46 protein-coding genes and 1 riboswitch are annotated in these 50,394 nt (G+C 51.0%); of the genes, 2 read left to right on the plus strand and 44 right to left on the minus strand.

Going from position 1 to position 50,394, the window contains the following annotated elements; all coding sequences use genetic code 11:
- The 6 genes from GXX34_06570 to GXX34_06595 form a co-directional block, all read right to left on the minus strand.
- Positions 1 to 1,190, minus strand: a 1,190-nt coding sequence (locus GXX34_06570) for a 4Fe-4S binding protein (protein HHW07176.1), incomplete at its 3' end; no start/stop codon positions are given.
- Between the two features lie 27 nt (positions 1,191 to 1,217).
- A complete protein-coding gene (locus GXX34_06575; GenBank protein ID HHW07177.1) occupies positions 1,218 to 2,402 on the minus strand; it encodes a 4Fe-4S binding protein in 1,185 nt (394 codons plus the stop codon).
- Between the two features lie 31 nt (positions 2,403 to 2,433).
- On the minus strand, positions 2,434 to 3,123 hold the full coding sequence (locus GXX34_06580; protein HHW07178.1) for a molecular chaperone TorD family protein: 690 nt from the start codon (positions 3,121 to 3,123) through the stop codon (positions 2,434 to 2,436).
- A 98-nt stretch (positions 3,124 to 3,221) separates the two neighbouring features.
- Positions 3,222 to 4,385 carry a polysulfide reductase NrfD gene (gene nrfD / locus GXX34_06585; protein ID HHW07179.1) on the minus strand — a complete coding sequence of 388 codons (1,164 nt, stop codon included), beginning with the start codon at positions 4,383 to 4,385 and terminating at the stop codon, positions 3,222 to 3,224.
- A 15-nt stretch (positions 4,386 to 4,400) separates the two neighbouring features.
- Positions 4,401 to 5,021: a 4Fe-4S dicluster domain-containing protein gene (locus GXX34_06590; GenBank protein HHW07180.1), complete on the minus strand. Its 621-nt coding sequence runs from the start codon at positions 5,019 to 5,021 to the stop codon at positions 4,401 to 4,403.
- Positions 5,022 to 5,033: 12 nt separating this feature from the next.
- Positions 5,034 to 7,493: a molybdopterin-dependent oxidoreductase gene (locus GXX34_06595; GenBank protein ID HHW07181.1), complete on the minus strand. Its 2,460-nt coding sequence runs from the start codon at positions 7,491 to 7,493 to the stop codon at positions 5,034 to 5,036.
- A 342-nt stretch (positions 7,494 to 7,835) separates the two neighbouring features.
- Between GXX34_06595 and GXX34_06600 the strand changes: the two genes are divergently transcribed.
- A complete protein-coding gene (locus GXX34_06600; GenBank protein ID HHW07182.1) occupies positions 7,836 to 8,417 on the plus strand; it encodes a Crp/Fnr family transcriptional regulator in 582 nt (193 codons plus the stop codon).
- A gap of 23 nt (positions 8,418 to 8,440) precedes the next feature.
- Here the strand turns inward: GXX34_06600 and GXX34_06605 are convergent, their stop codons facing one another.
- The 37 genes from GXX34_06605 to GXX34_06785 all read right to left on the minus strand — a co-directional run bounded on the left by GXX34_06605 (position 8,441) and on the right by GXX34_06785 (position 48,519).
- A complete protein-coding gene (locus GXX34_06605) occupies positions 8,441 to 8,875 on the minus strand; it encodes an MOSC domain-containing protein (GenBank protein ID HHW07183.1) in 435 nt (144 codons plus the stop codon).
- Between the two features lies 1 nt (position 8,876).
- Positions 8,877 to 9,704 (minus strand): molybdate ABC transporter substrate-binding protein, encoded by an 828-nt coding sequence (modA, locus tag GXX34_06610; protein ID HHW07184.1) that lies wholly within the window; start codon positions 9,702 to 9,704, stop codon positions 8,877 to 8,879.
- A 49-nt stretch (positions 9,705 to 9,753) separates the two neighbouring features.
- On the minus strand, positions 9,754 to 10,272 hold the full coding sequence (gene mobB, locus GXX34_06615; protein HHW07185.1) for a molybdopterin-guanine dinucleotide biosynthesis protein B: 519 nt from the start codon (positions 10,270 to 10,272) through the stop codon (positions 9,754 to 9,756).
- A gap of 22 nt (positions 10,273 to 10,294) precedes the next feature.
- Positions 10,295 to 11,371, minus strand: a complete 1,077-nt coding sequence (locus tag GXX34_06620; protein ID HHW07186.1) for a sulfate/molybdate ABC transporter ATP-binding protein — start codon at positions 11,369 to 11,371, stop codon at positions 10,295 to 10,297.
- A gap of 23 nt (positions 11,372 to 11,394) precedes the next feature.
- Entirely contained in the window at positions 11,395 to 12,087 is a 693-nt protein-coding gene (gene modB / locus GXX34_06625; GenBank protein ID HHW07187.1) for a molybdate ABC transporter permease subunit, read from the minus strand.
- Positions 12,088 to 12,107: 20 nt separating this feature from the next.
- Positions 12,108 to 12,617, minus strand: coding sequence for a molybdopterin adenylyltransferase (gene mog, locus GXX34_06630; GenBank protein ID HHW07188.1), 510 nt, complete (start codon positions 12,615 to 12,617; stop codon positions 12,108 to 12,110).
- Positions 12,618 to 12,640: 23 nt separating this feature from the next.
- Positions 12,641 to 13,138: a cyclic pyranopterin monophosphate synthase MoaC gene (gene moaC, locus GXX34_06635; GenBank protein ID HHW07189.1), complete on the minus strand. Its 498-nt coding sequence runs from the start codon at positions 13,136 to 13,138 to the stop codon at positions 12,641 to 12,643.
- 5 nt (positions 13,139 to 13,143) lie between these two features.
- A complete protein-coding gene (gene moaA, locus GXX34_06640) occupies positions 13,144 to 14,100 on the minus strand; it encodes a GTP 3',8-cyclase MoaA (GenBank protein HHW07190.1) in 957 nt (318 codons plus the stop codon).
- 5 nt (positions 14,101 to 14,105) lie between these two features.
- Positions 14,106 to 15,125 (minus strand): molybdopterin-binding protein, encoded by a 1,020-nt coding sequence (locus tag GXX34_06645; protein HHW07191.1) that lies wholly within the window; start codon positions 15,123 to 15,125, stop codon positions 14,106 to 14,108.
- A gap of 11 nt (positions 15,126 to 15,136) precedes the next feature.
- Positions 15,137 to 16,354 (minus strand): molybdopterin molybdotransferase MoeA, encoded by a 1,218-nt coding sequence (locus GXX34_06650; protein HHW07192.1) that lies wholly within the window; start codon positions 16,352 to 16,354, stop codon positions 15,137 to 15,139.
- Between the two features lie 58 nt (positions 16,355 to 16,412).
- Positions 16,413 to 16,544: riboswitch (molybdenum cofactor riboswitch) on the minus strand.
- A 239-nt stretch (positions 16,545 to 16,783) separates the two neighbouring features.
- Entirely contained in the window at positions 16,784 to 18,709 is a 1,926-nt protein-coding gene (locus GXX34_06655) for a cation-translocating P-type ATPase (GenBank protein HHW07193.1), read from the minus strand.
- Positions 18,710 to 19,303: 594 nt separating this feature from the next.
- Entirely contained in the window at positions 19,304 to 20,140 is an 837-nt protein-coding gene (locus GXX34_06660; protein HHW07194.1) for a hypothetical protein, read from the minus strand.
- A 24-nt stretch (positions 20,141 to 20,164) separates the two neighbouring features.
- Positions 20,165 to 21,133 (minus strand): radical SAM protein, encoded by a 969-nt coding sequence (locus GXX34_06665; GenBank protein ID HHW07195.1) that lies wholly within the window; start codon positions 21,131 to 21,133, stop codon positions 20,165 to 20,167.
- Between the two features lie 25 nt (positions 21,134 to 21,158).
- Positions 21,159 to 22,187 carry a radical SAM protein gene (locus GXX34_06670; protein ID HHW07196.1) on the minus strand — a complete coding sequence of 343 codons (1,029 nt, stop codon included), beginning with the start codon at positions 22,185 to 22,187 and terminating at the stop codon, positions 21,159 to 21,161.
- Between the two features lie 42 nt (positions 22,188 to 22,229).
- A complete protein-coding gene (locus GXX34_06675; GenBank protein ID HHW07197.1) occupies positions 22,230 to 23,300 on the minus strand; it encodes an NAD(P)/FAD-dependent oxidoreductase in 1,071 nt (356 codons plus the stop codon).
- Positions 23,301 to 23,309: 9 nt separating this feature from the next.
- Positions 23,310 to 24,395: a lipoate--protein ligase family protein gene (locus GXX34_06680; protein ID HHW07198.1), complete on the minus strand. Its 1,086-nt coding sequence runs from the start codon at positions 24,393 to 24,395 to the stop codon at positions 23,310 to 23,312.
- A gap of 74 nt (positions 24,396 to 24,469) precedes the next feature.
- Positions 24,470 to 25,414 carry a hypothetical protein gene (locus tag GXX34_06685; protein HHW07199.1) on the minus strand — a complete coding sequence of 315 codons (945 nt, stop codon included), beginning with the start codon at positions 25,412 to 25,414 and terminating at the stop codon, positions 24,470 to 24,472.
- Positions 25,415 to 25,494: 80 nt separating this feature from the next.
- On the minus strand, positions 25,495 to 25,779 hold the full coding sequence (locus GXX34_06690; GenBank protein HHW07200.1) for a carboxymuconolactone decarboxylase family protein: 285 nt from the start codon (positions 25,777 to 25,779) through the stop codon (positions 25,495 to 25,497).
- A gap of 94 nt (positions 25,780 to 25,873) precedes the next feature.
- On the minus strand, positions 25,874 to 26,695 hold the full coding sequence (locus tag GXX34_06695) for a hypothetical protein (GenBank protein ID HHW07201.1): 822 nt from the start codon (positions 26,693 to 26,695) through the stop codon (positions 25,874 to 25,876).
- Positions 26,696 to 26,938: 243 nt separating this feature from the next.
- The gene (locus GXX34_06700; protein ID HHW07202.1) at positions 26,939 to 27,379 is read right to left on the minus strand and encodes a glycine cleavage system protein H; all 441 of its coding nucleotides are present in this window, start codon (positions 27,377 to 27,379) and stop codon (positions 26,939 to 26,941) included.
- A gap of 23 nt (positions 27,380 to 27,402) precedes the next feature.
- Positions 27,403 to 28,557 (minus strand): (Fe-S)-binding protein, encoded by a 1,155-nt coding sequence (locus GXX34_06705; GenBank protein ID HHW07203.1) that lies wholly within the window; start codon positions 28,555 to 28,557, stop codon positions 27,403 to 27,405.
- A gap of 3 nt (positions 28,558 to 28,560) precedes the next feature.
- Positions 28,561 to 29,994 (minus strand): FAD-binding oxidoreductase, encoded by a 1,434-nt coding sequence (locus tag GXX34_06710; protein ID HHW07204.1) that lies wholly within the window; start codon positions 29,992 to 29,994, stop codon positions 28,561 to 28,563.
- A gap of 13 nt (positions 29,995 to 30,007) precedes the next feature.
- Complete coding sequence (locus tag GXX34_06715) at positions 30,008 to 31,300, minus strand: NAD(P)/FAD-dependent oxidoreductase (GenBank protein HHW07205.1); 1,293 nt, start codon at positions 31,298 to 31,300, stop codon at positions 30,008 to 30,010.
- Complete coding sequence (locus GXX34_06720) at positions 31,291 to 32,517, minus strand: hypothetical protein (GenBank protein ID HHW07206.1); 1,227 nt, start codon at positions 32,515 to 32,517, stop codon at positions 31,291 to 31,293. The genes GXX34_06715 and GXX34_06720 overlap by 10 nt, the downstream gene beginning before the upstream one ends.
- Positions 32,510 to 33,001, minus strand: coding sequence for a 4Fe-4S binding protein (locus GXX34_06725; protein ID HHW07207.1), 492 nt, complete (start codon positions 32,999 to 33,001; stop codon positions 32,510 to 32,512). Before GXX34_06725 ends, GXX34_06720 begins: the two co-directional genes overlap by 8 nt.
- Positions 33,002 to 33,030: 29 nt before the next feature.
- Positions 33,031 to 33,558 carry a 4Fe-4S dicluster domain-containing protein gene (locus GXX34_06730; GenBank protein HHW07208.1) on the minus strand — a complete coding sequence of 176 codons (528 nt, stop codon included), beginning with the start codon at positions 33,556 to 33,558 and terminating at the stop codon, positions 33,031 to 33,033.
- Between the two features lie 12 nt (positions 33,559 to 33,570).
- Entirely contained in the window at positions 33,571 to 35,766 is a 2,196-nt protein-coding gene (locus tag GXX34_06735) for a molybdopterin-dependent oxidoreductase (protein HHW07209.1), read from the minus strand.
- Between the two features lie 254 nt (positions 35,767 to 36,020).
- Positions 36,021 to 36,875, minus strand: a complete 855-nt coding sequence (gene panB / locus GXX34_06740; GenBank protein HHW07210.1) for a 3-methyl-2-oxobutanoate hydroxymethyltransferase — start codon at positions 36,873 to 36,875, stop codon at positions 36,021 to 36,023.
- A 49-nt stretch (positions 36,876 to 36,924) separates the two neighbouring features.
- Complete coding sequence (locus GXX34_06745; GenBank protein HHW07211.1) at positions 36,925 to 38,877, minus strand: sigma-54-dependent Fis family transcriptional regulator; 1,953 nt, start codon at positions 38,875 to 38,877, stop codon at positions 36,925 to 36,927.
- Between the two features lie 237 nt (positions 38,878 to 39,114).
- Positions 39,115 to 40,071, minus strand: a complete 957-nt coding sequence (locus GXX34_06750; GenBank protein ID HHW07212.1) for a hypothetical protein — start codon at positions 40,069 to 40,071, stop codon at positions 39,115 to 39,117.
- Between the two features lie 220 nt (positions 40,072 to 40,291).
- Positions 40,292 to 41,557, minus strand: coding sequence for a (Fe-S)-binding protein (locus tag GXX34_06755; protein ID HHW07213.1), 1,266 nt, complete (start codon positions 41,555 to 41,557; stop codon positions 40,292 to 40,294).
- Positions 41,558 to 41,576: 19 nt separating this feature from the next.
- Positions 41,577 to 42,785, minus strand: coding sequence for an FAD-binding oxidoreductase (locus tag GXX34_06760; protein ID HHW07214.1), 1,209 nt, complete (start codon positions 42,783 to 42,785; stop codon positions 41,577 to 41,579).
- 12 nt (positions 42,786 to 42,797) lie between these two features.
- Positions 42,798 to 44,183 (minus strand): FAD-binding protein, encoded by a 1,386-nt coding sequence (locus GXX34_06765; GenBank protein ID HHW07215.1) that lies wholly within the window; start codon positions 44,181 to 44,183, stop codon positions 42,798 to 42,800.
- A 35-nt stretch (positions 44,184 to 44,218) separates the two neighbouring features.
- Positions 44,219 to 45,520: a DUF2088 domain-containing protein gene (locus GXX34_06770; protein HHW07216.1), complete on the minus strand. Its 1,302-nt coding sequence runs from the start codon at positions 45,518 to 45,520 to the stop codon at positions 44,219 to 44,221.
- A gap of 61 nt (positions 45,521 to 45,581) precedes the next feature.
- Complete coding sequence (locus GXX34_06775) at positions 45,582 to 46,871, minus strand: TRAP transporter large permease (protein ID HHW07217.1); 1,290 nt, start codon at positions 46,869 to 46,871, stop codon at positions 45,582 to 45,584.
- Between the two features lie 38 nt (positions 46,872 to 46,909).
- Entirely contained in the window at positions 46,910 to 47,404 is a 495-nt protein-coding gene (locus GXX34_06780; protein ID HHW07218.1) for a TRAP transporter small permease, read from the minus strand.
- Between the two features lie 68 nt (positions 47,405 to 47,472).
- Positions 47,473 to 48,519, minus strand: a complete 1,047-nt coding sequence (locus GXX34_06785; protein HHW07219.1) for a DctP family TRAP transporter solute-binding subunit — start codon at positions 48,517 to 48,519, stop codon at positions 47,473 to 47,475.
- A gap of 870 nt (positions 48,520 to 49,389) precedes the next feature.
- Here GXX34_06785 and GXX34_06790 point away from each other — a divergent pair.
- On the plus strand, positions 49,390 to 50,067 hold the full coding sequence (locus GXX34_06790; protein ID HHW07220.1) for an RluA family pseudouridine synthase: 678 nt from the start codon (positions 49,390 to 49,392) through the stop codon (positions 50,065 to 50,067).
- A gap of 42 nt (positions 50,068 to 50,109) precedes the next feature.
- On the opposite strand, the gene GXX34_06795 is transcribed toward GXX34_06790, so the two are convergent.
- The coding region (locus GXX34_06795; GenBank protein ID HHW07221.1) for a 2-hydroxyglutaryl-CoA dehydratase at positions 50,110 to 50,394 on the minus strand (285 nt) is incomplete at its 5' end.

The following is a 50,394-nucleotide window of genomic DNA, read 5'->3' on the forward strand; positions in this document are numbered from 1 at the left end:
GGCGCCCCGTCCCGGCAGCGGTACCCGGGCCGGGCCTGCCTGCCCCCTCTTCTCTCCTGCCGCGCCAGTTTCCCTTTGACGGCAGCTGCCAAATCCATGACCGCACCGGTGGGACAGAAGAAACGGCACCAGAGCCGGTTGAAAAACAGAGACAGGAAGAGCACCAGCCCCATCAGCAGCCACTGTCCCCCCTGGGCACGGCCGCTGAAGAAAGCGGTAAAGGGTTCATAGCCGGCGACGCTGGGATTCACGCAAAGAAAGGCCACCACCAATGCCAGCCAGGTCAGGATCAAGCGAAGGCGCCTGGCGTTGGCCAGGTAGCGGCGGGGCACCTGGTACCGCCAGAGACACAAAGCTTTGTGAATGCCTTCCTGCACCGCCCCAAAGGGGCAAAGCCAGGCGCAATAAAAATTCCTGCCGCTTACCAGGATCAACAGCAAGGTGCCCACCACCAGCAAATACCAAAAGGGCCATTCGGCAAAGGAAGGCACATTCCCGCTCATGAGGGAAGCAATATTGCCTAAATTGATGGAGGCCCCCAGCTTAAACCCCAGGTAAAACACGGAAAAAGCCATGACCGGGCCCCTAAGCTTGGTTAAATTAAATCTCACGCCGCCCAAAACCACAGCGAATAAAGCCAGCAGCAGGAACTCCTGGGCGCCCCACTCCACCGGTTCCCGCTCCACCGGGTCCAACCCGAACTCTGCCATACCTACTTGTCGCACTGCTTTCCGCACGGCGGCGGCGATTCCTTTGGCCGAAACGGTGGCCCCGCTCACCCCATCCAAATCCCGGCCCGGCAGCAAGGGATCGGCAAAGGATTTCCCCCGGAAGCCGGCCAGGAAATCCTGTTCCATGACCATCTCCAGGTACAGGGGCGTTTCCCGGTGCCGGATAATCTCCGTCCCGATCACGGTTCCCGCCGCATCAATCCCCACCAGTACCGCCAGCGGACCGCCGTAACCGGAAGCTTCCGCCAGCACCGCGTAGCCCACCAGCTCTTGCCGCCCGTCATAGACGCGATAAGCGGGATATTTGCCGCCGGCGGTTTGGTAGGAGGTAGCAGCCGGAAACATGCCTTGCAGCATATCCAGCGTGTTTTGCCGGCTGCCCATCCCCTGGTAGACCATTGTTGCCAGCAAAAGGCCAATAGCGGCCCAGGTGAACAACCTGGTTCTCCTGCTTTCCATGGACGAGAATCTCCTGGATAAATGCCCTTAGTAATCTTGGTAGGACCGGTAGACTTTAGCCACATCGTGCCCTAATAGATGCTTCCAAACATCCGACAGCAGTTCCGCCTCCGTCGGTTCATGACGGCACCAATAACATAAATCTTCCTGGCCGGGTAACATGTACTGGCCGCAGCGCCGGCACTGCACCACAGCTTTTTCGAGAATAACCTGCGCGGCAAAGGGTGAAGCATTGGGCCGGCGGTCCCTGGTAATGGCCTTGGTAGGACAGAAGAGGGAGCAGATGCGGCAGTCTAAACAATGACCGGGAGTAAAAACGTGCCTGGCTTTGCCTGCCTCGTACCTGATTTGCAGGGCCTGGGTAGGGCAATTAGCGCTGCATAATCCACAATTCATACAGTTGTCATCCTTCACGATGGAAGGCCAGTAGGCCGGAGTCCCGCCTTCCCGGAACCGGGAGTTATAGCTCTGTTCTAACCTTTGCTGCCAGCTGGGCAAGCAGTTCCCCATCCCGGCCTTGGGGGCACGCCGGTGCTGGCAGGGAACACTTTTTTCCCACACCTGCTGGGCCACTTCTTTACCCTGCTTAAACAAGAACAAGAATAAATCTCTCCGGGAAGTTACTTGCAAACCGGCGGCGGCTGCCTTCAGTTTTTTTCTTTTTTGGACGGTTTCCGCCTGGTAAATATAAGAGAATTCACAAGTATGACCGCAAGCGGCAATCCACTCCATGGCCGTCTCGACGGCCAGCTTCATGCGCGGCAGGGATTTTCTCATGGGGCACTGGTGGCACTTCTCCAGCCGCAGCTCCACCGCTGTCAGCAAACCGATCTCATACCAGCCCCCTTTGGAAATGCTGCTCAAGCAGGTGGGAACCTGCACCGCACCTGTCGCCCGGTCCCCTTCCCTGCGGAAGGGAGTATCGTTGTACCCGCAGAAGAACTGGGTTACCCTCGCCGACTGCTTTTTGATCTCTTCGATAATGGTCTCTTCATGCCACTGGTCACTGCGAAAAACTTCCGTAGGGCAATCGGCAAAGCACAGACCGCAACCAAGACATCGTTCCTGATCCATGCCTATCCGGTGCTCTTCTACTTTGAGGGCATCGCCCGGGCAGTGGGAAACGCAGTGATTACAGCCCACGTCATGATGCAGGTAGTTCAAACACCGGGTCTCGTCCAGCTTGATAAACAGGCCGCCGGTAAACAGCACGGGGTGTCACCTCCCTTAAAAGTTAGGACACTCACAGCATTTGGCTTAAACCGCTTTTCGCTACTTTGCCTACTCCTTGATAAAACGGTACTTGAGCGTGAGTTTCCAGCAAGTCAAAAAAGGCGGGGCACCAATTGCCTAAATGCCGGTCTACAAAGGCCTTGATATGCTCTTCCAGCTGGGCCGCCTGCTCTTCATTTCCCTCTTGTAATGCTTGTCCTTTGTTCCTGTACAGGTACATCATGAACTCCAGTTCAGCCACTAAATGATCCGCCGGCTCCCGGGACTTGTTGATTAATCCCGCCTCCCGGTAACACCGCTCCACGTCCGCCGTGACCGGGTTGAGGAAAACATCCTTTAACTCGACCCCGCCCTTTTGCTTGCTGAGAAAAACGGATTCGTAAATATCAATCACCGGCTGTTCCGGGTGGTTAAACAGTCTCGTGTACTCCCGGCGCAGGGCGGTTAACAAGATATTAGCATCACCCGCTTTTTCTCTTAATGGCTCGAAAGCAGCTTTTACTGCCTGCAGGTCTTGTTCCCGGCAAGCAAGTTCTGCCAGGATATTTAACCCGTCCGCCAGGTAGCTGCCGTCCAGGATAGCCCTGACCAGTTCCCCACTGGGCCACTGCAAAGAAACGGAGAGCAGTTGATAGAAATCCGAGGCGGCAAAAGCTGCCAGCGCCGCTTGGTCTAACCCTTTTGGTTGTTTTTCCGCCAATCCGTTAACCTCCCATACCGTAATGTACTCTTCTGCCAGAAAGGGCCTAACAACAGGTGAAATACTTTCCTTTCACCTGTTGTTAGGAAACCCTGTTGCTATCCCACCAAATTCAACTTCCGCAATCCCAAGGCGAAGAGCAGGCATCCCAGGGAGACAATCCCGAGGGATAAGCCGATTTCTACCAGGGACGGGATGTAGGGACCGGTGATTTGGTCCATCAAGGCTAAACCGGGATAGGAAAGCACCGGGTTAAACAGCTCCGCCTGCAGGAGATTGGCCTTCACCAGGCAGATGCCCACAAAGGCCACCAGGGCACCGGTGACAAGCCCGGTCCTGTTCTCCTTGGCCCCTTGACTGCCCAGGATGGCCATGGCCCCAATCAGAACAATGATCTCCAGCCAGAAGGCCGGGGCTCCTTTCCCGGCAACCAGCCATTTCATGGCCTCATACTCAGGCCCGGCCCCGGGGTACAGGCCGGTGAAAACCTCGCCTGCCACGATGATCAATTCAACCAGCAGCAGGGCCGCCGCCAGCTTGCCCATCCGCCCCAGCAAGGCTGCCGGCATGTTCAAGAAACCCCTCTTTTGCAGGATGGCGGCTAGAATCACCAGCACCGCCAGGGCGGCGATCAAAGCTGCCACCAGAAATGAGACGGGTTGTACCGGGTTATGCCACAACGGCCTGGCCGGCTGGAAGCCAAAGACAAAGGAAGTAGCCGTAACCAGGATACCTGCCACGAAAGCCAGCACCGCGATCGCTTTGATCTCCTGCTCTGGCTTTTTACCTTCCCTGACCAGGATTAACTGCCTGGTAAAGATGACTGACACCACCATGTAGAACAGCAGGATGACGGAATCCCAAAACATGGGCGAGGCAAAATTGCCGCTGGTGATGAAAAACCAGATCCTTTCCGGATTGCCGATATCCACAATGATGAACAAGGATGCGGCCACAATGCTGGCTACAGCCGCAAGATAGGCGGCAATCCTGGTAAAAGGCTTGAATTCCCCTAGGTTGAACAAGTACGGCAGGGATCCGAAAAACAAGCTGCCCGCCGCCACCCCGGTGAAAACCATGAAACCGACGATGTACAGGCCCCACATGTTTTTATCATTCAAGTTGGTCAACTGCAGCCCCCGGCTCAACTGCAAGCCCCAGCACACTAATCCTAACAGGGCTACCAAAGCGAAGAGCACCAGCCAGGCATTTGCCGGCTTGGGCTGCCCCGGAGCAGTTTGAGTGATCCTTTCAGCTTCCATCATCGCCATACCTCCTTAGACCAAGTAAAAGATGGCAGGCTTAGTGCCTTTATCCTGCAACAACTTGAAATGGTTGCGACCTTGAAGTGCTTTATTCACATCGCTGTTAGGATCATCCAGGTCGCCGAAAAACCGCGCGCGATTCGGGCAAACATCGATGCAGGCCGGTTTTTCTCCCCGGGCCAGGCGGTGGATGCAGAAGGTACACTTGCTCACCGTGTTGAACTGGTGCGGCGTCACACCGGATCCTCCCATGGCCACCTCAATGGCATACTCCGGTTCTTTCCAGTTAAACTGGCGTACACCGCTGTAAGGGCAAGCCACCATGCAATAACGGCAGCCCACGCATTTATCGTAATCCTGGACCACAATGCCGTCCTCTTCCCGCTTGTAAGTGGCCCCTACCGGGCAGGCTTTGACGCAGGCCGGGTTTTCACAATGCTGGCAGTTCACCGGCAGGAACTGCATGCTGAGATTAGGAAATCTCCCCCTGGGCGTATCCATGGTTTCCCCACCGACGGTCAGCACCCGGTTCCACCAGATTTCATTGGGCAAATTATTCTCCACTTTACAGGCGACACAACATGCTTGGCAGCCTGTACAAAGGTCTATATCTATCGCCATGGCGTACCGCATCAGTTATACCCCCTATCTCTTCCGGACATCCACCAGGCAATCAAAGTATGCAAAATTGACTGCCATGGGGTCCGAAGTAGTGTTAGTCAGCTCTTGGAAACACCCTTCGATAAACTGCTCCCGCTGCCAACCTTTCGGAATGACAATAACACCTTTGGGGATGGCATCGTTAACTTCCGCCTTGAGCACCGCCCGGCCCCGGTCATTGAACACTTCCACGATATCCCCGGTTTTAATCCCCCTGGCCTCGGCATCGGCACGGCTGATCTTGGCCAGGGGCTCCGGGTCCAGCTCTTTCAGCATGGGGGTGTTAAACCATTGGGTATGGGAACGGAACCGGGAGTGTTCCTGGATGAACACCAGGGGATATTTCTGGTACAAGGGATGGTCTTTCCATGCTTCCGCCGGGGGTTTGAAATACGGCAGCCTTTCTTTTTCCACCACTCCGGTGAGATCCTGCCCGTAGTTGACTCTCGGCTGGGGATTTTCACAGTAAAGCTGTGCTCTACCCGTCGGCGTCAAGAAATACAGCTCCCCGCGGATATAGGGTTTTTCCGCACTGCCCTCCCCGCGGATGACTTTTTCTTTTTTCAGGCGGTCGTAGGTAATATTCATCTGCCGCAGCACATCGGCATCCAGCAGCATCTCGATCCAGTCTTCATCGGTGTAATGCTCGGGGAAAAACTCCGCCAAGCCCATCTCCCGCCCGATCATGGCCATAATCTCCGCGTCGGGCTTGCTTTCGTAAAGGGGCTCGATGGCTTTCTCCTGGATGAGAATATAGGGATTGTTGTAGGACACCCTTAGGTCGTTTACTTCAAACCAGAAAGCCGCCGGCAGGACGATATCGGCGTACCGGGCCGTATCGGTAAACTCCGTATCGATGACCACGAAAAACTCAATATTGGGCAGGATGTCCGTAAACCAGACGTTCTGCTGGGCCCAGTTGCTCATGGAGTTGGAGCACATGGTCAAGATGGCTTTGACCGGGAAAGGCTGGCCCATAAACTCTTGCTCCTTCACCACTTGGTGGAAGTAGAGCTGGGGCAGATCGCCAAAAGCCATCTGGCCGTTGGTCACGTAGACATTGGCGTAGTTAATGGGGATATACTGCACGTACAAGCCGGTAAAACCCGCTCCGGGCTTGGCGATCTGGCCGGTAACGCAAGCCATGATAAAGGCGGCGAAGGACCAGAGGTGCCCGTTTTGGTAATGGTCGATGCCGTAGTTGGTGTAAATGGTGGTGGGCCCGTCCACGTAGGTCCTGGCCAGGTACTCTATTTTTTCCACCGGTATTTTGGTTAGTTCACTGGCTTTTTCCAAGGTGTACTGGGCCACGTGTTTCTTGAGGAGAGTAAAGACCGTGTCCACTTCCACGCCGTTCACCCGGAAAGTCCCCTCAATGGCTACATCCGCAGGCCCCTGCTTCAGGAGCACCGGCTGCCCGGCCGCGCTGTCCCAAACATAATAATCGTCTTCTTCCGCCGGGATCCCCGGTTCAAAATCGCTCCGGCGCAGGACCTTGCCGTTGTCCCGCCGCACCAGGAAAGGAGCAGTCGTTCTCATCTTCACAAATTCCAGATCAATTAACCCGTTGCTGACGATATAATTGAGCATAGCCAGTACCAGCATCAAATCCGTGCCGGGCACGATGGGAATGAATTCATCGGACTTGTTGGCCGTGGCGGAATAAATGGGGTCGATGGTGATCACTTTCGCACCTTTTTTCTGGGCTTTTCTCAAGATCCGCCAGTTTTGCGGCTGGGAATTAACCGGGTTGGAACCCCAAACAATGATATTCTTGGCATCCAGCATGGTCCGGGGCTCATTACCCCACAGCCAAACGCCGCCGCCGATGACCCGGTCGGAACCGTAACCGGTGGCCTGGTCATAACACACATTCAACTTGGTGCAGCCGATGGAATTGGCCAACCTGTTTACCACACCTTGGATCCCATGAACTAGGCCGTAATTACCGGAACCCGTATCCAGCACCAGGGACCTGGGCCCGTACTTGGCCTGTATCTCCTTAAACTTTCTTGCGATTTCCGTGATGGCTTCATCCCAGGAGATTCTCTCCCATTTGTTTTCTCCCCGCTCCCCCACCCGGCGCATGGGATACTTGATCCGGGTAGGGCTGTATGTTCTTTGGACCAGTGATAATCCTTTCAGGCAATCTCCGGTATAAATTTCATCCAGGTAAGGCGCCGGCGTTGTCTTGACCAGCTTGCCGTCCCTCACATGGGCATACAGCCGGCAGCACTGGAAGCAGTTGGAGCGGCATACGCTGGAGAAAAGCTGTTCTTCGCTTTCCTTGACCGGATTGTCATTAAGGGCCAGCATTTTCATGCTGCTTTCCCAGGGCTCCGCGGAGGCGATCACCCCGGCGGCAATGGTAGCCGTGGCTGAGGCTTTCACAAAGGTCCTGCGGGACATTTTGAAACGATCTTTGTTCTCCTCGTTGTTGGCCATTTCCCGTACCTCCTCCTTCAAGCAAGACTTTTTCACCGGCCGGTCTAGACGAGTCAGAATGCACTTGAGCTCACTATGATCATATTAGTTGGCCCCGTCCCTTTGCCATAACATTCGATATTACTTTGAGCATCAAAAGATATGCCTGCTTGTATCATTTGATACAAATTAGCGCAAAGCTACGTTATATAATAAACACACATGTACTTTTCGGCACAATTTCGGGTCCGGGGCATGCCCAGCAGTTTTTTCCTCCGCCAGCCCATAGCCAATCCAACCGCGTAGTGATAACATGGAATCAGCTAAAGCCCCGTGGGATGACCGGGCACAGAGGTGAGTTTAGTGAAAAACTGCCACAACCAGAACCCCTTTTGCCGTTCACTGGATGCCGGCACCAGGGAACAGCTCTGCGAGCATGCCACCATTGTCAGCCAGGAACCAAAGCAAGTGCAGTTGAACCATGGTGCCCAGCAATTGGAGATCGTGGCGAAAGGCGTCCTAGTTACCTTCACCATCCTGGAAGACGGGTCCCAGAAATCCATTGAACTGGTACGGGAAGGGGATATTTTGGGCACTCATTTGCTGTCCAAAAACATTGATTATCCAGACTATTACACCATGGCCCTCACCACGGTGCAAAAGTGTATTTTCCCGCTGAAAGTCATTAGACAATTGTTTGACGACAATAAGCAGTTTGCCCAGGTGCTGCTGCAGAACATTTCCAAGCGCCATGCCAAGAACAGCATTTTTTGGATGACCATGTATGCCAAGAGCAGTGAGGAAAAAGTGAGATATATTTATGAACTGCTGCAGCATGAGCAGGTGGACATGACCCGCATCACCCAGGAGGACCTGGCCCTCCTGGCCGGGGTGAGCCGCATCTCTGTAGCCCGGGCCATGAAAATCATTGGCAAACAGGCATAAGAAAAGCTGGGACTTCACCCAGCTTATTCTATGATCGATATTTCGTCTCCCGGCTTTACCCAGCCCGGGGTAATGACCTTGGCGAAAATCCCTTCCCGGGGCATGACGCAGTCGCCGGTGGTCCGCTTGATGGCACAGCCGGTATGGCATTCCTTCCCGATCTGGGTCACTTCCATCACCGTCTCACCAATCGCCAGCCTGGTGCCGATGGGCAAGTCGTAAAGAATAATTCCTTCCGTGGTGATATTCTCGGCGAAACTCCCGAACGCTAGACCGGTAAGACCCATCGCCTTCACTTTTTCATAACTCTCAATGCCTAGCAGGCTCACCTGCCGGTGCCAGTCCCCGGCATGGGCATCTCCTTGGAGGCCGTGATCCACGGCAAAATAACCTTTTTCCACCTGCTTTTTCGGTACTCCCTTTTTCTCGCTGATATTGACGGCAAGTACTTTGCCCAATTTATTCTCCCCCTTTGGCTGGTTTAAAACCGTACTTGGCAAAAATCTCTCCCGCTTTTGGACCGTTCAAATATGCAAGGAAAGCTTGGGCCCCTTCCGGGTTGGGCGCCGCTTTGACAATGGCCGCCGGGTAAACCACCGGCTCATAGAGCTCCGCCGGCAGAACTTCCACTATTCTCACCTTAGCTGAACCCACCGCATCGGACAGGTACACAAAACCGGCATCCGCATTGCCTGTTTCCACATAGGTAAGGATCTGCTTCACGTCTTTAGCCGAGACCATCTTATCCTGGAGGGCGTCCCAGAGCCGGAGGTTTTGCAATGCTTCCTTGGCATACTGCCCGGCCGGGACCGTTTCCGGCACTCCTACCGCCACGGTGGCAACAACCTCCTTGGTTAAATCCGCCACCCCGGTGACGGTGTCATTGTCCTTGCCGGTAATGAGGGCCAGTTCGTTCCGCAGCAGGTCCTGCCTGGTATCCGGTAAGATCAATCCTTGCCGTTCCAGTTCATCCATCTGCTTTTGGGCTGCGGAGAGAAAAAGATCCACGGGCGCGCCTTGCTCAATCTGCCGCTGCAAGGTGCCGGAGGAACCAAAGTTGAAGATGAGCCTCACCCCCGGGTTTTCCTGCCGGTAAACCTGCTCGATTTCCTGCAGGGCTTCCTGCAGGCTGGCGGCGGCGGACACCAGCAATTCCCTCTCTTGCGAATTACTTTCCGGCACCGCCTGCTGGGGCGACTTGCCGCAACCGGCAGCCACCACCGGCAGGAATGCGAACAGTAAAACCGCTAACCACAGGCCGGCTGATTTCCGTGTCTTTATCTCCATGCTGTATCTCCCTTTTCCCAGGTTCCTGGATCTTTACAAGCATTACCGGCTAGGCCCGCAAGACTTCATGGGTGCCAAGAAACTTGGCAACGATTAAGTCCGCCACTCGGGGGTAATCCTCGAAGGAAAAGACAGGCGCCGGCGCCGTCAGATCCGGGATGTCGGTCACCACCGCCACCAGGTATTCCGGGGGAGAAATGATCTCCCGGCCCTTTTCCGCCCGGACGATCTCGATTCTCGGCTTCATGGCCATTTTATACCCCTCCACCAGGATCAAGTCCACATCCTGCATCAGCCCGGCCACTTCGTCTAAATCCTTTTTCGTTTTGGTCTCCTGTATGAAAGCAAACTTACGGGGCCCCACAATCGCCGTGGCTACGGCTCCGGCCTGGGTAAAGCGCCAGCTGTCTTTGCCCGGTTTATCGATCTCGAAACCGTGGGCATCGCTTTTCACCGCCCCCACTTTATAGCCCCGCCGCACCAATTCGGCAATTAGTTTTTCCATGAAGGTGGTCTTACCCGTCCCGGAACGGGCAGACACAATTGAGACTAGCGGTACCTGTTTCATCCATCTGCCTCCAATTGTAGCGTCATTGCATCAGGAAAAGATATTCCGGCCTTAACTGGACCAACCAGGGAAAAGGCCTGGTCTTGATCCGGTCGTATTCTTCCCTGGTGAGGGATAATTGCAACGGCTGGCAACCCGGGGCTTCCGCCCCCCTTTCCTTAAACCGCAGGAAAAGGCTCACATTGAAGGGAGTCTCCATCACCCGTTCCACCCAGCAAGGAAAGGTGTTGGGCAGGTGCGGGTCATCCACCAGCCGCAGGTGGTGTTCCCTGATGCCGATGTGACCGTATGCCCCTCCTGCCCCATCCCCCGCCGGCCGGACTTCCACTTCCAAACCCCAGTCCAGGGCGGCGACGCGCCGGGCAGCTATGGGTTTAGCCCTGGATATGTTTTTGCAGCCGGTGAGCCTGGCTCCCTCCACCGTGGGAGGATGATTAAAGACCGCATCGCGGGAGCCATAGGCCACCATTCGTCCCTGGTGGATGATCATGATCCGGTCACTGACCCGGTAGCACTCCCGCAAGTTATGGGTCACAAACACCACCGGCCCCGGGAATTGCCGCAAGGTGGCCGCCAGTTCTTCCTCCAGGCGCTGCCGGATATGATTATCCAGGGCGGAAAAGGGCTCATCCAACAAAAGGCAATCCGGCTCCGTCACCAGGGTTCTGGCCAAGGCGGTCCTTTGCTGTTCCCCACCGGAAATCTGGTGGGGATAGGAATGGGCCAGTTCACCAATCCCCAGCCTGGCCATGATCTCTTCCACCCGCTTTTCCCGCTCTTTTTTCGGCAGGCGGCGCAAACCGAAAGCAATATTATCTTTCACCGTCAAATTGGGAAAAAGGGCGTAGTTTTGAAACAACAACCCGACCCGCCTTTGTTGAATGGGAACATTGATTCCCTGCTGGGAATCGAACAGGGTTTTCCCGTTTAAGACAATGGTGCCTTCATCGGGGGTGACCAGCCCGGCAATGCATTTTAACGTCATGCTTTTACCGGCGCCGGAAGCCCCCAAGACCCCCAGGGTCTCCCGGTCGATCTCAAACTCCTGTTTTAAAGTGAAATCTTTTAGTTTCTTGGTGATCTTCACCCTTAACTGCATCGGCAACACCTATCGCCATGGTTTCAGTCAACCTTAAAACGATACTGCTTCCTGGTCCAGTAATTCATCCCCAGGATGGCGCTAATGGAAATAACCAGCACAATGGCGACCCAGAAATAGGCCGCCTCCATGCGGCCGCTCTCCACCGCCAGGAAAATGGCCAGGGGAATCGTTTGGGTTTTGCCCGGGATATTACCCGCTAACATGATAGTGGCGCCGAATTCCCCCAAAGCCCTGGCAAAAGAAAGGATGATACCGGCACCGATACTGGGCAGGGAAACCGGCAGCACCACCCGGAAGAAAGTATACCAGTCGGGCACGCCCAGCACCCTGGCGGCATCGATGATCTCCGGCTGGATCTGCTCGAAGGCGGCCCGGGTGGTCCGGTACATGAGGGGCAGCGCCACTACCGTGGCCGTAATCACCGTGGCCGGCCAGGAAAACACAATCGTCATTCCCAATTGGTGCAAGAACCGGCCGATGACCCCGTTTTTCCCGAAGATCAGGAGCAAAATGAAGCCCAGCACCGTGGGCGGAAGCACCATGGGCAGGATCACGAGCAGGTCAATCAATGCTTTGCATCGCTCAAGGGCCTTACTGCCTGCCCGGCTGAAGACCATCCAGCTAGCCAGCGCCACACCCACCAGGATCGTAATCAAAGTGGCGGTGGTAGCTGTTCTCAAAGATATCCATAACGGGGATAAATCAAGCTCCATATAGCCCTCCCTGCAACGGTCTACGACCTGTGCCGGTGAAATTGCCCGGCACACTCTCCCGTCACCCCTTGGAGTATTTCCACCCCATGGGCTAAGGCCGGCAGGATTACGGCCAGGCACTCTTTCACCGCTTTCGGGCTGCCGGGAAGATTGACAATGACGGTCTTGCCCCTGATGCCGGCGGCAGCCCTGGACAGCATGGCCATGGGCGTGATTTTCAAGCTTTCCCAGCGCATGGCTTCCGCAATACCCGGCGCCTGCCGCTCGATGACGGCCAGGGTGGCTTCCGGGGTCACATCTCTCGGGGAAAACCCGGTGCCGCCGGTGGTAAAAATCACATCCACGCCTAATTCATCGGCATATTCAATGAGTTTGGCCTCGATCACTTTTTGTTCATCGGGAATGATGGTTGTGGCTGTCACCTGCCAGCCCTTTTCCTCCACCAATGCTTTAATGGCCGGGCCGGCTTTATCTTCCCGCTGCCCCTGGGATCCCTTGTCGCTGACGGTGATAATCCCAACCGTAATCATCTGTTCACACTCCTTAATAACCTCTATTCCTGCCGGGCAGGCAGCGCCCGGCGCACGTAATCGCCGCTCTTGCCCCCGGATTTTTTCACCAGGTAAATATCACCGATGATCATGTCTTTTTCCACGGCCTTGCACATGTCATAAATGGTCAGGGCCGCCACGGATACCGCCGTCAAAGCCTCCATCTCCACCCCGGTCTGGCCGGAGTTCTTCACGGTGGCTTCAATTTCGATTTTGCTTTCCTCTTCGTTGATATGGAAAGAAATATCCACGGCGGAAAGCATTAGAGGATGACACATGGGGATGATATCCGGGGTTCGCTTGGCACCCATAATCCCAGCTACCTGGGCCACGGCCAATACGTCCCCTTTGGCCATCTTTCCCTCTTTCACCAGGGCCAGGGTGGCAGGTTTCATCCGCACTTCCCCCCGGGCCACCGCCACCCGGGCCGTGACCTCTTTGCCGCTGACATCCACCATCCTGGCTCGGCCTTCCTCGTTGAAATGAGTGAATTCCGCCATCTCCATCACCCGCCGATTTCATTCATATTTCTATGGGTCAAGCTCCCGTTGGTAGCGCTGAGATAATGCCGGTGCGGTTTCCCCCTAATCCCTTCCGCCAGCAAACCCGGCAGTTCCTCAGGAGGGACGTTCTTGAGGTTGATTTCCTGGCTGGAATGAAGGCAGGACTTCAGTTTCCCGTCCGGGGTCACCCGCAGCCGGTTGCAGTATTGACAAAAATGATTGCTCAAGGGGCTGATCAAACCCACCTGCCCTTTCCCATGGGGAAGTTGATACAGCCTGGCCACCGTCCCGTGGCCTTTCACCGCCAGCGGGATCAATTGCGGCACACGCCGCAGTACCTCTTCCGTGGGCAGGAAAGCGCTCCGCTCCCAATGGCCGGCTTCTCCTAAGGGCATCAGTTCGATAAACCTGACCTGGATCTCTTCCCGGAGGGTCAGGTTGACAAAGTCCTCGATCTCGTCATCATTGAGCCCCCCGACCAGCACCACATTGACCTTAATCGGTGTCAGCCCCACCGCCCGGGCGGCTTCCATACCTGCCAGGACATCCGCCAGATGGCCGCGCCGGGTGATGCGGTGGTATTTGTCCGGATCCAGAGTATCCAGACTGATATTGACCCGCTTTAAACCCGCTTCTTTTAACGGGGCTGCACAGTCTTTGAGCAAGATCCCGTTGGTGGTCATGCTCAAATCCTCAATCCCGTCAATCCGGGCCAGGCGGTCCACCAGCTCCACAATACCTTTCCGGACCAGTGGTTCGCCGCCGGTAATCCGGACCTTATCCACGCCCATTTGGGCGGCGGCCCGGACGATGTTTTCTATTTCTTCAAAAGTGAGCAGCTCACGGCGCTCCTTTTTCGTCACGCCGCCGGCAGGCATGCAGTAAATGCAGCGTAAATTGCACAGGTCGGTGACGGAAACCCGCAGATAATTAATCTTTCGGCCGTATTGGTCTAACATGGTTTTCACCTGCCAAAGTAGCAAATTGGATAGCGGCAAACCTCACAGTTCCGGCACAGACCACCTTCGCCGAGTTTGATCACATCTTCCCTGGTTATCCTGTCCCCGGCAAAAACCCGCGGGAGGAAAACGTCCAGGACCGTGGTTTTGTGATAAATGGCGGCTCCCGGCACTCCCATGAAAGCTGTCTTGCCTTTGTAGGCCAGCATAAACATGTTGCCCGGCTGGGCCGGCGTCCCGTAAGTGACCACTTCCGCACCGCTTCGCTTAATGGCCCCGGGTGTCAAGTCATCCGGGTCCACGGACATGCCGCCGGTCATGATAATTAAATCCGCGTCCCGGCTTAAGTAGGAATTCACGGCTTGATCCAGCATCTCTACGTCATCGGGACAATAGATCCGGCCTAAGAGCTCCGTTTCGTAGCCCGCCAGCTTTTCCTGCAGCACGGGCCAGAACTTATCCTGGATCCGGCCCTTGTAGACCTCGTTGCCGGTAATGATGATCCCCACTTTCAACTTCCGGTAAGGCTTGACATGAAACACCGGACCTTGACTGCGGCACAGCTCTTCCACCCGCTCGATCTTTTCTTCTTTGATCATCAGGGGAATCACGCGCCCCGCTGCCACCCGTTCACCCGCTTGCACCGGGAAATGATTGGGCAAGCAAGGCACGGTCACCTCCTCGATGGAATTGATCTGAAGGAGCAGCGGGCTGTTGACCTTGAAGAGCCCTTTCAGGGTGGATTTAATCGTCGTTTTTCCTTCCCTGGGACCTTCATATGTGAGATTTTCCCCCATCACCGCCCGGGCAATCCGCACCGCCGCGTCATCTTCATGGATTTCGCCGGCCCCTTCTTCCATGACATACACATGTTCTTTACCCAAATTCAGCAGCTCCTGCACATCCTCCGACCGGATCACATGCCCCCTGGGAAACCTGACACCTTTGAATTCCCCTGGGACGACCTTGGAAATATCATGGCAGAGAGCCAGCCCGATGGCATCCTGTACTTTGACTTTTTTCATCGTCCATCCCCCTACTTGAGAAGATAAGCTTTCAGCTCGGTCCCGGCAGGCACCGGGCCGCTGCCCGCCGGAATTTCAGCCAGTACGTCACAACCGATCATGGAGCGCAGGTTACTGTTGCGCTGGTTACCGGTGGACCCCATATAGATACGGCCTTGCTCGTAGACCAGTTTGCCTCTGATAAACCTCCTGCTGGGGCTTGCCTTGCCAAAACCATCTTTCAAGATCACCTGAACCTCCGGCAGCAGGTAATCGGCCCGGCCCAGCAATTTCCGGATAAAAGGTATCCCTAAGAGTTGGAAAACCACCATGGCCGAAGCCGGATTGCCCGATAAGGACAGGATCACCTTGCCGTTCTTCACGGCAGCGAGAGTGGGCGCACCCGGTTTCATATCGATCTGCCAGTACAAGATCTCGGCCCCGATGGAGATCAATGCCTCTTGGACCAGGTCATAATCCCCTACCGATACCCCTCCGGTGGTAATCACCAGGTGGGCTTGCTCCAAACCGGCTTCAATGGCGGCACCGATGTCCGCCACCCGATCCCTGGGCGTTTTTAACACTTTAGGAGCCCCGCCCAGAGCCGCACAATAGGCTGCCAGGGCATGGCTGTTGCTGTTCCGGATTTTGCCGGGGCGCAGGGGCTCATCCACCTCTAAAAGCTCATCTCCGGTGCTAATAATGGCGATCTCCGGCCGTTGATAAACCCGGACTTTTACCATCCCCAGCGCCGCTACCAGCCCCACTAAAGGCGGGTCCACCACCTGCCCTTGGTAAGCAATCACTTCACCTGCAGTCACATCTTCCCCGGCAGGAATGATATTAGTACCGGGCCGGTAACTGCCGTAAACCGCTACTTGATTGCCCTGCCGGGTGGTCGCTTCAAACTTCTCTACCACATCCGCCCCTTCCGGCACCGGCGCGCCGGTCAAGATCTTCACCGCCTGGCCTGCCTGCAGCTTGGCTTGCGGTGCGTATCCCGCCGGCACTTCTTCAATCACCTCAAGGAAAACCGGCTGCTCCGGTGTGGCCTGCACCGTATCCGCCGCCCGGAAGGCGTAACCGTCATAAGGTGAACGGGAAAAAGGAGGAACATTCTCTTGAGCGACCAGGTTTTCACTGAGAACCCGTCCCAGCGCATCATGAAAATATACTTCCTCCGTTCCCGGTGGTGCGCCATGGGCCAAAAGCAGTTGTTGGGCTTCCTCCAGGGAAACGTTTCGCTTCATAAGCCAACTCCCCCCATAAAAAAATTCTTGTTCCCCGTTTGGAAACAAGAATTCGTAAACAAAAGAAGATAATTCTCCTTTCCAATCCGGGAGGCACCGCCGTTTCCAGCCGTACCCTGTGAGCTTATCGCTCAGGCTTATGATTCCTAGAAAACCCCGTAGAACCATAAGCTCGGAGAACACGAAAGCATGTTATTCTATTAACTTATTCTTAACCCCATTATACAACAAGGCCGGAAGGCACTCAAGTTACAAAACAATTACATCAAAGGTATAATTGTGATTTAGAACGGAGCAGGGTTTCCCGGGGCAGCGGCATCACGGAAGGAATAGACGTATCTTACTTCCACGAGTTTTTTCCCCATGATCTCACAAACCCCCGCGTTCCGTGCAAACCCGAACCTATTCCTCCGGCCTCTGGAGGACAAACTAAGCAAATTTCCTATCGTAGAGCAGGGCGGCAATGGCCACCACCAGTACGGAACCGGCGTTATGGACCAGGGCCCCGGTGGTGGGCGTCAACCAGCCCTGCAGGGACAGGTAAATAGCCGCAAAGTTGATGACCAGGGACAGGGAAATGCCGAACTTGATGGTCTTCACCGTCTCATTGGAGAGCCGCTTCAGGTACGGGATCTTGGTGAGGTCATCGCTCATCAAGGCGATGTCCGCCGCCTCCACGGCAATATCGCTGCCCATGGCGCCCATGGCCACCCCAACGGAAGCCGTTTTCAGGGCGGGGGCATCGTTCACCCCATCCCCAATCATGCAGACGGATTTACCCTCCTGCCGGAGCTGCTCAATCACCTGCACTTTCTCCTCCGGCAGCAGCTCCGCCCGCACGGCCGTGATCCCCACTTGCCTGGCAAAGTAATCCGCCGTGCGGCGGTTATCACCGGTCAGGAGCACCGTCCGGATATGCATCCGGCCCAGCCGGGCCACCATGTCCCGGGCAGCGGGGCGCAGCATGTCGGAAAGGCCGATGACACCGGCGCAAACCCCGTCCAGGCCCACCAACACCACCGCTTTCCCCTGATTCCGCAGGGTATCCAGCGTCTCAAGCACTGGCGGTACCAGGCTGTGCCCGTTCTCTTCTAAATACTTTTCCTGACCGCAGAACACGCGGCGACCGCTGACCTGGGCAAAAATACCTTTTCCGGCTTCCATCCGGAACTCCTCGATATCCGGCAGAGCCAGGTTCTTTTCCTTCGCCCGGGCCACGATGGCTTTCCCAAGGGGGTGTTCGCTTCTGGATTCCGCGGCCGCGGCCAGGGCCAGCAGGTCATCTTGGCCCAGGGCCGGGAAAAAGGAAATAATATCGCTCACCTGCAGGACCCCAAAGGTCAGGGTACCCGTCTTATCAAAAGCGATGGTATCCACCTGTCCCATCTTCTCCAGGGCTTCCCCGGATTTAATGATGACCCCGTGTTTCGTGGCCTGTCCAATGGCCGCCACAATCGCCGTCGGGGTAGCCAGCACCAGGGCGCAGGGGCAGAACACCACCAGGATCGTTACCCCGCGGACGATGTCCTGGGTAACCAAATACGTTACCACCGCCAAGAGCAGCGCCGCCGGCACCAGCCAGGCCGCCCACCGGTCCACAATCCGCTGGATGGGGGCCTGCTTGTCCTCGGCTTCCTTCACCAGGCGGATCAATTTCTGCAGGGAGCTGTCCTCCCCCACGCTGGTAGCTTCTATGTCAATGGCGCCAAAGCGGTTGATGGTGCCGCAAAAGACGGTATCCCCAACCCCCTTATCCACCGGCAGGGATTCCCCGGTCATAATGGCCTGGTCCACCGAGGTGCTGCCCCGGATGATGCGCCCGTCCACGGGAATGGCTTCCCCGGGCAGCACCCGCAAGATGTCCCCTACCCGGATTTCTTCCGTGTTGATCATCTCTTCGATACCTTTGCTGATGCGGCGCCCCTGTCGCGGGGTCAGGCTGATCAGCCCCTTCAGACCTTTCTTGGAACGCTCCACCGTTTTTTCTTCCAGGATACCGCCGATGGCCATAATAAAGGCAATTTCCCCGGCGGCAAAAACGTCCCCGATGGCGATGCAAGCAATCATGGCCAGGGATACCAGCAGTTCGGAAGTGATTTTGCTGATCCCTTCACTGTGGATGATATTCCAAACGGCCATATAAGCCATGGGCGTACCGCTGGTGATCACCGCCACCCAAGCCGGGTCCAGGGGTACTTCCATCTTCATGACAATGAGAACAAGGCTGGCCAAAAGAAAAATGCCGCTCACTATGGTCGCCGGTACCCCTGTTAATAACTCACGCAATTTCTGCAATCCCTTCAAACCCTCCCCGCTGCTTTGCCAATCGATGAATAGCAAAATCTTACATGCCATAGGACAGGATGTTCGCTATTATTATATGGATATTTATTCATATGTTCAATAGACAACCCCGGTTCCTTGGTCAATTACGGAGTATGTTAGCCGTTTCATGCGGGGAGATGATCGTGAGCTGCCGGCAATAAAAACAAAGGAGGCGATTCTTGAGGCATTCAACAGGCATCCACCTCAAATCCCCTCCGGCACGTAAGACGAAGATACTGCCACCCCACCCCGGTACGGCAGTCACCATGTCATCGTTATTCATCCTTTAACAAAAACTTCACGACCTCTTTATCCGGGATCACCAAAGGCCGGAGCCCTTTGTCTTCCCTCATGACATTTAATTCCTCTGTTATAGGAAAAACAAAACCATATTCCCGCAATCGCTCATATCCGGCCTGAATTCTTGGGGGAACAGCTTCGTCTTCACGCTGCAGTTTGGTTTTCCGGTCCCAAAGGTCAATATGTTGAGGACACTCTAAATGACAAAGCCAGCAATTGGAACACTGCCAAACATCAGCCTCATCCGGACCTCTTACCGGAAAAACTGCGAAAGAGCTGTAACCTAATTTGGTTAATGGACAGACCCTAAGACATTTGCCGCATCTACGACACTGCTCCGTCAATTAGCAGCACACTCCTCGCCCTCTCGAGCATGACCTCCAGAGGGGATAACCCCATGGCTATACCTACCAGTTGAGTAATAAAATACCCAGCTATCACGGGTTTATAATATTGGGACTGCAGGCGGGCCAGCAAAAGATGGCAGTTGCCACAAGCCGTAACCATTAATTCTGCCCGGGCTTCTTCCATGGCTTTTATCCTTTGTGCTCCCATTTGGAAGGCAACCTCCTGGTGGGAGAGCTGTAGCGTAGAACCGCAGCATGCATATTCTCCCGCGTAGTGAACGATTTGAAGGCCAAGTACATCTGCCAGTTCTGCCATGGACCGGGGCCGGCGGGCATCATCAAAATCCAAAATGTAGTCCGGTCGAAACACCTGGCAGGGATAAACCAGCGCCGCCCGCTTGGACAGCTTTCTGACCACTTGCGCTGCCACTTGTTTTTTATTTTCCGCTAATACTTGTAAAACATGTTTTACCTCAACCCTGTTTTCAAAGGTTAGACCAAGTTGATTCAATTTTTGATTAATAACCCTTAATAACTGCCTGTCTTGCCGGCACATATGAATAAGGCGCCGGAAGACATTAGTGCAACCACCGCACAGGGTAATTAAACCGGCTCCTTGACGCTCCGCCAGGCTTAAATTGTAAGCTGCCATCAGCTTCCAATTTTCCGTCCTGCTTTCCACAAAGCCGCCGCAACAGATTTGTCCATCCAAGCTACAGGTTTCGATGCCTAACCTGGCCAGAACCTTTTGAGCCGACAGCTCATATTCAGGGAAACGATATAAATTTAAGCAGCCGGGAAAAAGATAGTACATCCCGCTACCTTCTTTCCATCCGGTTTACGGCCAGGATAAACTACAACAAAGCTCGCTGAACCAGGTGTCAAGGCCAAGTTGTTGGGCCTTTTCCACAATTGTGTCCGTAGGGTAGGCGACACCGTTTACTCCGGCCATCAGGGCCGCTTCCTGGTAGAGATCTTTGGCAGGTCGTGGAGGCACGGCGCATCCGAACATGAGGGGAATCGTAGGATTAGCAACTCTGGCTGCCGCCACCAACTTCCCCACGGCTTCCGGAAACGGGGGAACCACTCCCGCCATTTCCGTCCCCGGTAAAGGATTAAGGACCACGATAACCACTGCTTCCGGCCGACAGGAAGTAACGGCGGCCAGTGCATCCAGTTCCCCTTCCCAGTTGCCGAAATAAAGCCCCGCCACAATATGAGGCACCACCGGTAGACCAACCTCCCGGAGAACATATAAAGACCGCCGGTAATCCTCAGGTGTTTTCGCCAAATGATACACTTCCCGGATAGTGCGTTCATCCCCTATGACATCCAACAGTACTTGATCCACCCCGGCTTTTTTTAGACCTGCGGCTGTCTCCGGATCAATGAGGCCGGAGTGGACGATCACCTTCAATCCTATTTGTTTTAAATATTCGATCCCAGACAAAAAGTCTTTCAGGGGAACCCTTCCATGGGAATCAGCACCCCCGCTGATGAGCACACCCTTCGTACCCACTTCCAGCAACCGCTGCCCCAAACTAATCAAATCCAGCTCGCTTTCCACCGGCAGCATGGACTTCAGCAGGTGGCTGTTGCAATGGGCACACTTCAAAGCACAAGCTGTACCGGTAACGCTGATCTGGACAAAAGCGTCCTCTCTATTGGTATAGTATCGTCCTTCATATCGCTTCGGACCGGGTACGGCGAAAACAACTTTTGGCTCATGGTGGCTCCGCCTCACGGTCCAAGCCTGCCTTTGAAGTTCCGGCCACGATTGTTGATACAGCTCCTCCAATTCCCTCATAAAGACAACACCGCCCGGCAGGATATTAATACTGGTAAAGCTGTTCCCTGATTTGCACTAGATCCTCTGCTTCCGGAGGAAATGGAAAATTGCGGATAGCTTGAGAAGGACGTTCATTACCGTAGGGGCGGTTGCAGGCTACCTGACCGTCTTTCCCCGGACAGCCGGAAGTCATAAACGCCGTACCTTCCATAACAATTTGTTCCAGTTCGTCCTTTGGTACACCAAAATCAACCAATTGGCCGTGCTCATTAAAACTCATCTGGCCCTTGCTGATCCCACAATGATTAATCAAATAGCGAGCTAATTGGATGCGCCGGTATTGCCCGATGGGGGGAAGATCCCTTTCCTCCAAATAACTGCCTTCTTCGGGAAAGAAACTGAACAAATGGATTAGAGCTCCCAGGTCTTGAGCCCGTTGGATGGCCTCCACCATATCCAATTCCGTTTCGCCCAAACCGACAATCAAATGAACGCCTGCCTTACCTTTACCAAAAACCTGGCAGGCTTCCTCCACCATCTGCCAATATCGATCCCAGACATGGGGCCCGCCGATCCCGCTGCCCCTATAAGCCTGAAAAAGCTCTGGAGTGGCACAATCAATTGCCACGCCACACCTGTCCGCTCCTGCTTCCCGCATTAAATTCAGCATTCCCGGCTTCATCAGTGTAGGAGCTATCAAGACGGATATTAAAAGGGAGGTCTCCTTTTTAAACCTTTTCACCGTAGTAAGAGCATCCTGAAAAGCGTTCGGATGGGTTATCATGCCCACACATACTCTTTCCAAATCATGGTCTTCCCGGTTAACCGCAGCAATTATCTCGTCCGTTCGGTAACGAGGCCAGGCAACCCTGATGAAGGTCTTTTCCCTCGTAGGCTTCCGCCCTCGCGCCATACCACAGTATCCACAACGGGCGATACATCCACTTGCATAAGTAGTAAGGAGATTCAACCCTTTCAAGCGGGCATCGCGGTAAAACAGCCCCGGACGAAAACCTAGGGTAATTGCCGCCGCGAGACTGGTTTGCATATACTCCGGGCTGTCAAAATCCATGCCGGCCGGAGAGAGATTTCTTGCATCACATTGACCCACAGTTTATCCTCCTATCCGCTTGTTATTTGAATACTCAGGAAAAGCAATCCATGTTTCGCGAATCAATTGACAAAACTGTTCCTGATCCTCGGTCCAGTTTTCCAGAAGATACCGGCGATTCATGGAAGCTTTGCTTAACATGGGCAATAGCATTTCCTGCCATTCCTGCTCATAACCATCCAACAGGCTAAGATCATTGTTTTTCACGGCTAAGGCGGCCCATGCGCCGGCCAGTTTTCCGCTGACCACAGCTGCCATAATCCCGGCCCCGGTAATAGGATGCGTCAGCCCTGCGGCATCGCCGCAGAGAAGGTATTTCTGTCCCCACGTCTTCTTCACAGGCCCCCCTACCGGGATTAATCCCCCTGTGCGACGTACCACATATCTCATGTCAATCCCCAGGAAAGCCAAAAACTCATTTAACAGCGTGGCAGGCCGGTTGGTGCAACCGATACCTATATTGGCAGTACGGCCTTTGGGAAAAACCCAACCATAGCCGTACTGCCATTGGGGGTGGAAATAAACTTGCAGCCTGTCCGTCATCTTATCCTTGGGTAACACTACTTCATATTGAGCCCCAATAAGGAAATTTTCATTAGAACTACCTATCAAGCGGCCTACGACAGACCGGGGACCGTCAGCTCCGATAACCACTCCAGCATTTATTTCTATTTTTTCCCCTTCAGCCTCCACCAGAACCCCTTCGCGAGAGATAGATATAACCCTGGCTCCCATCCATACCTCTGCTCCGGCTTTACGGGCAGCCATAATCAGGTCTTTGTCGAATACAGACCGCTCCAGTACAAAACCCTTGGAAGTCATAGACTTAACCTGGCCGTCAGGCAAATAGGTATCAAGAAAAGATACGCTCAGGGCAACCTGGTCAGGGACCAGGTCCACCTCATTGATTATGTGAAAGGGCACAAATTCAGCACATTGAACCGGTTGCCCCATTACTTTCTTTTTATCCAGCAGGAGTACACCGGCACCGGTCTCCGCCGCTGTTTTCGCCGCGCTGCTCCCAGCAGGACCGGCACCTATGACCAAAATATCGTAGGTTTTTTGAACTCTCATAGTCTCTATTCAATCCTTTGCTTCACGTGCCGCCGTAACTGCTTCCATCACTGCCAGGCTGAAATCATCAGCGGTAAGCCCTGGTATCTGAGCATTACCACCGGAAAAACACTGCCTCACCACATCCCGAATAACCGCTGCTTCCGCCCGGCAATCCTTCAAAGCAGCCTCCAAATCCATGATGATCCGGCCGGGATAGGCAAAAAAGTCGCCGGTGATAAGCGCGGACTTGATCCGGTTACCGGGTACATCGACCACTAAGGAAGTCCTGATTAAGCCCCCCTCACCTTTGTAAATAGCACTTACGGATTTGCGCTGGCTTTCTTTTTTATGAACCCGGTCAATCCAATCCCGGGATGCAAAATATGGTAACCGCTCCGACAGCATTTTCTCTTCCTGCTCGGTTAAACCACTCTCTTCAAACTTCACTCCCAGCACTTCGGCAAAGCCTTTAGCGATGGCATCCTTAACGGCTTCACCGGCGGGAACATACCCCAGAAGCTCTCTCAAACAGACTACCCTTTCTCTTATGGAGCTCACTTCTTTCCCTACCAGCTTTTTCACGGGTATGTTCAACGCATTGAGCATGGTATCCACGTTAAAATCTACCAATACCGTACCTTGGAAAAGGAAAGCATGTTCCAGTTCCGTTCCCCCGGTGCCTGAAATCTTGCGACCGTCCACTTCTATATCATTCCGGGGACGAAACCGGGCTTTGACACCCAAATACCCCAATCCCTTGATTACTCCCTGGCATAGATAGGAATATAGTTCCTCAACAGGGCCATGAAACAGGGGATCGTTTTTCAGCGCAATAATTTCCCATCCAAGGGTGGTTTCATCGAAATATATCGCTCCGCCGCCGGTAATGCGACGGTTGATGTCAATTTGATGTTGACGACAGTAGTCAACATGAATTTCTTTATCAACTTCCTGAAAAAAGCCTACTAATGCACAATGAGGACGAAATTGCAAGAAGCGCAAGGTATTGGGAATTAAACCCTGACTGCAGGCAGTTAGAACAACTTCGTCAAGTGTCATATTCTCCGCTGCCGTTTTATGTCCGAGATCCAGCTTTCGCCAAGTAGGTTTCATCCAACATAACTCCCTCTCCATAATGCCTGTTTCTACTGCCGGGCTTCCACAAATCACACACGGCTCCAAACCAGCTAATGAACAAGACAACACCTTTCTTTTACTTTCAGATCTAACCCCAAGTCTTTCAAAAGGCTAATGGCCTCTTCGGAAGGACGGGCAATTTCATTAACTCCCGCATTAAGGGCATATTGTTCCAGCAAAGAAGCCATGGATGGGGCGTTATTAGTACCGGCAAATATTAGTTTTCTTTTCGGGTTAAGAATGCGAGCAATAGCCACCAACTTGGCACATTGCTCAAGTTGTTCACCGTTTACCGGCTTACTACCCGATGAGTTATCCAGCAGCGTCAAATGGCAATAATCCAATTGAGATAACGCCATCAGCAAATCCAGCTCCCGCTCACACTCTCCGCTAATAACAAATACAAAAGAAACGTTTTTTGCTTGTTGGCAAATGGCTTTCAAACGGGCCATCAGACTTTCCAAATCCTCGTTTGCCTGACTTCCGTTTCCATTGAACATTAGTTTCGCCGAGACAACGATCGTTAAATTTGATAAGCCTCCGTTCAAGGGCAAGACATGCTCCACAAAATCTAGATTATTGGTGATGATTGAGACCCGGCAATGTATGGAATTAAGATAATTCAGGGTTTCCGAATATCCACTCAAATGGCATTTTGAGTTCTCGTAGGTGATAGCAATTAGTCCTGAACATTGACCGGGGTTGAGGCGCTCTCCTACAGCTCTTAAAGCGGCTGCACTATTGACCGTTTGCGTATCGCTATTCCCGGTCTGGCAGCATGCAGTGCAATTAGCGGCGGAGCCCTTCCCGTCAGCCGTAACGACCGTAAATTGCTGAAGCTTTGTACCAGCCAAGGCCATTTCCGTCAGGAGGGGTTGGCAACTTGAGATATGTATTTCACTTTCAAAATTCTTTTTCCGCTCCAGCCATGCACGATGAAGCAGAACACTAAGCGGGCTATTCTGTAACGTCTCAGGCTCATTTGCCTTCCACATTATCACTATCCCCCTCTCGGTCAATAATGTAGAGCAGGCAGGGAATCGCCCTGCTCCGACCCCTGCCCACTGTTTTCCCTTTAATCTACCCAGAAACTCTCCACTGCACTGGTAAGATAGGTACAAGCATAAGCAAAGGTTTTGGCACCACCGAAAGGAATTGCCACACTGGCTGCTTCGTAAATTTCTTCTTTAGTGGCTCCTTCTTTAATAGCATTGTAGGTATGGATGCAGATGCAGTATTTGCACGGAGTGCGAACACCTTGAGCCAGCATCATCAATTCCTTGGTTTTGGCATCAAAAATACCATAGTTGTTCGCTGCGTGTTTTTCCAAGTCAAGGTAAGCTTGAATGGTATTGGGCATTGCTTCCTGAGCTTTGGCTAAACCTTCTTCAAATTCTTTTAAGACCTGTTGAGCTAACGTTAATTCTGCCATGAATAAGCCCTCCTTAAGATGGTTATTTGCTTGATTTTAAGTAACGCAAATCTTCTTCGGTGATACCAGGTATGAACCCAAGCAACTTGAAATCATAGCTGACATCGATGTCCCGGAAATCAACTCCTTCCCTTTGGCATTTCTTGGCTGCCAGTTTCCACTCTTCTTCCCAATTCACGGAGAAAAACTCTTTCTTGGCCTGTTGGGCTTCATCTGCTGCCAGGGGTTGGTGGTAATTCCTAGTTCCACCGCAGCTGTTATCATGCCCGGGCCAGTTCTTGAGGCTGCCACCTGTTTCGTGAAAAGGTATGCCAAGCTCCAACAGCTCCATCAATTTATTGGGATGAATGCCAAACTCAAAAACAGACCCAAACTCGTTGAACTGCATCTGCCTCATAGTAGCCAGCTGCCGGTGAATCAAATACCTGCCCATCTGTAACCGGCGATATTTGCCGATACTACACGGCTTAATGCCTAATGCTTTATTTTCCCTGACTGAAAAAATGTTTGTTTCAGCTCCTGCATCGTCGATCATTTGCACCACTGATAAAAACTCTTCTTCTGTTTCTCCTAAACCGGCAAACAAGTTCACAGTCACCTTCCGGCCACCAAAAACAGCTACGGCTTCTTTCAAGGTTTCCCAGTAAGTCGCCCAAAGGTCACCACCGGAAGTCCGGTGATAATGCTTGAACAACTGCTTGCCGGCTATGTCCAGGGGAATAATCACCTGGGAAACACCCCTAGTTTTTGTCTCCACCAGGAAATCTCTATCCACTAACAGCGGATCCACCACCAGTACCAATCCTGCTGCGGAAAAACCCTGCAGCTTCTGAAGTCCGGCCAAAATCACCTCCTTCGACTGTTTTTTACTTAATAGGGGAAGATAGATAGTATTGTCCTGTGACATCTTCAATTGATCAAAGTCTGTTGCCAACTCGTGTCCGGGCGGACAGCCGCTGTCACCCTCTAACAAGTAAAGCAAGCTCGAATCTTGAATCAAGTCCTCCAAATAACCGGCAACACCGCAAGGTTCCCAAAACAAGGGCCTTCCTCCTTTGCATCAGACTTCCTGCTTCTCAACCGGAGATCAGCCACCGGTCTTCTTGGCCTCCAGTTTACGCAACCTTGTCAGTTCAGGTATAAACCAATTCCCAACCGTGTCGGCTCCCATTAAGTTATCTAATTCTGCCGGATTGTCCATCTTAAGCTTCGCCAACCACCCGGCGCCATAAGGATCTTGATTGACTAAGGTGGGATCAAATTCCAGCTCTTCATTAAACTCAATGACACTGCCGGAAACGGGTGCATAAACCCTGCCCACCCATTTCCCGGATTCTACGGACATAAAGGGTTTGTCCTGGATCGTTTTCTTGCCCGGCTCCACCGGCTCTACAAACACCAGATCTCCCGCACTCTTGACGGCATATTCGGTCATACCCACGGTGACCACATCGCCTTCCACTTTCGCCCAAAAATGCCTTTTGTCGTACAGCAAATCATCAGGAAATAGATAACCTTCAATGATCATGTTCTATCCTCCTCACAGCCAGATTAAGGTTTGGCTGACTTTAATACCAATTCCGTTAAATCTTGCACCCTGATCCTAACTTTGTGTTTCCTGGCTGCATTCTGCAAGGTTCGTTTACACTGCTGGCAACTGGAGAGGAGTGTTTTCGCACCGGTTGCTTGTCCTTCCAGCACCCTACGTAGTCCAATCCTTTCCACCAAATCACCGTCGACAGCCTGCAAATTGCCGCCACCGCCACAGCAGTTTGCATACTCCCTGTTCTTTGGCATTTCTACAAACTCAATACCGGGAATACTGTTGATCACTTGCCGGGGCGCGTCGTAAACACCGCTATTCCTTCCAAGATCGCAAGGATCGTGATAAGTAACTGTGTCCCGGACCTCATGGAGTTCCAGCTTTCCTTGATTGATCAGCTCCAGCAAAAACTGGCTGGCGTGCATAACGTCAAAGGGCAGCTCGTATCCCAACACTTGAGGGTAGGTGTCCTTCAGGGTGTGGTAACAAGAGGGACAAGTGGTCACCACCCTTTTGGCCCCCAGCTTTTGAATTTTACGGACATTCCTCTGCACCATTTCCTTGCCTTGTGAAAACGCGCCGGCACCGATGAGCGGAAAACCGCAGCATTCTTCCTCTTGCCCCAACAATCCGAAGGAAACTTCCGCCAGGTCCAACAGTTGAACAAAGGACTGGGGAACGGCATAAACCGCCGGGTAGAGGGAACTGGAACAACCGGTGAAATACAGCACCTCTGCCGGTTGCCCGACATGGGCTTTGAATTTATCGTCGAGAGAATCCAGCCACATTTCCCGGTTCCCCTGTTCATCGCCGGTGATATTAGCATGGTCAGCAATAGTGGCAGTCAATTGTTTCATGTTATCGGGTGCCAGGCCACAGCCGGCAATATGCTGCCGTAATTCTTGCCACGCCCGTACCGTGTCAATGGAAGTAGAACAAACCTCCCGGCATTTACCGCATAAAGTACATTGAAAAACTCGTTCAACTTGCTTCTCGGAAATAGAACCGTTTATGATTTCCCTGGCCATCACCATTTTGGCTCTGGGACTGGCAGATTCCCAACCTAATTCCTGGTAAACCGGACATTCTACTTTACAGTAACCGCATCTGGCACAAATCAAAGCTTCCCGGGCCAGACTGTCAAAAAAACTCTCATGTTGCACCGGTCATCTCCCCCTTCCAATACCCAGGCTCCTGCTTAATCCATTGGCCATCCCGGCACCTAGGGAGAAGACGGCCGGATGAAGCAAGGCGGGTGGCCGGTAGAACTTACCGGGATTCATAATGTTATAGGGATCAAGCTGGGTTTTTCTGTTCAGCCACCGGCTTCTTATATCTGCGCCGTAGACCCGGTGAACGTAGACCGCATTCCATAACCCTGTTCCATAGGGTCGACCACCTAAGGCTAAGGCAGCATCGTAAACCATTTTGGTCTTAGCCAGTAAAAACAGGTATTCCGGCATTTTGGTTTCATCAGCATAGTATAAGACCAGGCAGTTTATTTTGCCGTCATTCATAAAATGAGCGTAAACCGCTGTTCTTTGCCCCAATTTCTTAACCGTTTGGCTAAAGGCATCCAACTTGGCAAGGGGGAGAATGACTTCCGAAGCCAAGAGAGTTGGCCCGCCTCGTTTAATTTTTAAAGCGTAAAAACGCTGTTCCCATTCTTCATCCGCTACTTCTCGATCCAGGATCATGGCTCCGGTTTCCCGGGCGACCCGGGTTATTTCTCGTTCCCCTAATTGGACCTCATCTTCCGTGCCTTGATAGGTAACGGTCAACATTTCATAGTCAGTGCAGTGGGTACCAAAACCTAATTCAGACTGGAGCTCAAAGAAGACACGATTGGCAAAATGCATATTATAAGGTTTGGCACTTGTCTCTTCCAGCTTCATAGCTGCTTTTGCCAAGTCATCCAGGGATTTAAATCCTAAGGCGAAATGCCTAATAACCTCAGGTTTCTGCCGGATCCGGAACTTAATCCTGGTAACCACGCCCAGTGTCCCTTCTTTACCCATGAACCACTCGAGCGGGTACTCACCTTCTCTGGTGGAATGGATCACCTTTCCCCCCGGCAACACTATTTCCGCTTCTTCCACCAAGTCATGAAAACATCCATACTGTACACTGCCAATCCCATAACCTTCCATGGAAAACCATCCGCCGACGGTAGAGCTAAGCCCACTGGAAGGGCAAGAGCACACGGCCATACCTTCCCTGTTGAGTTCTTCCTCCACTTCAATCCAAGGGGTACCGCACCAGACTTCAACCACTTTGGTATCAGACTCCAGGCTCAAAATGCCTCGCAGGCTGTTCAAATCCAGTACTATCCCTTGATTCACCGGTACGGTATTGAGATAAGCAGTCGTGGCGGCAGCCCGAGGAGTTACCGGGGTTTTTTGGTCCTGTGCAAAACTTAATACTTCTTGGATATCTTCCACGGCCGTTGGTTTCACGATGGCATCGGGCATCGTATGAAACAGGATTTGGGTCATCACCTTGGGCACGGGTGCCAGGTCCCGGGTATAAAATTTCCTTTCAAATTCATCCATGGTCATTTTGGCACCCAGCTTATCTGCCAGTATTTGATAATCAGCCACCTCATCCCCCCCTTTACGCTTTCTCCACCGCTTTGAACAGCAGAGACAGATATGGTTTCAGCAATACCGGTTTATCTACTAAGGAAATCAAAGCCTGGCTATCACAGGTAGCTTTCAAGTCTCTCAGGGAAAAGCCGCTCTTTAGCAGGTGCAACATGGGGCCAAATCCGTTGAACTTTCCGACGACCTGTATTCCTACTAACCTATCTTCGTCAACAATTAGTCGTTTATAGGTAGCACTTTCTGTGCTTTCCACCACCCTAGCACTTTCCGGTGCCGTTTGCTCGGTTAACCCTACGGCCACTCCTTTGGTGCCGTAAATATCAATTAACAAAACACCGTAAGAACCTTCATATTCCTCCTGACCTCCGGCACAATTGAGACCGGCCAGTTTACCCTGCCGGCAGGCAGGCTGCCAAAGCATACTCAAGACCTTCCGGTGAGAAAACAGGTCCTCCGTTTCCACACAGTCGCCACAAGCGTAAATCAATTCATGGCTGGTTTGCAGGTAACGATCTACTTTAAGGCCGCCGGTAGTCCCCAGTTCCAATCCCGCTTCCTGTGCCAGCTTCACATTGGGTCTGACACCTACGGCCCAAAGGACCAAATCGCACCCGATGACCCTGTTGCTGGTTCTAACTCCGGCAACCCTTTCCGTGCCCAGGACTTCCTCAACCCTTTCACTAACGAGCACCTGAATACCCCGGTCCTCCAGCATCTTGGTCAAATATTGCGCCGGTTTCTTATCGAAGGACTTAGGCAGGATCCAGTCCATCATTTCAATGATGGTAACTTCCCGGTATCCTCTTTCCTTTAAGGCAATGGCCGTCTCGATCCCGATGGCTCCCGAACCGACGACAACTGCCGCTTGGGCCGGATAAGCCATGATCCGCTGGGCATCCAAAAGGGTCTTCAGAGTGAAATTGCCCGGCAAATGAACACCCGGCACAGGCGGGATAATCGCTTGGCTGCCGGTAGCAATAATTAACTTGTCAAAGCTGATCTTTCTCTTGCCCAAAAAAACCTTTTGCTGTTCCGGCTCAATGCGGGTCACGGGTTTGCCTAGCATGAGCTGAATATTCGCCTGCTCATAAGTTTGCTGCTTTTTAACCAGCACATCTTCTGCCGAAAGATAACCTGCCAGGTAATCAGGAAGAGCACAAGCTGAATATTCCAGAAAGGGTTCCTCAGAAATGAGGACGATCTTGGCTTCCGGCAACCTCTCCCGGACAGCAAAAGCTGCATTATTGCCTGCCACTCCGTTACCGATGACCACTACCTTCCGGGGGATATCTCTTACAGCCATTTCTCTTCCCCCTTTTCACCGGCGGTCATTTTTGCGGTGGTGATTTGGATACCTAGTTCCTCCAGTTCAAAGCTATCCCATGGTGCTCCGGTGGCATAAGACAACAGCTTCGCGGCAAGCTCAGCAGCCTCTTTCCGGCTAAAATGACCGGACCAGTCCAGCCCTGCTGCTTCGAGAGCTATCCAAAAAGGATCCATGAACCCCTCCACCCTGCCGGTATATAGCGGCTGTCTCCGCATAGCCATCACCCGCCAAAAATCACCTGCAGAAAGCTCATATTCCGGCTTAATCAAGCAGGTATTTTGAGCGATCGCTTCCATCACCCATCGCCAGGGAATACCATAAGAATTCCCGAAATGGCGCAGGCGAAGTAACTGCTTCCCCGTTAATTGCCGGGGTCTTTCCGGGGCACATTCCTCTGAAAACGGTTCTAAAACAAATTTGTGTTCTTCACCGGGAACGGGGACACACCGTGCAGTATGCCAGGGAGACAAAAAACGCCCTGTCCCACTCAGGTGAGATAAATCATCTTGACATCTTTGACAAATCTTTAAACAAAGATCCAAAAAGTGTTCCGGATGAGCCAACGCTACCTTGCCCCGGCCGTTCGCAACAATGCCCTTTAACAAGACCTTGGCAAAAAGATTGCCTAACCCCAATTCCCCGGCATCAAAATAATAATTAACAATTAGTCCTTGCCCCGGCCAGGAGACTGACCCTGGGCCAATCACGGCAACTTCGGGGTCCGGCTCATCAACCTCATGGATGATGGCATCCGTACTTTCACAAGTGGTCAATTCCCATATAGATGAGGCATCGTGCAACTTGATTTCATCATCGCTGATCATGATGTAAACTGGGTTTTTGGCCCGGCCAAGGATGATTAATTGTTCCAAACCGGCGTACCTGAGCTTCGCTCCCAAGCCACCTACGACAGGTTCAGTAACAAAACAACCGGTGAGGGGACTTAAGTAAGTAACCGACCAAGTACCGGAACCAGGCACCCCGGAGCCTGTCAAAGGCCCGGTATTAATGAAAACCACATTCTGACACTCCGCACCATGGAGCTTGCTCAAAAGTGACCGGTGGAATTCACTTGCGGACCACATCCCCGCTCCTGCCAGAAGCCTCCCTTGCTTGGAAACTTCCACTTTATTAACTTTTGTAGCACCATTATTCAAATCAACGATGCCTACCGTCATCGCGGTTTCAATCACACCGGGGGACCTCCTCCCTGCCGGCAAGCCAGCTCTGTGCTGCCCGGGCTTGTCTCTTGTCACGGCTAATTTGAGAAAGCTCTTCCCAACTGATGGCTTGCCTGGGGCAAGCTTTGAGGCATACCGGATCGCCGTCACAATAGTTGCAGGTCAAAAACACTTCCCGCTCCGGATCCAACACCGGTATATCAAAAGGACAGGCAACCATGCACGCACCGCAGCCAAGGCACTTGCTAAGGTTTCTGATCACGAGACCCGTCATTGGTTCCCTACTGATGCACTCCATCAAGCATGCGGCCTGGCAGGCAGGTTCAGCACACTGCCGGCAGGTTAGAGTAAAACCCATAAGAAACCGGCGGTGTTGCTGGACTCTGATCAGCCCTTGACTGGGTTGACAAGCGCTCTTCTGTTTAATGGAACACAGTGCCTGGCAGAGCCCGCACCCATTGCACCGCTCCTGATTGATGAACAATACCTTCGCCATTGATACCACCCTCTGCCTTAGAGGTACCGCTAATCCATCCACTGCATAACCATGGGCATTTTTCTCCTGCTGTTAGAGGCATATCTTTGACGCACGTAAGCGGAAATCTCTTCCACGGTACCTACCAGGATGGCTTCCGCCATACAGGCCTGCTGGCATGCTGTTCTCTTGCCGTCGGAAAGCCGGTGCAAGCATAGTTGACATTTCTGCATCTTGCCGTCTGCTCCGAACTGGGGAACACCAAAAGGACAAGCTATTAAACAGGACCGGCAACCGATACATTTTTTTCGATCCACGGTGACAATACCATCCTCTACCCTTTTCGTAATCGCACCGGTAGGGCAGGCTTTCTCACATGCCGGTTCGCCGCAGTGCATACAGGGTATGGGCAAGAACATCAGTGTATCCCTGTCCTTACCGCTGATTTCCGTTTCGGTGACCATGATGTATCGCGGCCCGGCCGGCAGGTCATTTTCGAGCTTGCATGCTATTTCACAAGCCCGGCAGTTCACACACCGGTTTGCATCTACATAAATGGCATATTGTTTCCTCGTCATCACCGGCCCCCCTTATTCGGTTGCCTTTTGAATTTCAACCAGCGTATTGAAATATCCCGTGGTGTTGCCATCCAACAGGGGGTGATAAGCAGTCATGATACCATCCCCCACATCCCGTGGCCCACCGATGCTTAAGGAAGTCAAGACATTCACATTGCCGCCTAATTTAACCCAAGTACCGCTGCTCAATTCTACTACTCCCGGTGCCACTTTCACGCTGACCTTTGCCATTACATCCCGTAAAGTTCCCCGGTCATTAAAGATTATCACCCTGTCGCCGTCCTTGATGTTCCTGGCCGCTGCATCTTGTTGGCTGATATAGACCTTGGGCTCCCCTTCCAGTTCTTTAATCCACGGCAGGTTCAGATACTGGGAATGGGTCCGGAAAGCAGGATGTTGCGAAATAATCGTCAAGGGATATTTGGCGGCCAGATCAGGAGTACCAACGAGGCTCTCCTCCGGCTCTACAAAATGAGGCAAGGGTTCAAAATCACCGGGAAACTCCTTCCCTCTTTGCACCATTCCTTGTGAGTAGAGCTCAATCTTACCGGTAGGAGTTGTAAAATGGTAGTCACTGTATGGAACTTCCGGACACCATTTTTCGGGCAGTCGAGCAGGACCGTTCGGCGAAACCATTCTGTCCAGATCACAGTTCTCACCAATGAGGTCACGAATCCAATCCAACCCGGTCTTTTGCTTGGGGAAATACTTGGCATAACCCATACGCCTTCCTAGCTCAGCCCAAATTTCAATGTCGGGAACGGCCTCATAGTAAGGTTGGCACACCGGCACAAGAATTTGATTATAATGATGCCAATATGACGGGTGGAACCCATACTGCTCTAGATAATGGCATGCCGGTAACACCACATCTGCCCAATCAGTGTCATCAGTCATAAATTGTTCAATCGAAACAAACAGGCTTAACTGTTTCAAAGCTTCAATGGTATAAGCCACATGAGGCTGCTGGGAAATTAAACCTCCACGCCACGAAATTACTCCTTTGATCGGTGGTTCCTTGGCTGAATGTAATGCTTTGGCAAAGGTAGAAATATTAATCATCCTGGTAGGTTTGATTTTGGCTCCTTCCGGTACCGCGACTTTGGCCGTATCCATAAATCCGGAGATAGCAGGGAAACCCATGGAATCGATGAAATTATAACTGCCGGTTCTTTTCCCGATTCGGCCACACACCGCGGCTAAACAGGCCAGTGCCCTTTGTACTTGGTGACCGTTGCTGTATCTTTGCTGCCCGTAGCCACATTCCAAATGGGATTCATGAGTAGCAAACAACTCGGCAGCTGTTCTTAATTGCTCTACCGGAATGCCGGTAACTTCTTGGGTTTTTTCCAGGGTCCACTCTTCCACTTGAGCGGCCAATTCCTCAAAACCATGACAATACTTGGAGATGAATTCCTGGTCATGCAGCCCGTTTTGGATGATATAGTTGATCATCCCCAAGGCCATCGCCCCGTCGGTACCGGGTCTGGGACGCAAATGTAGATGAGCCTTGGTAGCCAAGGATGTAATACAGGGGTCTACTACGAGCAACTTTGCTCCTCGTTCTAACGCTCTATATAAAAACGGGAAAATATGAGGATTGGTAGCTGAGGCATTCCTGCCGACGATCATAATCACTTCTGCAAACTCAGACCAGATTTCCGGCGACAGGGTATGTTGAGCCCCAACGGTATGATATGATCCCGCCGCGCCGGACAATAAGCAAAAACTGCCGACAAGTTTAGTGGCGCCAAAAAGATTGAGAAAACGCGCACTAACTGCCTTAGCCATATGTTCACGATTACCTGAATACCCATACTCCACTACCGCCTCGGAACCGAATTGTTCCTTAATCTCGTTCAGCTTTTCGACAATGTAATTCAGGGCTTCATCCCAGGACACGCGCCGGAATTTTCCTTGTCCCCGCTCCCCTACCCGCATGAGAGGGTACTTCACCCGATCCGGGCTGTTAATTTTTTGCACGTTGGCGTATCCTTTTAGACATAAGCGCCCTTTGGTAACCGGATGATCCGGATCTCCCTCCAGTTTAATTACCTTTTCATCTTTCACATAGGCCAACACGCCGCAAGTATCATAGCAATTATGAGGGCATGCCGTTTTGACCACGCGATCAGCAATGACCTTATCCCCGCCGACCCAGACAGGAACATTAACCGCTACGGCATATTTATCAAGATCTTCAGGCAAAAGCCAATGGCTTGAACCTTTCCTAGTCAATCAACTTCCCCCCTTTGACAAGTTCAGCAAGCTTTTTCCCGCTAGTCGTTAATTGAATTAAGCAATTACCATGCCAAAGGAACAAAAAGAAAGGATTGGCCTCAGCCAACTCCTTTTCTTAAAAAACCAGCCTTTTATCTACTCTCTGTCACAAAAAACTACAACCAGAGTGTTTATCCTTGTCCCAAAACCATACACATGCTGTAGCATATTGAATACCTTTTCTAAATCTCCTTCACCCGCTCAAGGAATTCCTGAACTGTTTCTTCTTTCATATTGTAGGTATGCTCTTTGATTACGGGGAACGCTCCGCTCCGCACATCAGCAGCATAAGCCTTAAAGGCTTCCACCAAATGTTCTCTAATGTTTGCATACTTTTTCACAAATTTGGGAGTAAAAGCATCAAACATGCCGACCATATCGGCATAAATGACCAGCTGCCCATGAGTGTATGGCCCAGCGCCAATACCAAGAATGGGGATTTCCGCTCTATCCGTGATGACTTTTGCCACCTCAGGAGGCATCGCTTCCAACAAGATGCTGAATGCCCCGGCATTCTCTACAGCTTTAGCTTCCTCCACCAACTTCAGAGCTGCCTCCACATTCCGGCCTTGTGCTTTATAGCCGCCCTGTTGCCCCATGGACTGAGGTGTCAATCCCAGGTGTCCCATGACCAGGATGCCGGCATCATTGATAGCCCGAATACGGCTGGCCATTCTTGAGCCACCTTCCAACTTAACCGCATCGCAGCCACCCTCTTTAATAAAGCGACCGGCATTTTCCACCGCTTGCTCGTCACTGGTCTGGTACGACATGTAAGGCATATCGCCAACAATAAACGTATTGGGAGCGCCTCTCCTTACTGCCTGGCAATGACGGATCATATCATCCATGGTCACCGGCAGGGTAGTCTCATAGCCTAGAGTAACCATTCCCAGCGAATCTCCTACCAGAATCATATCCACGCCGGCTTCTTCCTGCAGTTTGGCGGTAGGAAAATCATAAGCGGTAAGAAAGACAATTTTTTCGCCCTTGTCTTTCATTTGGTGGAAATCGATAACGGTTTTTTTAGTTGCCATGTTTTATCTCCTCCCAAATAAGTGGTTTAATCATTCTACAAAAAATTTTTTAATGAGAATGCATATCGCTACCAGTAAAACCTTCTATACCATATTGTTTCATCTTGCGGTAAAGAGTGCTACGGCTAATCCCCAAGCGTTTAGCGGCATCCACGATACTGTCTTCACTGGATAAGGCCTGAATAATCGCCTTCTTTTCTGTTTCCTGTAAAGATAAGGATGAAGTATCGCCGGTCCCGGTAACTATTCTGGTATTTTTCACCAGATTAGGCGGCAAATCGTCTACGTCAATCAATTGTCCTTGGGCCAGCAGAACACCTCGCTCCAACACATTCTCTAATTCTCTCACATTGCCCGGCCAATGGTAGGAACTCAGAACCTCCATGGCCGCGTGGGATACTCCTTTAACCTGTTTTCCTAGCTTTTGGCTAATCTGGGGCAAGAGCTTCGTCACAAATAACGGAAGGTCACTTATAATTTCTCGTAACGGTGGAATTTGAATAGTAATCACATTTAGCCGGAAGAAGAGATCTTCTCTAAACATTCCTTCCTTTATTCTTTCCTCCAAGTTGCGGTTGGTAGCAGCAATGACCCTCACATTGATAGGAATAGGCTTAAAGCCACCGACCCGCACCACTTCCCTTTCCTGGAGAACCCGGAGAAGAACGGCCTGCAGGTCCAAAGGCATATCCCCAATTTCGTCCAAGAAAATGGTTCCATTGTTGGCACGTTCAAATTTCCCCGGTCGACCGGTTTTGGTTGCCCCGGTAAAACTACCGGGTTCGTAACCAAACAATTCGCTTTCGATTAGGCTCCGGGGAATAGCCGAACAATTGACGGCAATAAAAGGACCTTTTCGTCTACTGGCCTGGTGGATGGCATGGGCAAACAGTTCCTTTCCTGTACCGCTTTCCCCCAATAGCAGTACGGTTGAATTGGTCAAAGCCGCCGTCTTGGCTATCTCTTTGGCCCTCATCATTTTCGGGTGATTGCCCAGAATAGCATTAAAATTAAACTCTGCCCGGTTTCCTTCGATGGAATTGACTAAATGAAAGAGCTGTTCCTGTTCTTCCAGGGTAAGAACGGCGCCTTGGTATGATCCATCCTGCGCAAAGAAACTGTTCCCACCAACACTTAGTTGTATGCGACTGCCCTTCTCCTCCAACACCACTTCCATACTTTCAATGGAACCTTTTTTTACCAACTCCAGGACGGTGCTGAATTCCGGGTGCATATCCAGAAGGGATTTTCCTGTAGCACCTTCTCCTTTGTAATTAAGTAATTCAATACCTTTTGAATTGATCTGAGTGATGTTACCAAAAGCATCAACAGTTACAATCCCTTTCGGAACAGCTTCCAAAGTATTTTTCATCACCGTATTAGCCAGCTTGGCATTTTCCAAGGCCTTTTCGATTTTTAATTGGTTCTCAATGGCCTTAGCTGAAGCCACTACCATACCCAACGTGTGAGGGTTCACGCTTTCACTACTGGCTGACATATTAAGAACCCCTAGGAACTCACCTTCCGGACCAAAAATAGGACATCCGGAGCATGTAATTCCATGTTGAATTGCACAAAAATGCTCTCCGCCGACAACCTGCAATGGTTTTTGTTCTACAATGGCAGTTCCTACCGCATTGGTACCTGCTTCCTTTTCCGTCCAAATGGCCCTTTCCATTAAATTGATGCGACGATGAAACTCCAGTTGTTCTTGATCACCCGTCAAGATAAGAACAATCCCGTCTTTGTCGGTTAAAAAAATGACAAAGCCGCTTCCCTTTACATATCCATACAGCAAATTAATATAAGGCCGGGCAACTCGCATCAAGTGTTCATTCCGGCTCACTACCAGCTTAAATTCCCGCTCGGTAAGTATGTGGGCAATTTGCCGCGAAAAAGGATCAACACTCATTTGGAGACAACGTTTCCATGACTCACGAATAACCGGTCGGATGCAACTATCAATCTCTCCTTGGAAAATAAACTTTTCCCAAGCTTCCACAAAGGCATGATGATCATAGTCCATCGGCAGAGAGTTCTGAAGCATATTTTATTGCCTCCTTGAAAACAAGCGTTTCACGATGTTCAAATTGGCATAAAACTTCGCCAATGGATGCCCCATTTCCTGTACCTTACAATTTTTTACTCGCACAAAATATACGGCGATATTACAGACGGCCGAAAGTGGTTCGCTTTGGCCGTCTGTAATTTACCTTTTAATCTATACCTGCAAACTTTCTCAGACTTTGACCGGGATTTTCAGGTCTGCAGGTCCTTGTTCGGAGAGAATAATACTTGGATCGTTTTCTTCCACCAGTTCTCTGATAATCGCGGCATATTTCACTTTCTTCTTGATCATCATGATATGCTCATCATCGCTAACCCAGGGTTGATACAGGCTGCTGCCGCCACCGGCAGATAACGCCACTCCGGGCTCAATTTTGTAGTATACCGGAGCACAGCACCTGGCCACTTCCGCCGCTTCGTAGAACCTGTTCATGCCGCCGAAGGAAAGAGAAGTGTAGATATAGAAATCCATAGGAATGTCTACCGCTTGTCTAATGCCGGCCATGATGGGCACGGTCATATCAGACGGCACGTTAAAGGAGCTTACTCCCAACTCTTCCACCATCTTGGCCCCCGCCGCGGAACTAATGGAGGCCCAAACAGACAACTTGATGGCGACGTCTTTGGGGAAATTGCCTTGTTCCTGTAGACGTCGAATGATCCACATGACTGATTCGTCAACAATCATAAAACCGCGAATTCCACATTCATACATTCTCATCATATCAGCAATAACTTTCCGCAACTCATCAGAACCTCTCAGGTTCATACCGCATTTTTGCCCTTCGTCGGTAGCAACCTGCCTTCCGACATCCCATCCTAAACGAGGACCGGGAACCGCAATCACTTCCATTTTTTCCTCAGCCGCCATTTGAGCAAAATCTTTCAATTCCTGGCGGTCAAATAAAGTTCCTCCTTGTACAATCGAAACCAACCGGTGTACCGGGACACCGTACTTGTTTTTTTCTTTAATTAATGCCTCAAGCACCTTCGGCCCTTCGATACCACTGATCTCCATCCGGTAATGGGCTCCATCCGGAAAACGCTTGGTGCTAGAAGGCAAATCATAAGCATCACGTCCCGGAATACCGATCTGGCTTAGAAACTTGGAAACATCATCTAACTTCATGAAAATAACCTCCTTGTAGATATAAAATCTTAATGATTGTTCTTACAAAGCTCTTGAGCAAATATCATGCCACCGGCTGCCCATCCCCATTTTGAGGCAAACATACCAGTGGCCATGCTTTAGCTGGAGAGACCACATGATCATCTCCGGCGAGTTCTGTATCAAAATCGTCCACTGCCTGTGCCATGTTAAAACACGAACATTCATATATCCGGAGCTTTCAACTTAATGCCTTCTCCAACAGCTGTACCGGATGCATTACCTGCAAAGGCAGGTTCTCCTTTCTTAGTCCATAGCTGATTTGCATCATACATGCCGGGCAGCAGGTAACAACCGTATCTGCTTTCGTATCTTTGATGTTTTGAATTTTTTGCGCCAGGATCTTTCCGGACAGGTTTTGATGAAAGAATTCATAAGCTCCTGCTCCACCGCAACAACGATTGGAATCTTTCATTTCTACCAGTTCAACACCGGGTACACTGGTGATAACAGTGCGCGGCTCCTCCGTTATCTTCTGTCCCCTTACTAAATGACAAGGCTCATGGTATGTTACCCTGCAATTAACTTGTTTTAAGGGCATGGCTTCCCACGTTTTCTGTTCCGAAACTAATAGTTTGTTTAAGTCAATCACCATACTGCTAAATAGCCGTGCCTTTTCCGCGTAATCAGGATCGCCGGCCAGCAGTTCCCCGTATTCCAACAAGGCACTGCCGCAGGTGGCACAATCGGTGGTAACATACTTTATTTCCTGGTTCAAAAAGTAATCAATATTGAGTTTAGCCAGGCGCTTGGCCTCTTCAAAATCCCCGGCACTTTGATGAGGCCCGCCGCAGCATTGGACTTCCGGAACGACTATGCCAATGTTCAGCTTCTGCAATACCCTAACGGCCGAAGCTGCCACTTGACTGAAGAAATGATTGGTAGCACACCCAACAAAAACTCCTACTTTATACCGAGGCTGAGGCAAATCATGCACCAGTTCATAAAGCATGTCTCGAAAACTCTTGGGAGGGATGACTGGCATTCTCTCCTCCATACCTTTCAACTGCCCCATCAAATTTAAAACTCCGGATTTATTCACCAACCACTTGATGCCACTCTTTTGATAAAAACGCATCACTTTGGTGCCCACCTTGAGATTACGTTTATTGGACAGCCCGGCACGATAAGCCAGCCTATAATAAAGAGGAAATCCTACCTGAGCGCCAGCCTGGCTGCGTGCATACATCATGATTTTGTCTGTTTCTACGGAAGCAGGACAATTAGACACACAGGCCCGGCACAACAGGCAATTCCCGATATACTCATTGACACTTTTATCCCTACCCCAAGCAAATTTCCCTTGCTCCAGGCCTTTGACCAACCAAATTCGTCCCCTGGCCACCGTCCCTTCCCTACCATCGACTTTAAAGGTAGGACAGACCTCTTGACAAAAACCGCATTTGTTACATTTACCTAATTCCTGCTTAATTAACTTGTAGTCCACTGTCTTCAACTCCTAACTCTCATGCTAAATACAGGAACCGGTTGTTTTTAAAGAAACAATTGTCTTTATCCATGCACTTTTTGAGCGTTGAAAAGAGCGGGTGAGGTTTATATTCGCCCCGATCCGGAGTAATAGCTCCCTCAGCTTCCTGCACCAGGTAATCAATGGTGGATTTGATCGAGCTCACGCCGGTAAAAAACAGCTGAAAACTGCCTGCTCCTAAATCAATAAACATTCCCGCTAATTGAACGGCTGCTAACTTGGAAAACTTATCCATCACAAGCGGAAGTTGTTTTTTGCTGAAAGAACCAATCAACTGATCTAGTTGACTTACCTGCCGGTAAGCACCAGTATATTTGCACCAATATTCACTTGTTTCCATGTTTTGTAGATCGAGGCCGTGAACGCGAGCAATTTGATGCAGTTTGTTAAAAAAGTCCTCAATTACCGGTTTGGATCCTTCCATGCTCACAGCCATGACAGCCTTTGGATACCGGCAGCCGTCACAGCCGGAGTCCTGCCCTAAACTATACAAGTGACAAGCCACTAAGGGAGCGCCTATATTTTTCACCTGGTCGAGGATCATGGCTGCTTGAGGAAGCTCTTTTAGGGAAAACAGCAAAGTACACTCTTGCAGCGGGCGGGGTTGCAGCTTGAAAGTGATTTCCGTAATAATTCCCAAGGTGCCGCGGCTGCCATTCAGCACCCGTGAAAAATCGTACCCGCTGACGTTCTTGACGGTTTTCCCGCCTGAACGAATAAGCTCACCGTCCCCATTTACAAAAGCGATCCCCAAAATATAGTCGCCAATGTTACGATAAGCATATTTAAGGTAGCTGTCCTTGTTTTCCGCCACCAGCCCTCCTAGGGTACGGTTATCATCGATGTATTTGGCGGGCAACCACAGGTTGAATTTCTTTAATGTCTCTTGCAATTGACTCAAGGACAACCCCGGCTCCACCGTAACCGTCAGGTTATTGGGGCTGATATCAAGAATCTTGTCCATCTTCGCGACAGAAATAATAACCGTATTCGGGCATTTGTCTTTAAAATGCCTGGCGAGCCTGGTACCGTTGCCGGCGGGGACGATATTATAACCGTTTCCCTTAGCCTCTTGTACCAGTTGCTCGACTTCTTGGGAATTATACGGGTAAAAAATCCGGCTAACTCCCAGGTCTTTCCATTGGGGACATAGTTGCCCCTCTGAGTTGGTTAAATAATCGGTCACACAATCACCCCCTTAAGGCTCGCTCATTTCAAAAATTTTGCCTGGGTTTAGGATCTGTTCAGGATCAAAGGTCAGTTTGAGTCGTTTCATGAAATTTAACTCAGTCGCACTAAATTGCCATGGCATAAATCTAATCTTTTCTAACCCAATCCCATGCTCACCGGTAATGTTACCTCCCAAATCTATAGCAAGCTGCAGGATCTCGTCGCTGGCTTTCTCCGCGGCTTCGAATTGTCCGGGAACACTGTAATTGAACATGATGGCCGGGTGAAGGTTACCATCACCGGCATGAACGGTTTTGCAAATAATCAATCCGTATTTCTTGCCAATTTCAGCTGCACCGCTCATAAAACGACCGATCTTATCTACCGGAACGGACGGGTCATGAACCAGCTGGGCTTCACCCAGCAAACCGAAAATACCGTTAATGGCCGTTCTGGCCCACCATAACTGAGCCCTTTCCGCCGCTTCTGTGGCTTGCCGGTAACTGAGAGCATTGTTGGCTTCAAAAAACTTAATGATTTCCGCCATTTGGGTTTCCAATTCAATTTCGTAGCACGCTACCTCAACAATCAATACTGCTTCTCCTTCAGAGGGCAAATCTACGTTGAGATATTTAATCAAAGACTTAACAATAACATCATCCATAATTTCCAAACTGGCAGGCAGGATTCCATGAGCGATAATCTCGGAAACCGCATTCCCGGCATCCTCAAGACTGCCAAAGACTGCCAGCAGTGTTCCTACTGCCTCCTGGCACCTGGTGAGACGCACCATGGCCTTGGTTATGACGCCTAGAGTACCCTCTGAACCGCAAAACAGGTTGGTAATATCAGGGCTTTGGTACTCCTGATCCATTTCCCCTGTATAGACCACATCGCCGTTAGCCAGGACTATTTCCAAGCCGGTAATATGGTCCCTGGTATTACCATACTTGACACAGTGCATGCCGCCGGCATTTTCAGCAATGTTACCGCCTAACATGGAGGCTCTTTGGCTGGCAGGATCAGGGGCAAAGAAATATCCATATTTTTCCAATTCATGCTGCAAGTCCAGGTTGGTAATTCCCGGTTGCACGATGGCCCTTTCATTAATCACATCCACTTCCAATACCTTATTCATTCTGGAAGTGGCGATCACAATACCACCTTGAATGGGCACCGCGCCACCGCTTAAACTGGTACCACCTCCCCTGGCTACTACGGGCACCTTGTAAGCATTGGCCAGCTTTATTATTTGTGATACTTGCTCTGTACTCTCCGGCAAAACCACCACCTGGGGTAAATGGAAATAGATCGATGAATCATAGCCGTAGGTCTCTAAATCAGCTTTTTCCGTCAGTGCGTTTTTCTTGCCGACTATTTTGCTTAATTGCCTTACTAAGCCGGGAACATCCAAGCTTACCACTCCTTCCAGAAAGCCGGATCCTTACGCTACAGTTGAGACGGTCTCAACAGTAAGCGACCGGCTTTATCAAATATCATTGGTTGGGATGGCCCTATTTGCTTTACATCAGGATTGGTCTTGATTTCTTCCCATAAGGGTTGTGATACCAAGATCTTTTTCAAAGATAAAGTATTTTTAATGAATACGATCCGGGCTTCAGGCACGGTGACCCTGTAGCAGGTTTTGATGGCAACCGCCAGCGCTTCTTGCTCCGACTTCATAACCACGGGAATCCTGGCCGGATTCAGATTGGCGGCGGTAATACAATTGGCATACAAATCATTGAAATTAATTTTGTTTACCAAGTCTCTTGTGGTGACATCAGCCATTCCGATACCGCAGGCATTGCCATGAGACTTTTCCGTCAAATCAAACACAACCAGTCTTTGATAACTGGGCCCGTCAAAACCGGGAAGACCGGATCCGTGCCGCCCCACCACATTCGGATCCATGCCGGAACCGCTGATGTCTTTTCCAATTTCCTCAACCACCAAAACATCGAAGCCCCGCGGAATGATCCTCGGCATTAAGTTCTTAGCTTCCAACAAGAGTTGGGGCTCACGCCAGGCAAAATCTTTGGCAGCAACTGCTTCAATTCTGGCTGTTTTATTCTCTGCGTTTTCTATAATGGCTACTCCAAACAATACCTTCGCTTTGGCCAAAATTACTTTCCCAATCTCCGGAATCAACCGGTGAAACCGGTCAAACCCCATCGCATGAACAGCCGTAGCGCCCCGGTGATTGCCCAAACCGATGACCAGCATTTTCATTAAACCGCTTTCAAAAGCAGCTTTGAAATCCGTATGTGCTTTCACCCGGTTAATGATCACAATTCCATCGGCCTCAAAAGCATGTTTATCAATATAAACAGGCACTCCTGCTTCAAAAGTACCAAGCTCCACTACTTCCATGCCTGATAGTACCGGGACGGCCATGGTGTCCTCCGAAATCCCGTATGCTTTTAATATCTCTCTTTGTCCCTCCGGATCCGCTCCGCCGTGACTACCCATGGCCGGTACGATAAAGGGGTAACCGCCTTGCCGTTTAATGTTCTCAATAACATGCCTGACGATAGTTCGAAGGTTATCAATCCCCCGGCTGCCTACCGCAACCGCAATGCGCTGCCCGGGCTTAATTTGATCCAATATGCCCTTTTTCCCTAATTCCTCATCAATTGTCTTTTCTATCTGCGCCAATGCCTGGCCGGCAAAATACTGCTCCACGGGAACCAGCTCCGGAAAGTCACAATCATATCCCCCGTCAATCTTGACAGACAGCTTTTCAAACACGGGTTTGCCTCCTCAAATTTCTCTTTACGGTAATTCCTAGGCCGGTCCCTTCGAACCACAATTAAGCCATACCTAGGAGTCTGGGCAGGAACATCACTATCTCAGGAACCAGGATAAAGAGCAGCAATACAAGACAAAGTACAATAATAATCGGGACTACTTGTTTGACAATGGCCTCAAATGATACCCCTGCTATACCTTGGGCGACAAACAAGTTTACTCCAAGAGGAGGAGTTAAGAAACCGATACACAAGTTAATGGTCATAACAACCCCAAAAAACATGGGATCCCATCCTACATTCTTAATAATGGGAACCAGCAATGGCGCCAAGAGGACAATATTGGAAATGGTATCCATAAACATGCCGCCGATCAGGAGAATACCCATGCAAATCAGCATAATTCCTAAAGGACTTTGGGTAACGCCTAACATCCAAGCAGTAATCATTTCTGGTATTCTTTCGATGGTTAATAAACGGCCAAAAGTATTGGCACCGCCTAAAACAATCATGACGATGGCGGATAGAATGGCCGCCTCCTCAAGACACTCGGTGAAAACTTTCCAGTTGAGATCTTTTGTCACGAACAAACCAACCAAGATAGCATAAACACAACCAACAACGGCTGATTCCGTGGGAGTGAAAAAGCCTCCGTAAATACCTCCTAAGACAATGATCGGCATCAGCAAAGCCCATTTGGCATCCCAGCATTGTTTCAGGACCCAAAGGAAACCGCCTTCCCGCGGCATGCCCAAATAGCCTCTTTTCTTGGACACGAAATAGTTGTAGAACATTAACGCAACTCCCATGATAATACCGGGAACAATGCCGGCAGTGAACATACCAATAACTGATACGCCAACGGTGGCCCCGTAAACGATCATGGGTATACTGGGAGGGATGACCGGACCAATAGTACTGCCACCGGCCACTAGTGCAGCGGTATAATCGGCGCTATAGCCTCTTTTGGACATGGCAGGGATCATGATTGCTCCAATAGCGGCCACAGTTGCCGGTCCTGAACCGGAGATAGCGGCAAAAAGCACACAAGCTACAATCGCCGCCATACCTAAACCGCCGGCTACGCTGCCGATAACAGCCTCACCAACTCTCACAAGACGGTTTGCAATATCGGTTTTACCCATCAATTCCCCGCATAACATAAAAAAAGGAATAGCCATCAAGGAAAAGGAATCCGCTGTGATGACCATATTTTGCGACAGCATGCTAAACAAGGGACTGCCGGGATAAAAGACGATTAACGCCAAAGCACTGGATAAGGCCAACGTTACGGCAATTGGAACCGTTAATATCAACCCTGCAGCGATGGCGCCAAACAATAACGCAACCATTCAACCTCAACCTCCTTAACTCGGACTTCTGCTTCGAATTAACCCTTACTGAAAAACCACTCTTTAAGAGCAGGCAGCAGGCACACCTGAATGAAGCGAATACCCATACCTAACAATCCCAAGAAACCGGCCAAATACATGATCCAAATCGGGACCATGGGCATACCGGTGAACACTTGCCCTTTAGCCGCCACATTAACGGTCAATTCAAGCAACTTGTAAGACAAAAAAAGGCAGAACACAGCCGCAATAAGATCTCCGATGAAGAATAATACTTTCCCCTTCTTTTCCCCTAAGGCCACGGCCACAAATGAAACCCGTAAATGCTGCTTTTTCTTAGCCGCTAAACTGGCTCCAATTAAACTAATCCATACAAACATTAAACGGGCCATCTGTTCTGCCCAGGAAAAAGTAAAAGAAAACACATATCTGGTAATCACTTGGCTGAAAACAAGAATCAAGAGTACAGTAAAGATGACAATGATCAAATTCTTCTCAAAATCATCTAAGAATAGTGCCAATCTTTTTAACAATGGTCAAAACCTCCTTTGCCCATTAATTTGGCAAGCCGGGCCGCTGTCAACAGCGGCCCTTATCATCCCTAGAAACCTTCCTGAGCATCTAATATCCTCTGAATGTAGTCGGCGCCTATCTTGTCACGGTTCATATCATAGACAACCTGAGCCGCATCCCTAAATGCTTGTCTTTCTTCCGGGGTCAATTCGATGATCTGGCACTTGCCGGAATCAATAATGGCTTGCTTGTATTTCCGGTCATCCTCTCTGGACATTTCTCTTTCCAAAGATGTTACTTCTTTGGCGGCTTCACGCAGTATCTGTTGCTGTTCCGGCGTAAGCTTGTCCCAGGTTATTTTGGAAATCAGCAAAGGAATGGCATCGTAAATATGTCCGGTTTCCGTGATGTACTTTTGACATTCATACAAACCATTGAGATAGATGTTTACGTAGGGGTTTTCTTGACCGTCAATGATGCCTTGCTGCAAGCTGGAGTACAGTTCAGAGAATGCCATCGGAATAGCACTGGCTCCCAAGGCATTGAAATGCTGCATATGCCGCTCGTTTTCCATGGTTCTGAATTTAAGTCCCTTCATGTCTTCCGGTTTGCGCACTTCTCTGTTCGAGGTTGTAATATGCCGCCATCCTTGGGTCCAATAAGCAAGACCGACTAACCCGCTTTTCTCCAAATCAGCAAACAATTCATCCCCAATTGGTCCGTCAAAAACCGCCTCCGCGGCAGCCTCGTTCTTGAAAAGATACGGCAATTCAAAAACCGCCGTCTTATCAGTAAATCCGGCAATATTAGATAAGTTTGGCAAACACATGTCTACGGAACCAAGCTGCATTCCTTCAAGCATCTGCCGGTTGTCTCCCAAAGTGGCGTTGGGGAAGACATCTACTTTAATGGTCCCATTGCTTTTCTGTTCTACCAATTTCGCAAACTCAAGAGCTCCTCTATGCAGCGCCGTCGCTTCAGTAACGTTATGTCCTAAACGCAAAACTATTGGTTGTGCAGTCGCCTCTTTTTGTTCAGCAGGCTCCTGAGAAGGGGACGAACCACCGCCGCCACAGCCCGCCAGCAAGCTCGCCATGAAAACCACTACTAAGAAAAGAGCAACTTTCTTTTTCATGTGTTTTCCTCCTCTGCAGTGTAAATCCTTAGTACACATAAAAGTCTTTCTCCCCATCACACTGTTACTCCTTACCCCTGTTCTGGCTGTTCTAACACTGCGTTATGCTATACCGAAATCACCTCCTGGATTCCCTCAATTCCATTTACTCTTTAAACGTTCAGAGTCAGAAAAAGCAGCTTATTTTGTGAAAATTACCACATAAATTGTCATATGCAAGATTTAGGCCAATTATATTATTGTTTATAAAAAACCACAATTTATCGTCCGCAATCCCACTTCCACGCGCAAAACCGCCCAGAGATCGAAATTTCTCTCGATCTCCATGAGCTATTAAAATCCTATTGTCATTTGCTAATGTCTAATATTGATACGTTAATTGTTCTATCTTAAGACATTCCCTCATGACAGGGGGACATGGCGAAAAAATGGACTCCATTATGAGGAGGGGTGTAGAGGGATAATGATAAATCAAATACTGAATAAGCTTCCCAACATGAACTTAAAAGCCATGGAAGGGGAATATCGTTGCCGGCTTTAAGTTTGGTATCAGCGGCTCCCTGTCCTTTGATGAGCGTTTGACCATGATGGTGAAGGCCCAATGGCTGGCTAAAGCCAACAGTCGTCCCAACTTGTCCTGAATGAATTAATCAACAATGCTAATATGATTTAGCTTAAACGGCCAAGTTTAAGGGCGACCGCTTATAAAAATGAGAAAGGTGGTACCACAGCTTAATTATCTATGTTACACTTCAAACAAAAATAAATTTAACAAATCGCCTTGAATAACAGATATCCTAGGCAACCATAACTATTGTTAACGCCGAGGATCAATATTTTGCTGCAGATCCCTGGGAAGGGTGTTTGAACATGAAGATACCGATCATTTATGAGGACAATCACCTGCTGGTGGTGGAAAAGCCACCGAATATGCTGTCTCAGGGGGACGAAACGAAGGATATGGACTTGCTGAGCTTGCTCAAGCAAGATTTGAAAGTGAGGTACCATAAACCGGGTAACGTGTTTTTAGGTCTCGTGCACCGGCTGGACCGGCCCGTGGGCGGGGTGATGGTTTTTGCCAAAACCTCCAAAGCCGCCTCCCGGCTGACCCAGCAGATCCGGGACAATGAATTCACCCGCATCTACCTGGCCGTGGTCCATGGAAAACCGCCGCAACAAGGGAGGCTGGTGCACTACCTGTGGAAAGACCGCGCCAGCAATATGGTTTCCGTGGTGGAGGAGGGCACGGCGGGAGCCAAACCGGCCGTTCTTGAATATGAGGTAATGGATACCGTGAACAACCTCAGCATGGTGCGGATCCAGTTATTCACCGGCCGGCCCCACCAGATCCGGGTGCAGTTTGCCGCCACCGGGCATCCCATCTATAACGACCACAAGTACGGCCTCGGCTATCCCATCACCGGGGACGTGATTGCCCTGTGGTCCCACAAAGCCGAGTTCAACCATCCTACCCGGAAGGAAAGAATGTCCTTCACCAGCTGGCCCGAACCTCAGGTGCCCTGGACCTATTTCCCGAAGCAATACTAAAGCCTTCCGGCTGCGAGCGACGCAGCACGGAAGGCTGAATTCTTAACCCCGGCTCAACTTTTCCGCGGCGAAAAGGGCTGCTCCTAAGGCGGCGGTGATCTGGGGATCTTCCGGAATCACCAGCTCATCTCCTAACCGCCGGCTCAAAGCCTGAGCCACCCCTTGATTTCTCGCCACCCCGCCGGTGAAGACCACCGGCCACTCCAGTCCCGTTCGTTCCGCCAGGGCCGCCACCCGGGAGGCCACGGCATCACAGATGCCGGCCAGGATTTGTTCCTTGGGGATGCCCTGGGAAACGTGGGAGATGACCTCGGATTCGGCAAAGAC

Source organism: Clostridia bacterium, assembly GCA_012840125.1.
Classification (GTDB): Bacteria; Bacillota; DULZ01; order DULZ01; family DULZ01; genus DULZ01.

Coding starts and splice junctions, on each gene's coding strand:
- nrfD (HHW07179.1), bottom strand. CDS start 4,385: ATGGAAGCTGAAAGGATCACTCAAACTGCTCCGGGGCAGCCCAAGCCG.
- GXX34_06590 (HHW07180.1), bottom strand. CDS start 5,021: ATGCGGTACGCCATGGCGATAGATATAGACCTTTGTACAGGCTGCCAA.
- GXX34_06595 (HHW07181.1), bottom strand. CDS start 7,493: ATGGCCAACAACGAGGAGAACAAAGATCGTTTCAAAATGTCCCGCAGG.
- modA (HHW07184.1), bottom strand. CDS start 9,704: ATGGAGATAAAGACACGGAAATCAGCCGGCCTGTGGTTAGCGGTTTTA.
- mobB (HHW07185.1), bottom strand. CDS start 10,272: ATGAAACAGGTACCGCTAGTCTCAATTGTGTCTGCCCGTTCCGGGACG.
- GXX34_06620 (HHW07186.1), bottom strand. CDS start 11,371: ATGCAGTTAAGGGTGAAGATCACCAAGAAACTAAAAGATTTCACTTTA.
- modB (HHW07187.1), bottom strand. CDS start 12,087: ATGGAGCTTGATTTATCCCCGTTATGGATATCTTTGAGAACAGCTACC.
- mog (HHW07188.1), bottom strand. CDS start 12,617: ATGATTACGGTTGGGATTATCACCGTCAGCGACAAGGGATCCCAGGGG.
- moaC (HHW07189.1), bottom strand. CDS start 13,138: ATGGCGGAATTCACTCATTTCAACGAGGAAGGCCGAGCCAGGATGGTG.
- moaA (HHW07190.1), bottom strand. CDS start 14,100: ATGTTAGACCAATACGGCCGAAAGATTAATTATCTGCGGGTTTCCGTC.
- GXX34_06645 (HHW07191.1), bottom strand. CDS start 15,125: ATGAAAAAAGTCAAAGTACAGGATGCCATCGGGCTGGCTCTCTGCCAT.
- GXX34_06650 (HHW07192.1), bottom strand. CDS start 16,354: ATGAAGCGAAACGTTTCCCTGGAGGAAGCCCAACAACTGCTTTTGGCC.
- GXX34_06655 (HHW07193.1), bottom strand. CDS start 18,709: ATGGCATGTAAGATTTTGCTATTCATCGATTGGCAAAGCAGCGGGGAG.
- GXX34_06660 (HHW07194.1), bottom strand. CDS start 20,140: ATGTACTATCTTTTTCCCGGCTGCTTAAATTTATATCGTTTCCCTGAA.
- GXX34_06665 (HHW07195.1), bottom strand. CDS start 21,133: ATGAGGGAATTGGAGGAGCTGTATCAACAATCGTGGCCGGAACTTCAA.
- GXX34_06670 (HHW07196.1), bottom strand. CDS start 22,187: ATGGATTTTGACAGCCCGGAGTATATGCAAACCAGTCTCGCGGCGGCA.
- GXX34_06675 (HHW07197.1), bottom strand. CDS start 23,300: ATGAGAGTTCAAAAAACCTACGATATTTTGGTCATAGGTGCCGGTCCT.
- GXX34_06680 (HHW07198.1), bottom strand. CDS start 24,395: ATGAAACCTACTTGGCGAAAGCTGGATCTCGGACATAAAACGGCAGCG.
- GXX34_06685 (HHW07199.1), bottom strand. CDS start 25,414: ATGTGGAAGGCAAATGAGCCTGAGACGTTACAGAATAGCCCGCTTAGT.
- GXX34_06690 (HHW07200.1), bottom strand. CDS start 25,779: ATGCCCAATACCATTCAAGCTTACCTTGACTTGGAAAAACACGCAGCG.
- GXX34_06700 (HHW07202.1), bottom strand. CDS start 27,379: ATGATCATTGAAGGTTATCTATTTCCTGATGATTTGCTGTACGACAAA.
- GXX34_06715 (HHW07205.1), bottom strand. CDS start 31,300: ATGGCTGTAAGAGATATCCCCCGGAAGGTAGTGGTCATCGGTAACGGA.
- GXX34_06725 (HHW07207.1), bottom strand. CDS start 33,001: ATGGCGAAGGTATTGTTCATCAATCAGGAGCGGTGCAATGGGTGCGGG.
- GXX34_06730 (HHW07208.1), bottom strand. CDS start 33,558: ATGACGAGGAAACAATATGCCATTTATGTAGATGCAAACCGGTGTGTG.
- panB (HHW07210.1), bottom strand. CDS start 36,875: ATGGCAACTAAAAAAACCGTTATCGATTTCCACCAAATGAAAGACAAG.
- GXX34_06750 (HHW07212.1), bottom strand. CDS start 40,071: ATGAAGTTAGATGATGTTTCCAAGTTTCTAAGCCAGATCGGTATTCCG.
- GXX34_06775 (HHW07217.1), bottom strand. CDS start 46,871: ATGGTTGCGTTATTGTTTGGCGCCATCGCTGCAGGGTTGATATTAACG.
- GXX34_06785 (HHW07219.1), bottom strand. CDS start 48,519: ATGAAAAAGAAAGTTGCTCTTTTCTTAGTAGTGGTTTTCATGGCGAGC.
- GXX34_06790 (HHW07220.1), top strand. CDS start 49,390: ATGAAGATACCGATCATTTATGAGGACAATCACCTGCTGGTGGTGGAA.